Annotated in this window: 56 protein-coding genes and 1 pseudogene (2 of these 57 running past the window's edge); 26 read left to right on the top strand and 31 right to left on the bottom strand. The window is 67.8% G+C overall.

Annotated elements, in window-relative coordinates; all coding sequences use genetic code 11:
- A protein-coding gene (locus tag ABIE41_RS09735; protein ID WP_192643837.1) for an acyltransferase family protein crosses the window boundary here: on the top strand, positions 1-137 show its 3' portion. It extends 979 nt beyond the left edge of the window; 137 of the gene's 1116 nt are visible here — the last part of the coding sequence; the start codon falls outside the window, past its left edge; it ends in the stop codon at positions 135-137.
- A gap of 22 nt (positions 138-159) precedes the next feature.
- Here the strand turns inward: ABIE41_RS09735 and ABIE41_RS09730 are convergent, their stop codons facing one another.
- From ABIE41_RS09730 to ABIE41_RS09710, 5 genes and pseudogenes are all read right to left on the bottom strand, one after another.
- Positions 160-1482 (bottom strand): O-antigen ligase family protein, encoded by a 1323-nt coding sequence (locus tag ABIE41_RS09730; protein WP_192643838.1) that lies wholly within the window; start codon positions 1480-1482, stop codon positions 160-162.
- A 96-nt stretch (positions 1483-1578) separates the two neighbouring features.
- Positions 1579-2395: pseudogene (locus tag ABIE41_RS09725) on the bottom strand (ABC transporter permease).
- Positions 2392-3219: an ABC transporter permease gene (locus ABIE41_RS09720; RefSeq protein WP_465247116.1), complete on the bottom strand. Its 828-nt coding sequence runs from the start codon at positions 3217-3219 to the stop codon at positions 2392-2394. The pseudogene ABIE41_RS09725 and the gene ABIE41_RS09720 overlap by 4 nt, the downstream one beginning before the upstream one ends.
- A 171-nt stretch (positions 3220-3390) precedes the next feature.
- Positions 3391-4521, bottom strand: coding sequence for an ABC transporter substrate-binding protein (locus ABIE41_RS09715; protein WP_192643841.1), 1131 nt, complete (start codon positions 4519-4521; stop codon positions 3391-3393).
- A 22-nt stretch (positions 4522-4543) separates the two neighbouring features.
- Entirely contained in the window at positions 4544-5656 is a 1113-nt protein-coding gene (locus tag ABIE41_RS09710) for an ABC transporter ATP-binding protein (protein WP_354191861.1), read from the bottom strand.
- Positions 5657-5780: 124 nt separating this feature from the next.
- Here ABIE41_RS09710 and ABIE41_RS09705 point away from each other — a divergent pair, with 124 nt between their 5' ends.
- Positions 5781-6287: a hypothetical protein gene (locus tag ABIE41_RS09705; protein ID WP_192643842.1), complete on the top strand. Its 507-nt coding sequence runs from the start codon at positions 5781-5783 to the stop codon at positions 6285-6287.
- Between the two features lie 263 nt (positions 6288-6550).
- Here the strand turns inward: ABIE41_RS09705 and ABIE41_RS09700 are convergent, their stop codons facing one another.
- Entirely contained in the window at positions 6551-7888 is a 1338-nt protein-coding gene (locus ABIE41_RS09700; RefSeq protein ID WP_192643843.1) for a dihydroorotase, read from the bottom strand.
- Positions 7889-8091: 203 nt separating this feature from the next.
- Between ABIE41_RS09700 and ygfZ the strand changes: the two genes are divergently transcribed.
- From ygfZ to ABIE41_RS09685, 3 genes are read left to right on the top strand one after another with little or no spacing between them, the layout of a single operon-like run.
- Complete coding sequence (ygfZ, locus tag ABIE41_RS09695; protein ID WP_192643844.1) at positions 8092-8976, top strand: CAF17-like 4Fe-4S cluster assembly/insertion protein YgfZ; 885 nt, start codon at positions 8092-8094, stop codon at positions 8974-8976.
- Complete coding sequence (locus tag ABIE41_RS09690; RefSeq protein ID WP_192643845.1) at positions 8973-9617, top strand: DNA-3-methyladenine glycosylase I; 645 nt, start codon at positions 8973-8975, stop codon at positions 9615-9617. The genes ygfZ and ABIE41_RS09690 overlap by 4 nt, the downstream gene beginning before the upstream one ends.
- A 2-nt stretch (positions 9618-9619) precedes the next feature.
- Positions 9620-10234, top strand: a complete 615-nt coding sequence (locus tag ABIE41_RS09685; protein ID WP_192643846.1) for a YfbR-like 5'-deoxynucleotidase — start codon at positions 9620-9622, stop codon at positions 10232-10234.
- Here ABIE41_RS09685 and ABIE41_RS09680 read toward each other — a convergent pair.
- Positions 10209-11480, bottom strand: a complete 1272-nt coding sequence (locus ABIE41_RS09680; protein WP_192643847.1) for a vWA domain-containing protein — start codon at positions 11478-11480, stop codon at positions 10209-10211. The two genes, ABIE41_RS09685 and ABIE41_RS09680, sit on opposite strands and share 26 nt — an antisense overlap.
- A gap of 245 nt (positions 11481-11725) precedes the next feature.
- Here ABIE41_RS09680 and aceB point away from each other — a divergent pair, with 245 nt between their 5' ends.
- The 3 genes from aceB to ABIE41_RS09665 all read left to right on the top strand — a co-directional run bounded on the left by aceB (position 11726) and on the right by ABIE41_RS09665 (position 14808).
- Positions 11726-13327, top strand: coding sequence for a malate synthase A (gene aceB / locus ABIE41_RS09675; RefSeq protein ID WP_192643848.1), 1602 nt, complete (start codon positions 11726-11728; stop codon positions 13325-13327).
- 190 nt (positions 13328-13517) lie between these two features.
- A complete protein-coding gene (locus tag ABIE41_RS09670; protein ID WP_354191860.1) occupies positions 13518-13955 on the top strand; it encodes a hypothetical protein in 438 nt (145 codons plus the stop codon).
- Positions 13933-14808, top strand: coding sequence for a hypothetical protein (locus ABIE41_RS09665; RefSeq protein ID WP_354191859.1), 876 nt, complete (start codon positions 13933-13935; stop codon positions 14806-14808). Before ABIE41_RS09670 ends, ABIE41_RS09665 begins: the two co-directional genes overlap by 23 nt.
- Positions 14809-15974: 1166 nt before the next feature.
- Here ABIE41_RS09665 and ABIE41_RS09660 read toward each other — a convergent pair.
- Positions 15975-16472 (bottom strand): hypothetical protein, encoded by a 498-nt coding sequence (locus tag ABIE41_RS09660; protein ID WP_192643850.1) that lies wholly within the window; start codon positions 16470-16472, stop codon positions 15975-15977.
- Between the two features lie 5 nt (positions 16473-16477).
- Positions 16478-17317, bottom strand: a complete 840-nt coding sequence (locus ABIE41_RS09655) for a hypothetical protein (RefSeq protein WP_192643851.1) — start codon at positions 17315-17317, stop codon at positions 16478-16480.
- A gap of 113 nt (positions 17318-17430) precedes the next feature.
- On the opposite strand from ABIE41_RS09655, the gene ABIE41_RS09650 reads away from it, so the two are divergent.
- From ABIE41_RS09650 to ABIE41_RS09615, 8 genes are all read left to right on the top strand, one after another.
- A complete protein-coding gene (locus ABIE41_RS09650) occupies positions 17431-18003 on the top strand; it encodes an NUDIX hydrolase (protein ID WP_192643852.1) in 573 nt (190 codons plus the stop codon).
- Between the two features lie 168 nt (positions 18004-18171).
- On the top strand, positions 18172-19086 hold the full coding sequence (locus ABIE41_RS09645; protein WP_192643853.1) for a hypothetical protein: 915 nt from the start codon (positions 18172-18174) through the stop codon (positions 19084-19086).
- A gap of 167 nt (positions 19087-19253) precedes the next feature.
- Entirely contained in the window at positions 19254-19553 is a 300-nt protein-coding gene (locus ABIE41_RS09640; protein WP_192643854.1) for a metal-sensing transcriptional repressor, read from the top strand.
- A 28-nt stretch (positions 19554-19581) separates the two neighbouring features.
- A complete protein-coding gene (locus tag ABIE41_RS09635) occupies positions 19582-20694 on the top strand; it encodes an S-(hydroxymethyl)glutathione dehydrogenase/class III alcohol dehydrogenase (protein ID WP_192643855.1) in 1113 nt (370 codons plus the stop codon).
- Positions 20695-20861: 167 nt separating this feature from the next.
- Positions 20862-21701 (top strand): S-formylglutathione hydrolase, encoded by an 840-nt coding sequence (gene fghA / locus ABIE41_RS09630; RefSeq protein WP_192643856.1) that lies wholly within the window; start codon positions 20862-20864, stop codon positions 21699-21701.
- A gap of 114 nt (positions 21702-21815) precedes the next feature.
- The gene (locus tag ABIE41_RS09625) at positions 21816-22184 is read left to right on the top strand and encodes a YciI family protein (RefSeq protein WP_192643857.1); all 369 of its coding nucleotides are present in this window, start codon (positions 21816-21818) and stop codon (positions 22182-22184) included.
- Positions 22184-23431: an RNA polymerase sigma factor gene (locus ABIE41_RS09620; protein WP_192643858.1), complete on the top strand. Its 1248-nt coding sequence runs from the start codon at positions 22184-22186 to the stop codon at positions 23429-23431. Before ABIE41_RS09625 ends, ABIE41_RS09620 begins: the two co-directional genes overlap by 1 nt.
- 77 nt (positions 23432-23508) lie before the next feature.
- Positions 23509-23925 carry a low affinity iron permease family protein gene (locus tag ABIE41_RS09615; RefSeq protein ID WP_192643859.1) on the top strand — a complete coding sequence of 139 codons (417 nt, stop codon included), beginning with the start codon at positions 23509-23511 and terminating at the stop codon, positions 23923-23925.
- Between the two features lie 125 nt (positions 23926-24050).
- Here ABIE41_RS09615 and ABIE41_RS09610 read toward each other — a convergent pair whose 3' ends face one another.
- On the bottom strand, positions 24051-24818 hold the full coding sequence (locus ABIE41_RS09610; protein WP_192643860.1) for an SDR family NAD(P)-dependent oxidoreductase: 768 nt from the start codon (positions 24816-24818) through the stop codon (positions 24051-24053).
- 147 nt (positions 24819-24965) lie between these two features.
- On the opposite strand from ABIE41_RS09610, the gene ABIE41_RS09605 reads away from it, so the two are divergent.
- From ABIE41_RS09605 to ABIE41_RS09595, 3 genes are all read left to right on the top strand, one after another.
- Positions 24966-26003 carry an L-idonate 5-dehydrogenase gene (locus tag ABIE41_RS09605; RefSeq protein WP_192643861.1) on the top strand — a complete coding sequence of 346 codons (1038 nt, stop codon included), beginning with the start codon at positions 24966-24968 and terminating at the stop codon, positions 26001-26003.
- A 248-nt stretch (positions 26004-26251) separates the two neighbouring features.
- The gene (gene glmM / locus ABIE41_RS09600; protein WP_192643862.1) at positions 26252-27595 is read left to right on the top strand and encodes a phosphoglucosamine mutase; all 1344 of its coding nucleotides are present in this window, start codon (positions 26252-26254) and stop codon (positions 27593-27595) included.
- Between the two features lie 319 nt (positions 27596-27914).
- Complete coding sequence (locus ABIE41_RS09595) at positions 27915-28814, top strand: outer membrane protein (protein WP_192643863.1); 900 nt, start codon at positions 27915-27917, stop codon at positions 28812-28814.
- Between the two features lie 78 nt (positions 28815-28892).
- Here the strand turns inward: ABIE41_RS09595 and gpmI are convergent, their stop codons facing one another.
- On the bottom strand, positions 28893-30419 hold the full coding sequence (gpmI, locus tag ABIE41_RS09590; protein WP_192643864.1) for a 2,3-bisphosphoglycerate-independent phosphoglycerate mutase: 1527 nt from the start codon (positions 30417-30419) through the stop codon (positions 28893-28895).
- A 103-nt stretch (positions 30420-30522) separates the two neighbouring features.
- On the opposite strand from gpmI, the gene ABIE41_RS09585 reads away from it, so the two are divergent.
- The 3 genes from ABIE41_RS09585 to ABIE41_RS09575 all read left to right on the top strand — a co-directional run bounded on the left by ABIE41_RS09585 (position 30523) and on the right by ABIE41_RS09575 (position 33028).
- On the top strand, positions 30523-31260 hold the full coding sequence (locus ABIE41_RS09585; RefSeq protein WP_192643865.1) for a haloacid dehalogenase type II: 738 nt from the start codon (positions 30523-30525) through the stop codon (positions 31258-31260).
- 35 nt (positions 31261-31295) lie between these two features.
- Positions 31296-31985 (top strand): glutathione S-transferase family protein, encoded by a 690-nt coding sequence (locus tag ABIE41_RS09580; protein ID WP_192643866.1) that lies wholly within the window; start codon positions 31296-31298, stop codon positions 31983-31985.
- Positions 31986-32248: 263 nt separating this feature from the next.
- A complete protein-coding gene (locus ABIE41_RS09575) occupies positions 32249-33028 on the top strand; it encodes an outer membrane protein (RefSeq protein ID WP_192643867.1) in 780 nt (259 codons plus the stop codon).
- A gap of 99 nt (positions 33029-33127) precedes the next feature.
- Here ABIE41_RS09575 and ABIE41_RS09570 read toward each other — a convergent pair whose 3' ends face one another.
- The gene (locus ABIE41_RS09570) at positions 33128-34639 is read right to left on the bottom strand and encodes a sensor histidine kinase (protein WP_192643868.1); all 1512 of its coding nucleotides are present in this window, start codon (positions 34637-34639) and stop codon (positions 33128-33130) included.
- Positions 34640-34902: 263 nt separating this feature from the next.
- Between ABIE41_RS09570 and ABIE41_RS09565 the strand changes: the two genes are divergently transcribed.
- The gene (locus ABIE41_RS09565; protein ID WP_192643869.1) at positions 34903-36576 is read left to right on the top strand and encodes a formate--tetrahydrofolate ligase; all 1674 of its coding nucleotides are present in this window, start codon (positions 34903-34905) and stop codon (positions 36574-36576) included.
- An 89-nt stretch (positions 36577-36665) separates the two neighbouring features.
- Here the strand turns inward: ABIE41_RS09565 and ftsH are convergent, their stop codons facing one another.
- The 5 genes from ftsH to ftrA form a co-directional block, all read right to left on the bottom strand.
- Positions 36666-38591, bottom strand: coding sequence for an ATP-dependent zinc metalloprotease FtsH (ftsH, locus tag ABIE41_RS09560; protein WP_192644308.1), 1926 nt, complete (start codon positions 38589-38591; stop codon positions 36666-36668).
- Between the two features lie 110 nt (positions 38592-38701).
- Positions 38702-39757: a tRNA lysidine(34) synthetase TilS gene (gene tilS, locus ABIE41_RS09555; protein ID WP_192643870.1), complete on the bottom strand. Its 1056-nt coding sequence runs from the start codon at positions 39755-39757 to the stop codon at positions 38702-38704.
- Positions 39754-40683 (bottom strand): tol-pal system protein YbgF, encoded by a 930-nt coding sequence (ybgF, locus tag ABIE41_RS09550; RefSeq protein ID WP_192643871.1) that lies wholly within the window; start codon positions 40681-40683, stop codon positions 39754-39756. The genes tilS and ybgF overlap by 4 nt, the downstream gene beginning before the upstream one ends.
- A gap of 132 nt (positions 40684-40815) precedes the next feature.
- Positions 40816-41325 (bottom strand): peptidoglycan-associated lipoprotein Pal, encoded by a 510-nt coding sequence (gene pal / locus ABIE41_RS09545; protein WP_192643872.1) that lies wholly within the window; start codon positions 41323-41325, stop codon positions 40816-40818.
- A gap of 151 nt (positions 41326-41476) precedes the next feature.
- Positions 41477-42532, bottom strand: a complete 1056-nt coding sequence (gene ftrA, locus ABIE41_RS09540) for a transcriptional regulator FtrA (RefSeq protein ID WP_192643873.1) — start codon at positions 42530-42532, stop codon at positions 41477-41479.
- Between the two features lie 84 nt (positions 42533-42616).
- Between ftrA and ABIE41_RS09535 the strand changes: the two genes are divergently transcribed.
- Entirely contained in the window at positions 42617-43036 is a 420-nt protein-coding gene (locus ABIE41_RS09535) for a rhodanese-like domain-containing protein (RefSeq protein WP_192643874.1), read from the top strand.
- A 57-nt stretch (positions 43037-43093) separates the two neighbouring features.
- Here ABIE41_RS09535 and tolB read toward each other — a convergent pair whose 3' ends face one another.
- The 13 genes from tolB to ruvC all read right to left on the bottom strand — a co-directional run bounded on the left by tolB (position 43094) and on the right by ruvC (position 52395).
- A complete protein-coding gene (gene tolB, locus ABIE41_RS09530; RefSeq protein WP_192644309.1) occupies positions 43094-44350 on the bottom strand; it encodes a Tol-Pal system beta propeller repeat protein TolB in 1257 nt (418 codons plus the stop codon).
- 86 nt (positions 44351-44436) lie between these two features.
- Positions 44437-45633, bottom strand: coding sequence for a cell envelope integrity protein TolA (gene tolA / locus ABIE41_RS09525; RefSeq protein WP_354191858.1), 1197 nt, complete (start codon positions 45631-45633; stop codon positions 44437-44439).
- A 28-nt stretch (positions 45634-45661) separates the two neighbouring features.
- Positions 45662-46111 (bottom strand): ExbD/TolR family protein, encoded by a 450-nt coding sequence (locus ABIE41_RS09520; RefSeq protein WP_192643875.1) that lies wholly within the window; start codon positions 46109-46111, stop codon positions 45662-45664.
- Positions 46112-46123: 12 nt separating this feature from the next.
- Positions 46124-46834: a protein TolQ gene (gene tolQ, locus ABIE41_RS09515; RefSeq protein ID WP_192643876.1), complete on the bottom strand. Its 711-nt coding sequence runs from the start codon at positions 46832-46834 to the stop codon at positions 46124-46126.
- A 324-nt stretch (positions 46835-47158) separates the two neighbouring features.
- Entirely contained in the window at positions 47159-47596 is a 438-nt protein-coding gene (locus ABIE41_RS09510) for a DUF2852 domain-containing protein (protein ID WP_192643877.1), read from the bottom strand.
- A 338-nt stretch (positions 47597-47934) separates the two neighbouring features.
- On the bottom strand, positions 47935-48582 hold the full coding sequence (locus ABIE41_RS09505; RefSeq protein WP_192643878.1) for a TetR/AcrR family transcriptional regulator: 648 nt from the start codon (positions 48580-48582) through the stop codon (positions 47935-47937).
- Positions 48583-48625: 43 nt separating this feature from the next.
- Positions 48626-49030: a tol-pal system-associated acyl-CoA thioesterase gene (ybgC, locus tag ABIE41_RS09500; RefSeq protein ID WP_192643879.1), complete on the bottom strand. Its 405-nt coding sequence runs from the start codon at positions 49028-49030 to the stop codon at positions 48626-48628.
- Between the two features lie 10 nt (positions 49031-49040).
- Positions 49041-49607, bottom strand: coding sequence for a DUF3828 domain-containing protein (locus tag ABIE41_RS09495; RefSeq protein ID WP_354191857.1), 567 nt, complete (start codon positions 49605-49607; stop codon positions 49041-49043).
- A 5-nt stretch (positions 49608-49612) separates the two neighbouring features.
- The gene (locus tag ABIE41_RS09490) at positions 49613-49909 is read right to left on the bottom strand and encodes a type II toxin-antitoxin system RelE/ParE family toxin (RefSeq protein WP_192643881.1); all 297 of its coding nucleotides are present in this window, start codon (positions 49907-49909) and stop codon (positions 49613-49615) included.
- Positions 49899-50165: a ribbon-helix-helix domain-containing protein gene (locus ABIE41_RS09485; protein ID WP_192643882.1), complete on the bottom strand. Its 267-nt coding sequence runs from the start codon at positions 50163-50165 to the stop codon at positions 49899-49901. The genes ABIE41_RS09490 and ABIE41_RS09485 overlap by 11 nt, the downstream gene beginning before the upstream one ends.
- 51 nt (positions 50166-50216) lie before the next feature.
- Positions 50217-51263 carry a Holliday junction branch migration DNA helicase RuvB gene (ruvB, locus tag ABIE41_RS09480; protein ID WP_192643883.1) on the bottom strand — a complete coding sequence of 349 codons (1047 nt, stop codon included), beginning with the start codon at positions 51261-51263 and terminating at the stop codon, positions 50217-50219.
- Positions 51260-51877, bottom strand: a complete 618-nt coding sequence (ruvA, locus tag ABIE41_RS09475; RefSeq protein ID WP_192643884.1) for a Holliday junction branch migration protein RuvA — start codon at positions 51875-51877, stop codon at positions 51260-51262. The genes ruvB and ruvA overlap by 4 nt, the downstream gene beginning before the upstream one ends.
- A gap of 5 nt (positions 51878-51882) precedes the next feature.
- Positions 51883-52395, bottom strand: a complete 513-nt coding sequence (ruvC, locus tag ABIE41_RS09470; RefSeq protein WP_192643885.1) for a crossover junction endodeoxyribonuclease RuvC — start codon at positions 52393-52395, stop codon at positions 51883-51885.
- A 172-nt stretch (positions 52396-52567) separates the two neighbouring features.
- On the opposite strand from ruvC, the gene ABIE41_RS09465 reads away from it, so the two are divergent.
- The gene (locus ABIE41_RS09465; RefSeq protein ID WP_192643886.1) at positions 52568-53350 is read left to right on the top strand and encodes a sulfite exporter TauE/SafE family protein; all 783 of its coding nucleotides are present in this window, start codon (positions 52568-52570) and stop codon (positions 53348-53350) included.
- Between the two features lie 108 nt (positions 53351-53458).
- Here ABIE41_RS09465 and ABIE41_RS09460 read toward each other — a convergent pair whose 3' ends face one another.
- Complete coding sequence (locus ABIE41_RS09460; protein WP_192643887.1) at positions 53459-54202, bottom strand: YebC/PmpR family DNA-binding transcriptional regulator; 744 nt, start codon at positions 54200-54202, stop codon at positions 53459-53461.
- 250 nt (positions 54203-54452) lie between these two features.
- On the opposite strand from ABIE41_RS09460, the gene ABIE41_RS09455 reads away from it, so the two are divergent.
- On the top strand, positions 54453-55365 hold the 5' portion of the coding sequence (locus ABIE41_RS09455) for a methyl-accepting chemotaxis protein (RefSeq protein ID WP_192643888.1). The gene runs 449 nt beyond the window's last position; the window shows 913 of its 1362 coding nt (coding positions 1-913); the start codon lies at positions 54453-54455; its stop codon lies off the right edge, out of view.

Raw genomic sequence — 55365 nt, 5'->3', positions numbered from 1 at the left:
CGCTGCCTCTGGCGATCGTCTTCGCGCTGCTGTCCTGGCTCTATATCGAGAAGCCGTTCCTGCGGCTCAAGCGCCATGTCGCCGTGCCGGCGGCTGGCCCGGCCGCCGAGACCATCGCCCCCGCGGCCGCCCGCTGAGGCCGGCGCCGCGGTACGGGGCTCAAGCCCGCCGCATGCCCATCCGGCTCGCCAGTTCCAGCGCCAGGACGGAAAAGGCCAGCAGCAGCCAGATCGGCTCCGCCCGGTTGAGGAAGAAGGATTCGAGCATCCCGACATAGGTCAGGAACATCACCATCATCGCCCCGAGATCGGCGAGGCGGCGCCGCTGCGGATCGGCCTGCGCGGCGAGATAATTCCCCAGCGGCTTGATCATCAGCACATAGATCATCACCAGCCCGCCGGGAACGCCGAACATCAGCAGCGCGTCCAGATAGCTGTTGTGGCCGGAGCCGATGCCGCGGATGTCCCAGCTCGCCTCGAAATTCTCTTCAAGCCGCGTGACGACAGGCGTCTGCCAGAAGCTGACATAGCCGTAGCCGAGCCAGGGTTTCTCCGCGATCTTGGCGGCGGCGAACTTCCAGATCTCGTCGCGGCCGGTGAAGGTCGGGTCGGCGTTGATGGCGGCGGAGAGCTGCAGCAGTGCTGGCGAGAACACGGTACCCACCGTCAGCGCGCCGACCAGCAGCACCATGCCGGCATGCATCGCCAGCATCAGGCGTGGCCGCCCCGTCAGACGCGCCAGCAGCACGAGGCCGATCGCGATCGGCAGGAAGCCCATTGTCGTCTTGGAACCGCTGTTGAGGACAAAGACGACGCTGAGCAGAACGACCGCCGCGCCGCGCCAGCGCAGCCCCATCCGCCACACATAGATGCCGATCATCGCCACCATGGAGAAGACCGGGGCGGCGTAGTTCTTGTGCGTGAGATGCCCGCGCCAATGGCCGGCATGAACGCCCTCGACACCATCCGAACCATGGATGGCCAGGGAGGGCGCCAGCAGCAGCGCGGCATAGACCAGCGCCAGCAGCGCCAGCGTCGCATTCGCCGCCGCCGTGGCGAAGCTCTGCTCGCTCCAGGGCAGCAGCAGCACGCCGGCCACGAGCACCAGGGCGAAGCTCGCCAGCAGCAGCGCCCGGAACGAGGCTTCGGAATCGACCGCCTGGGGCAGCGAGATCGCTGCCACCACGAAGACGACGATCAGGCTGCTGGTCCGCAGCCGCGCCAGCGCCGCCCGCTCGCAGAAGGCCGCCATCGCCGTGCCGTAGATCAGCGCGAGCGTGACATAGCCGATCTGGTTGACGATGTTGCCGCTCGACTCGCCCTCGAGCGTCTGCGGCGGCCCGGCGAAGGGCTGCAGCGTCAGCAGCAGCAGGAACAGCCCAAGCCCAGAGAGGAACGCCGCGATCGCGTGGGCGCGGGCCTGCGCCGCGCGACTGTCGATCGCGCCGTCGCCGCCCCTCGCCTCGCCCGCCGTGATCGACATGCCGCTCCGCTGGCCCTTCCGGCCGCAGGGGCCAAGGCCGACGATAGGGCGCGAAGCTTAAGACCCTGTAGCCGCGATCCCCGAAAGCCGGCCCGGTTACGTGCCGACCTTGGCGAGCACGTCGGCCCGCAGGAAGCGCTCGATGAACAGCATGAACAGCACCGAGGGCACGAGCAGGATCAGCGCCGTGATCGAGGCGACCTGGTAGTTGCCGCCCATCGCGGCGTTGTAGAGCAGGAGCGGCAGCGTCGTGACCTGGGGCACGCCGACGAAGAAGGTTCCGGTAAACTCGTCGAGCGATTCCAAGAACACGAAGATGCCTGATGCGATGATGCCGGGCGCCGCGAGCGGCAGCGTCACGGTGAAGAAGGCCCGCAGCGGCGAGGCCCCCATATTGCGCGCCGCCAGTTCGAGATCCTTGTCGACCGCGGCAAAGGCCGCCCGCCGCGATCCAGACCGAGAAGACCAGCCCATGCGCGGCATGGACGAGAACGACCGCAAAGACCGTGCCGTTGATGCCGAGCTGGTAGAAGATCCGGGCGACGTTGATGTAGATCGCGACCGAGGGAAACGCCTGCGGCAGCAGGAACATCAGCATGAACAGCGCCCGCATCGGCAGCTTCAGCCGCGCCAGCGCGTAGCCGGCCGGGATCGACAGCGCGAGTGCGAAGACCACCGTCAGCACCGCGATCCAGACGCTGGTGCCGAGCGATGCCATGGCATCGCCGGTCGGCCGGAAGACCTGCTCCCAGTAGCGCGTGCCATAGGTCACGGGCAGCTTGTAAGGCGTGTACCAGCGCTCGGCCACGGACCAGAGCGCGAGGTTCAGGATCGGCCCGATCAGGACGAAGGCGAAGGCGACGAGCAGGCTCGCGGCCAGGATCGTGCGGGCGGAGGATGCCAGCCTCGTCATCGCGGCGCCTCCTGCGACAGGCCGCGCCGCAGATACAGGATCGCGGCGCCCGCGCTGATCAGATAGGTGATGACGCCCAGCGCATTGGCCGTGGCGTAGTCGCCATAGGCGTTGATGCGGAAGGCCATGTCGACGGTCAGCATGGTCGGCTGCGAGCCCGAGACCATCAGCGGCACCGAGAGCACCGAGAGCATCGTCACGAAGGAGAGCACGAGCGCGACCAGCAGCGTCTGCATGACCTGCGGCAGCGCCAGTTCGATCAGCACCCGCAGCCGCGAGGCACCGAGATTGCGGCCGGCCTCCAGCGTCGCCCGGTCGATCGAGGCGAGCGCGCCCGCCAGCAGCAGCGCCACGAAGGGCGTCTGCTTCCAGACGAAGGTGGCGATGATGCCGCGCCAGTCGAGATAGCTCACCGCCTGCAGCGGCTCCATCAGCCCCAGCGAGACGAAGCTGTTGTTCATCAGCCCGTTCTTGGCGAGGAAGGTGCGCATGCACTGCGCCGCGACGATGAAGGGGATGAAGAGCGGCCAGCGATAGAGCGCCTTCAGCGTGCCGACGATCCAGCGGTTCTCGCCGAGCGTCAGCGTGCCGGCGATGACGATGGCGGCGAGTGCCGTTAGCGCGCAGGAGGTCAGCACGATCACCACCGTGAAGACCATGTCGGTCGAGTAGAGCTCGAACGCCTTGGCGAACCACTCCAGCGTGAACGCCCCGTCCTTGCTGAAGGCGGAGATCAGCGAGAAGCCGAGCGGATACAGAAACAGCGCCGCGACCAGCACGAGGCCGGGAGCGATCAGGATCAGCGCCAGATGGCGTTGGGACAGGCTCATTCGAACGCGCTTTTTTGAGGAAGAGCGGCCCGGCATCGTGCCGGGCCGGAGGCTTGCGTCATGGTCGGGCTTGACCCGCCCATCTCTCGAACCAGCGAGCTGCAGGCGGAGCTTCTTGGGTCCGCGCTGCGCTCGCCCGAGAATGACGTGGCGTGGGATGCCGTCTCAGTTCGAGACCTTCTTCTCGTAGCCCTCGAGGATGTCGTTGAAGTAGGGCGCGATCGGGAAGGCCTTGCCGTTCTTGGCGAGGTCGGCCGGGGTGACGTCGACGAAGAGCTTGTCCCAGGCGGCCTTGTCGAGCTTGCCCTCGAGGTTGGCGGCGTCGATGCCCGGATACCAGTTGAACTTCTTGACGATGCCGTCGGCCTGCACCTGCGGCGAGGTGGCGAGCGCGATGAAGGCCTCGGCGAGCTTCTTCTGCCCGGCCTTGGCGGGCACGGCATAGTACATCGGCTGGCCGGGCATGCCGGGCGAGACGAGCTTGAGCTTCATGTTCGGCGGCAGCTTGCCGTCGGCCTGCCAGGAATAGAACATGTCGACCCAGACCGGGCCGATCGCGATCTCGCCGCGGTTCAGCATGTCGAGCGTGCCGGCATTGCCGGGGGTGATGACGGCGTTCTTGTTGAACTCCTTGAGGTCGGCGAAGGCCTTGTCCCAAGTCGTCTTGGTGGCCGCGTCATAGGGGCCCTTCATCAGCTTCTCGGCGTCGCCGCCGAAGGCATAGACCCAGCCCGCCACGAAGGAGACGCCGGACATACCGCCCTTGATGCCGTTATAGCCGAACTGCTTGGGGTTTTTCTTCGCCCACTCAGCCAGCTCGGCGAAGGTCGAGGGCGGCGTCTTGACCATGTCGGCATTGTAGGCGAGCGCCGTCTGCGACTGGAACATCGGGATGACATAGCCCGAGACGTCGGTGCCGAGCGCGTTCTTGGCGGCGTCGCCGGTGGCGAGCTTCGCGGTCGCGACATTGGCCGTGTATCTGTCGAGCAGCCCGTCCTTGACCATCTGGCCGGCGGCCTTCTGGTGGATCACGACGACGTCGAAATCGGTCGTCGCCGCGCCCTTCTGCGCGTCCAGCTTCTCGAGAATCTTCTGCGAGCCGGAATCGCCCGCGCCCGTCCCGACCGAGACGACCTTCACGCCGGGATTGGCCTTCTCGAACATCGGGCCGAGGAAGTCCTTGACGTAATCGACCATGTTCTGGTCGCCGGCGGAGGCGACGTTGAGGGTCTGGGCCGAAAGCGGGGATGCCGCCATCAGCGCCGCGAGCGAGCAGGCAATCGTGAGGATGCGCATGGGAGACTCCTGTGGTGGGACGTCAGGCGGCGATCCCGGCCTCGGATGCCGGGAAGATGTGCAGGCGCTGCAGCGGGATGCGCAGGCCGATCGTGGTTCCGAGTTCGTGGCGGTCGGCGTCGTCGACCGTGATCTGGCGACCGGCGGCCTCGACCCGGTAGCGGTAGACCCCGCCCGGATAGGCGCGCGCGGCAATCTTGGCCGGGACCAGAAGATCCCCGCCCGCCGCCGCATCGCTGGCATCGAGCCTTGCGACGTCGTCGCGGAAATAGGCGACCGCCTCGCCGGCCGGCAGCGCCTGGGCCGCCTCCGGCGCGAGCCGCGCCATCGCCGTGCCGGCCGTCACCGAGGCACCGCTCTCGGCGCGCGCGACATGCAGCGGCAGCACATTCTCGGCGCCCATGAAATTCGCGACGAAGGCACTCGCCGGGCGGTCATAGACCTCCTCGGGCGTGCCGACCTGCGCGACGCGCCCCGCCTGCATGATCACCAGCCGGTCGGCCATGGTCATGGCCTCCTCGCGGTCATGCGTGACATGGACAGCGGTGAGCCCGAGCCGCTGCTGGATGGCGCGGATCTCGTGGCGCATCACCATGCGGATCTTGGCGTCGAGATTGGAGAGCGGCTCGTCGAGCAGAAGGATGCCGGGATCGATGGCGAGCGCCCGGCCGAGCGCGACGCGCTGGCGCTGCCCGCCCGACAGGGCCGTAACCTTGCGGTCCTCATAGCCGGAGAGGCCGAGCATGGAGAGCAGCGCGCCGACCTTGGCCGCGATCTGCGCCTTGGGCACGCCGCGCAGCTTCAGCCCGTAGCCCATGTTCTGCAGCACGCTCATATGCGGCCACAGCGCATAGGACTGGAACACCATCGCCATGCCGCGCTTCTCCGGCGGCAGCGGCGCGACGTCGCGCCCACCGACCAGGATCGCCCCGGACTCGACCGGCACGAAGCCCGACAGCGCGCGCAAAAGCGTGGTCTTGCCGCAGCCCGAGGAGCCCAGCAGCGCGGTGAAGCTGCCCGGCTCGAAATCGAGGCTGACGCCATGCAGCACCCGCGTGCCGCCATAGGCGACCTTCAGGTCGCGCACGGCGATCGACGCGCCGCTGCGCGGCCCGTTGGGCATATCGGTTGGCACGGTGCCATCTCCCTAGAACGCGCATTTTGCTCAACTGGAATGGAATGGATCTTCCATTTCCGATACGCTTGGAGCAAACATAACGTCTGTGTTGGACCGTGTGCAATAGGTTTATGAAGCTCTGATGACGGCTGCGATCCACTCCCTCTGGCTGATGCCCTCGGCCGAAGACGGCGCCCTGCTCGCAGGTGTCCTCGCCGATCTCTCCGCCCGCTTCGGCGCGCCGCTCTTCACGCCGCATCTGACGATCGCTGGCGATACCGACAGGCCGGTGACGCAGCTCTCAGCCGAGATATCAGCCGCCGCCGAGATCGCGGCTTTCTCGGAGGCTGTGCTGGGGATCGAGACGAGCGAGACGTTCTTCCGCTCCTTCTATGCGCGCTTCGCCGTGTCGGACCCGCTGGCGGCGCTCAAGCGCCGGCTCGACCCGCAGACGCGCGAGCCCTTCCTGCCACATGTCTCGCTGCTCTACGGCCCGGTCGCCGCCGGGCCGAAGGCGGAGGCCGCGGCGCAGGTCGCGACTGCCCTGACCGGCCGCCCGATCCGCTTCGACCGCCTCTGCGTGGTGACCTCCGGCCAGGACGTCCCGATCGCCGACTGGCGCATCGTCGAGACGGCGGCGTTGGGCTGACGCCCCTTAACCGTCATTGCGAGCGCAGCGAAGCAATCCAGCAGGCATAGAGCTCTACGAGACTGGGTTGCTTCGCTGCGCTCGCAATGACGGATGTTGCACCGCCCGTCCTATCCTGCCCCGGAAACACCGCGTCATCCCGGACAAGCCGCGCAGCGGCGCAGTTCCGGGATCCATCATAGGACGCGGCGATGCCCTAGGATGGATCCCGGAGCTCCGCTTCGCTACGTCCGGGATGACGGCGGTGGTTCAACCGCGAACCCTCACCCCCTTGGCAGCGCCTCCAGGAACCGCGCCGGCTCGCCCTGCGACGGCGTCACGATCTCGGCCTCCCACATCACCTTCCGGCCGCGCACATAGGTGCCGACCGGCCAGCCGGTGACGGTGACGCCGTCATAGGGCGTCCAGCCGCATTTCGAGGCGCCCCAGGCGTTGGTGATGGTCTCGCGGCGCTTCAGATCGACGATGGTCAGGTCAGCGTCGTAGCCCGCCGCAATGCGCCCCTTGCCCTCCATCCCGAAGATACGCTGCGGCCCGTGGCTGGAGAGATCGACGAAGCGCTCGAGCGAAAGTCTGCCGGCATTCACATGGTCGAGCATGATCGGCACCAGCGTCTGCACGCCCGGCATGCCGGAATGGCTGGCGGGATAGGCGTGGTGCTTCTCCTCATGGGTATGGGGCGCATGGTCGGAGCCGAGCACGTCGACGATGCCCTGCTCGACGCCCCACCAGATGCGCTGGCGGTGGCTGTCGTCGCGGATCGGCGGGTTCATCTGGGCATAGGTGCCCAGCCGCTCGTAGCAATCGGGCGCAACCAGCGTCAGGTGGTTGGGCAGCACCTCCACCGTCGCGACATCCTTGTGGTCCTTCAGGAACAGCATCTCGTCGCCGGTCGAGATGTGCAGGACATGCACGCGCGCGCCCGTTTCATGCGCGATCCGCACCAGCCGCTGCGTGCAGGTCAGCGCGACTTCCGGCGAGCGCCAGACCGGGTGGCTCGCCGGGTCGCCGGTGACGCGCAGGCCCATCCGCTCGCGCAGCATGCCCTCGTCCTCGGAATGGAAGGCGGCCCGCCGGCGCGTCTGGCGCAGGATGGCGGCGACGCCCGCATCGTCCTCGACCAGCAGGTTACCGGTGGACGAACCCATGAAGACCTTGATGCCGGCCGCGCCCGGCAGGCGCTCCAGCTCGGGGATGTCCTTCACGTTCTCATGCGTGCCGCCGACCCAGAAGGCGAAGTCGCAATGCATGCGGTGCCGCCCGCGCGCGATCTTGTCGGCCAGCGCCGCTTCGCTCGTCGTCAGCGGGTTGGTGTTGGGCATCTCGAAGACGCAGGTGACGCCGCCCAGCACCGCCGCGCGCGAGCCGGTCTCCAGATCCTCCTTGTGGTCGAGCCCCGGCTCGCGGAAATGCACCTGGGAATCGATCACACCGGGCAGGATGTGCAGCCCCGTGCAATCCACCACCTCGCCGGCCGAGGCGCGCGAGAGATCGCCGAGCGCCATGATCTTGCCGCCGGTGATGCCGAGATCGCGCTGCACGCGCCCGTCATGGTTCACCACCGTGCCGCCCTTGAGGATCACGTCGAACATCTGCGGCATGGCGGGGCTCCCGGTCGGTCTGCGATGAACCGCGATTAGCCGAAACGGCGTGCGCTGGCGAGTTGAGAACGCGCGCGAAGCCGCCTACCTATCGGGTCAATCGTCATTGCGAGCGCAGCGAAGCAATCCAGGGGCCGCGCGCTCTACGTCCTTCTGGATTGCTTCGCTTCGCTCGCAATGACGGACACGCCGGAGACACCCCTATGCCCGCCACCCATCTGATCGACCGCGGCGTCATCCGCGTCGCCGGCGAGGACGCCCGCCCCTTCCTGCAGAACCTCGTCACAAACGACCTCGACGCGGTGACGCCAGAAAAGGCCGGCTACGGCGCGCTGCTGACACCGCAGGGCAAGATCATCTGCGATTTTCTGGTCGTCGCAGTCCCCGATGCGGAGGGCGGCGGCTTCCTGCTCGACACGCCCCTGCTCCACACCGCCGACCTGATGAAACGCCTCAAGCTCTACAAGCTGCGCGCCAAGGTGACGCTCGACGACCTCACGGAGGCGACGGCCGTGATCGCCACGACGGATGGTGGTGCGCTGCCGGCCGATGCGGGCCTCGTCTATGCCGATCCGCGCCTGCTAGGACTGGGCCAGCGCGCCCTGATCGACCGCAGCAGTGCCGCCGAGATCGCGACCGCCCCTGCGGAAGACTGGCATGCCCGCCGCGTCGCGCTCGGCATCCCCGAGGGCGGCCGCGACTTCGCCTATGGCGACGCCTTCCCGCATGAGGCGCTGCTCGACCAGACCGGCGGCGTCTCCTTCAAGAAGGGCTGCTATATCGGCCAGGAGGTCGTTTCCCGCATGCAGCATCGCGGCACCGCCCGCACCCGCGTCGTACCCGTCGTGTTCGACGGCGGCATCGCCGCCGAGACCGGCGCGGAAGCCGTGGCCGGCGGCAAGCCGCTGGGCAAGATCGGCTCCGGCGCGAACGGCCGCGCGCTCGCTCTGCTGCGACTCGACCGTGTCGCCGATGCGCAGGCTGCGGGCGAACCCCTGCTCGGCGGCGGCATGGCCTTTACGCTGGCGAAGCCGGATTTCATCCGCTTCCCCTTCCCCGGAGAGGCGGGCTTCGGAGCCGCGGCATGAGCGACACGACCACCGCGGGCGAGGAGCGCACCGCCATCGCCGGGCCGGACGGCAAATTTCGCTGCCGCTGGCCGGGAACCGACCCGCTCTATCTCGCCTATCACGACACCGAATGGGGCGTGCCGGAGTACGATTCCCGCGCGCTCTGGGAGAAGCTGATCCTCGACGGCTTCCAAGCCGGACTGTCCTGGATCACGATCCTCCGGAAGCGCGACGCCTTCCGCGCCGGCTTTGCCGGTTTCGAGCCCGAGGCCGTCGCGCGCTTTGGCGAAACGGACGTCCAGCGCCTGCTCGCCGACCCCGGCATCATCCGCCATCGCGGCAAGATCGAGGGCACGATCAAGAGCGCGCGGGCTTATCTCGCCATCAACGAGCGCGAGCCCTTTGCCGATTTCCTCTGGAAACATCTCGACGGCCGCGTCCTGCAGAACAGCTTCCGCACCCAGGGCGAGGTGCCCACACAGACGAAGCTCTCCGAAGCGATCGCGAAGGATCTGAAGAAGGCCGGCTTCACCTTCTGCGGCCCGACGATCGTCTACGCCTTCATGGAAGCCTGCGGGCTGGTCAACGACCACCTCACCGGCTGCTTCCGCTGGCAAGAATGCGCCGCGCTGGCACGCGACATCAGGCCGGCCGCCTGACCATGGCCCGCGCCCCCGCCCCGCCGCGCGCCTGGCAGCGCATGCTGTCCGGACGCCGGCTCGACCTGCTCGACCCCTCGCCGCTCGATGTCGAGATCGAGGACATCGCCCATGGGCTCGCCCGCGTCGCGCGCTGGAACGGCCAGACGCAAGGACCCCATTCCTTCTCGGTCGCGCAGCACAGCCTGCTGGTCGAGGCCATTGCCGATCATCTCAACCCCGACTGGTCGGAGAGTTGGCGGCTTATGGCGCTGCTGCACGATGCGCCGGAATACGTCATCGGCGACATGATCTCGCCGTTCAAGGTCGTGATGGGCGACGCCTACAAGGCGGTGGAGACGCGGCTGCTCGGCGCCATCCATCTGCGCTTCGGCCTGCCGGCGGCCCCGCCCGCTGTACTCAAGCGCAAGACCAAGGAGGCCGACACCATCGCCGCCTTCCTGGAGGCCACCGAGCTCGCCGGCTTCTCCCGCGAGGAGGCGCTGCGCTATTTCGGCCGGCCGCAGGCACTGCCGCGGGCGGTGACGGCGCTGCTGCAGCCGCTCGACACGCAAGGCGCGCAGGAACTGTTCCTGGCGCGCTTTACCGCGCTCACTGCGTCAGGCGGATCTGGCTGATCTCGCGGGCGATCTGCTGGAACACCGGCGTCAGCTGCGAAGCACTGCTGACCTCGTAGTACATGCCGGGCGAGCTGGCGCAGTTCTGCAGCAGCGTCCTGTTCCCGTCGATGACGCGCACCGTATAGACCCTGATTCCGGCGTCCTTGGCGCTCTGGCAGGCCAGCTTGGTGCGGTCGTCGATGGCGCTTGCGCTCGAGGTGAAGCGGTTCTGCGTGTTCTCGCCGTCGGTCAGCAGGATCATGTATTTCGACAGCCGCGGCGTCGAGAACGGCTTGGCCTCGCCGAAGGGGACGCCCGGCGTCAGCGTCGCCATGCCCCAATTGGCACCGATGGTGACGTTGGTGTTGCCCACCGGGGTCATGCCGTTGATGGCGTTGGCCAGCGCCGTCCAGTCCGAGGTCAGCGGCAGGATCGGCGCCAGCGTCGACTGCGCGCAGAAATCCGCCGGATAGAGCGTGCCATAGGCGGAGACGCTCTCATTGTCCTTGACGTCGTTGGGCTGGTCGCGGTCGCTGATGCAGCCGGTCCAGCTCGACTTGTTGATCGTGACGGTGTTGGCGATCCAGTTGCCCCGGCGATCCTGCGACCAGGTCGTCTTGCTCTGGTCGTAGCGCAGCCAGGACTCGTCCTTCAGCGTTGTCGAAACCTTGACCTGCGTGGCGAAGGGCACGACCGAGATGCGGATCTGGTCCGTGGTCAGCGTCGCGTCCTTCATGATCTTGATGAGGTCGAGCGAGGCGGCCTTCAGCGCGTCCATCTTGCCGGACGAGCCCATCGAGCCCGTATTGTCCAGCGCCAGCGCCAGCTCGATCGTGTTCGTGCCCCAGGTCGACTGGGCCGAACTCGCCACCGTCACGCTGTCCTTGCCGATCAGCCGCGTCAGGCTGGTGTCGATCGACAGATTGGCCGCCACGGTGATCGTGCGGGCCGTCCGGTCAATGGTGATGTTGGCGCTGGTGAAGCTCTTGGCGGCCTCGCCGCTGAGATTGGCGGCGACCCATTTGTTGATCCGGTCGCGCAGCTCGCTGTCGCTCAGCTTGGTCGCGTCGCGCGCTGCCATCAGCGCCGCCGAGTCGACCGCCGAGTTCAGCTTCATGCGTGCTTCGGTGGCGCGGGAATAGTCGATGGTCGCGCCCGTCAGCCCGATGATCGGCACCAGCGCGAAGCCGAAGATCGTGATCACATTGCCGCGCTCGTCCGAGCACAACCGCTTCAGCCGCTTCAACATGACAGGCACCTTCATGGCTATCCCCCGATATCCGGGCTCAGGAGAGCAATGGCGCCTTGCCGCGGGCTGAATTCGATCGTTCGAATTGTCGGTATCGCCGCCATTTGACGGCTTTTGACGAAATCGCTGTTGACGCCCACAAACGTGACGCAACGTCATATTTTCCGTTTTGGAAAAGGTCTTCCCCTTTTGCACCCGTTTCGTGAAGGATGCTCCTGAGCGATAACCCGCGGCACAAACCGCCAGCCGGAGTGCATGCGATGACCGAAGCTTCCCTCACCCTTCCCAAGGGCGTCGTCGTCAAGGGTGCGCTCGCCGCGCGCTATGACGAAGTGCTGAGCCACGACGCGCTCGCCTTCGTCGCCGACCTGCACCGCCGCTTCAACGAAACGCGCAAGCGCCTGCTCGCCCTGCGCGCCGAGCGCCAGAAGCGTTTCGACGCCGGCGAGACGCCGGACTTCCTGGCCGAGACCCGCCATATCCGCGAGGGCGACTGGACGGTCGCGCCGATCCCCGCCGACCTGCTCGACCGCCGCGTCGAGATCACCGGCCCGGTCGATCGCAAGATGATCATCAACGCCCTGAACTGCGGCGCAAAAGTCTTCATGGCCGATTTCGAGGACGCCTCCTCGCCGGTCTGGGCCAACATGGTCGAGGGCCAGATCAATCTGAAGGACCGCTGGGCCAACGCGATCGACTTCACCGATCCGACCACCGGCAAGGCCTACAAGCTTGGCCCCAAGCCAGCCGTGCTGATCATCCGGCCGCGCGGCTGGCATCTGCCGGAGGCCCATATCGAGATCGACGGCGAGATCGCGTCGGGCTCGCTGGTCGATTTCGGGCTCTATCTCTTCCACAACGCCAAGGCCGCGCTCGCCGCGGGCTCGGGCCCCTATTTCTACCTGCCCAAGCTCGAGAGCCATCTCGAGGCACGCCTCTGGAACGACGTCTTCGTCGCCGCGCAAGGAGCGCTCGGCCTCAAGACCGGCACGATCAAGGCCACCGTCCTGATCGAGACGCTGCCGGCCGCCTTCGAGATGGACGAGATCCTCTACGAACTGCGCGACCACATGGCCGGCCTGAACTGCGGCCGCTGGGACTACATCTTCTCCTTCATCAAGAAGCTCGCCCGCAACCCGGCCTTCGTCCTGCCCGACCGCTCGCAGGTCGTGATGACCAAGGCCTTCCTGAACGCCTATTCGCTGCTGCTGATCAAGACCTGCCACCGCCGCGGCGCCTTCGCCATGGGCGGCATGGCCGCGCAGATCCCGGTGAAGAACAACCCCGAGGCCAACGCCGCCGCCTTCGCCAAGGTCAAGGCCGACAAGGAGCGCGAGGCCAGCAATGGGCATGACGGCACCTGGGTCGCCCATCCCGACCTCGTCCCCGTCGCCATGGAGGTCTTCAACCGGCTGATGCCGCAGGCCAACCAGCTCGACAAGAAGCGCGAGGACGTCAACGTCACCGCCAAGGACCTGCTGGAAGTCCATCAGGGCACGCGCACGGAAGAGGGCTTCCGCGAGAACATCCGCGTCGGCGTGCAGTATCTCGAAGCCTGGCTGCGCGGCCGCGGCGCGGTGCCGATCTACAACATGATGGAGGACGCCGCGACGGCCGAGATCAGCCGCGCCCAGATCTGGCAGTTCGTCAGCTATGGCGTCGAGGTCGACGGCACCACCAAGGTCACCCCCGACCTGTTCAGGCGCTGCCTCACCGAAGAAATGGCCCGCGTGAAGACCGAACTCGGCGCGGAGACCTACGACAAGGGCCGCTTCCCCGAGGCGATCGCGCTGTTCTCGGAGCTCTCGCTGGCGCCGCAGTTCGAGGATTTCCTGACCCTGCCGGCTTATGGAAAGCTGTGAGGGGCTGAGGCTCTGCTAATGCAAGGGCGCCGCCGCGAGGCGCCGCCTTTTTCGTCTGCAATGGGTCGGAAGCGGACGTTCACCCGCTAGTTGGCCCCTGCCGGTCCGGCATCTGCCAGAGCGAGATTCAAGCATTTCGCTCCCGTATGCAGAGGTGCATAGTCGCCTGCTGTCTGAAGAGGGGGCGAAGTTGGCGTACGAAGACCTAGCTGTTGTCGATCTCCGCGTTAATCAGGCGAATGACCGCCACGGCGAAGTCGGCAGTGAAGATCTCGCTGTTGCAGAGCTTTTTCGCCTGCACGATGTTCAGATGCGAAATCTCGCAGCAGACATTGCTGAGGTCGGCGCAGTATACGACCCACCGCTTGTCATGCCTGCCGATGATAGCTTCATAGTATTCGACGGGAATCGGAGGATTACCTGTCTCAAGCTACTGCTCGATCCGGCGCGCACCCCTACTGCGGATCTGCGTGTCCACTTCACTAGGCTTCGCGATGAAGCGCGCGAAGTCGTCCCTGACCGCTTGACTTGCCAAGTCGAGAGGGACCGCAACCTTATCGACAGTATCCTCTTCCGCAGGCACACCGGCTCTCAGCGAGCGCGGCGTGGGGCAGCTCGGCTGGAATGATCGTGCCAAGCTCAATTTCGTGGAGCGCACCGGCCAAGGCGGGGGCATCAACGTCGCGGCCGAAGTCGAGCGATTATTGGCCGATGCTGACCGACTTCCTCAAGGAAACATTCCATGGTCGACTTTGACTAGACTTCTCTCGTCGGAGGAGTTTCGCAACCGCGCCGGTATTAGCACGGGCGGCCGCCGTTTCCGCCTTACCCATGAGCACGGTGCCGTGACCGATGCGCTGCACCGCATCACCAGCGACCTCGCCAATCAGGTGGTTACCCTCGGCGGCTTATGGAACAACGAGGGGAAGCGGTCCTATCTGAATCGCCTGCAGGACCAAGGCGTCCTTCCTGCCGAGAACGAGCGCCTAGCCGAGCCCGTCGATGCGCTTGGCGCCGTCCGCAATCCAAGACGTAATCAAGCGCCGCCTCGCCCGCCCCAGACGACATTCATTCCTTCCGACGCGCCCCACATTCAATGGACTGCGGCTCAGCAGCGTGCCCGGGCGATATGGGAGGAGCTGCAGTTGCTCACACTGCGGGAACATCCGAATGCTGTATCGGCGCTTATGCGCATCCTCCTCGAGCTCACGGTGGAGAGCTACATTGCCGAGCACGCGCTGAACGTTCCCGATAACCTTTCACGTAAAGTGGGTGCGGTCGCCACCAGCCTACTCCAGCGGCAGATCATCAACCGGGACTACTTCGACGAGTTGGAACGCATAAGGCTCAATGACCAGCTCATTTCGGTTGCGAGTATGCAGCGCTATATCCACTCGCCAGATTTCGCGCCGATGGAAAACGAGCTCCGAGTCTACTGGGCAAGGCTGGGACGCTTCCTTGTCGCGACGCTCAACCGGTGACGACCGAGACTGGCTCATCGGAACTGTCGTAACGGCATTCTGCAGACCGCTGCGCCCGACCATCCCCGCCCCCCCCGCATTGCAGGTCTAGCGGCTTGGCGGGCCAAGCCCTCTGACGACGCCACCAGTGACGGTCGGTTTTATCGAGAGAGGTAATTCCTGTTAAAAATCAGGATTGGCGCTAAGCGGATGTTTGTTCGAACGACTCGCTATGTCTGCAGGGGGGCCGAAGCAGACCTAGGCGATCAGCGAAAGGCGCGGGGAACCCCTCTCCTGTAAGGAGAGGGGCTGGGGAGAGGTGTCGGCCCCTGGACCAGCGGGGCGCAGACCTCACCGCTGCCGAGGCATAAGGCGCCGGCTCCTTCCCCGTCATGGTCGCCCTTGTGGCGACCATCCACGTCTTGCGACGCCGATGCCGGGCGAGCCGCTCTGTGGAAGGGCATCGCCGATCGTTCCTGCGTGAAGACGTGGATGGTCGGGACAAGCCCGACCATGACGGGGAGGATCGGAAAATTAATCCCCGCTGCTTCTTTCTCACCCTAGGATGCCACCACCTCATCCCCGAGGGGCAGCCATCCAGAAGGCAAGCCGTTGGCGGGGATGGGCGCGGCGCCTGCGGGCTGGTTTGCACCCCGCACTCGGGAGGCTTCGGGGCACCGCCGAAAGCCGCCGCCTGCGGTGGCGTTTTCCACTCAAAGTGATGCAGACTGCGCAAGCTTGTCTGCATGGGGTACTACGGCCCCTGTGCGAGGAGCTCGCTGGACAGGTCGTTCGCATCACGCCTTCGTCCCATGCCTGACGGCGCGACAACCCGATGAGGGGAACTGGCGTCCAGGGCTCGCGGCGGAGGCTGGCTTTCGACCCGATAAGCGCGGCCCGAGGTCAAAAATCGCCGACAAGCGGAGCGCCACGGGGCGTGCGGATGGTGGCTCAATCCATCCGCGCCGCATCCTGGCTCAACGGATGCGGATATCGAGACCCGCGCCTCGCGGCGCTCCGCTGCCCCTCATTTGTGACGCCGGCGTGGAAGCGCAGGCGGGGATTTCGGCTGGCCGTCATTCTCGGGCGAAGCGAAGCGCAGACCCGAGAATCTCAGGCCGATAAGGGCGAGGAGCCTCTCTCGTCCCGAGATGCTCGGGGCGAGCCCGAGCATGACGCCCGCTGCCCTACGGCGCCGGCGCCACCGTCAACGTCATCTGGGCGCGGCCGATGCGGCCTTCCTTGTCGACGGCCAGGATCTCGATGATGTGCTTGCCCGGCGGCACCAGCACGGCGGGCGCCTCGATGCCCTGGGGCGTGATGAAGGCCTTGACGCGGGCGGTGACGTCGAGCGCCGGCTGGCGCCGGTAGATCACCTGCACCTTCTCGGGATCGACCGGCACGCCGTTGCTCGGCAGGAACTTCACCGCCAGCCGCAGCGGCTTGCCGGCGACGCCGCTGTCGAGCGTCCCTTGCGTGTCGATGCCGGGTCCGCGCGTGAGATTGCGCGTCGGAACGCCGGTCGCGTCTGGAGCGGGCAGCCCCGCCTCCTCGCGGGTGATGAGCTGGACGGGCTCGGCCGCACGCAGGGGCGCAGCCGCCAGCAGGACCGCGCAGGCGACGATGGCGGGCAGGAAAGCGGGCAAGAGAGCGGGCAACAGGCGGCAGGCGGTCGGCTGGATCATCGCGGTCACTTCAATCCCAGGAGGCCGGCGATCAGGCCGGCGGCGACGGACAGGACAGTGCTGGCCATGAGAATCGCGGTTTCGATCGTCTTCAGCGTTTCGAGCGGCAGTTTTCCGTGAACGGACGACAGGCCCTGGCGCAGCCCCGGCAGCGAGGCGAGGCCCTTGGCGCTGAGAGCGGCCTGGGACACGCGCAGCAGCATGCCGGCGAAGAGCGAGGCGCCGATGCTCAGCGCATAGAACATCGTTTCGCGCCAGGCGGCGACTCCTTGTGGCAGCACGGGGATGTTGTCGCTCCAGCCGAGCCATGCGTTCATTGTCGCGACGGAAAAAATCGCGAAGGCCACCGTAACCGCGATGTCGATCTTCGCCAGCCGGGGCCGCACGCCGAGATAGACGGCGCCCGTGACGAAGGGCACGACGATCGAGGCAGTGCGCAGCACCCAGAGTGGCAGGTCGAGCCAGAACACCACACTGGCATAGGCCCCGAGCAGGACGAGGAAGCCCAACAGCAGCGCCCAGAGCCGGCGACGCGGCGGCGGCACCAGCGCGGCGGCGGCCGCATCGGCCGCATCCGCCAGCGCGACATCGTCCGAGCCCGGCGCGGTCGCCGCCGCCCCCGCAGCGGGCGCAGGCACGGCCTCGGCCTTGAAGCGGCGGACCTCGTCGAGTGCCTGTTCGAGGGAGGCGCGCGCCTCCTCCAGCCCCGTGATCCGTCGCTCGGCGGCATCGAGCCGGCGCAGCAGCGGCAGCACCGGCGTCAGGTCGCGCCCGCAGCATCGGCAGGAGATCGCGCCGGGATTGAGTTCGGCGTCGCAATAGGGGCAGACGAGCTGGTCCGTCACGGCATTCTCGCAGGGCCCATGCAGGGCGCTGGCTCAAAGCCACAACTTCCGGTCGCGTGCAAGTCCGCTGCGGAGCGCTACAAGGGTGACGTCACGAACAGGGTGCCCCGGATATGAGCCAGCCCGCCTTCCCCACCCGCCTCGCGGCCGCCGTCGAGCGCTATCGCGCCGAGGTCGCCGGCCCCCGCGAGCATCTCTCGCTGCTGCGCTGGCAGATGGCGGAGCGCCATGCGCTGGACTCGCGCGACTGCTTCCCCGGCCATGTCACCACCAGCGCCTATGTGCTCTCGCCCGATCATGCCCGCATCCTGCTGATCGACCATGTCGTGATCGGCCGCTGGCTCCAGCCCGGCGGACATTGGGAGGAGGCCGAGAGCTTCCATGCCTCCGCCGCGCGCGAGGCGCTCGAGGAAACCGGCGTGCAGGGGTTGCGGCTGCATCCCTGGCACGAGGGCACCGACCTGCCCTTCGTCATCGACAGCCATGACGTCCCCGGCAAGCCCGCGCGCGGCGAGCCGGCCCATGTCCATCACGACCTGCAATACCTCTTCCTGGCCGATCCTGCGGCGCCGCTCGTCGCCCAGATTGAGGAGGTCCATGCCGCCGCCTGGAAGCCGCTCGCCGAACTCGCCGAGATCGCGCCGCTCGGCCTCGCGCGGATCAAGAGTTTGACGCCGCAAGGGTGAAGCCCCGGCCTCCTGTTGCACGGGCACCATACTGTAACAATGTTTCATCTGGAGGCCATGCCGCCTCTGGCCGGAAACGCTTCATTAAGCATAACTGACGCAAGGTCGGGTACCGCGCGGCGGCCTTCTCGCTCGCGCTAACCAGCGCCCGCCGGTCCGGAGCCCGCCATGTCCCGCCACACCCTCATCTCGTCCTCCTGCGCCCTCGCGGCCCTGCTGCTCGCGACCGCCGGCAGCACCCATGCCGCCGACCTGCCCTCGCGCAAGGGCGCACCGGTCGCGCCGCCGGTGGCGCTGGCCTGCAGCGAGAACGAAGGCATCCCGACCGACGCCTTCGGCTTCACCACCGGCTCCGACGTCGCCGACAAGGGCTCCTTCGGCCCGAGCCTGACCTATGGCGGCGCCTATGGCACCCGCACGGGATCGTCCAACAGCCACGGGCTGATGCTGCAGGGCTCCTATGGCCTGCTGCCCTGCCTCGAGGTCGGCCCCTATCTGCTCGGCGGCTATTCCCGCTCCTCCCTGGCCGGGATCAGCACCGACGAGCGCAGCTTCGGCGCCGGCATCGAGACCAAATACAAGATCCTCGGCCGCGACATGCACGGCATCGGCCTGACCGCCGTGATCGACCCCAGCTTCAACCGCATCGACCCCGACGGCGCCGGCCGCTTCACCGCCTACAACACTGGCCTGCGCCTCTTCGCCGACAAGACCCTGATGCCGGGCAAGCTCTACGCGGCACTCAACCTGTCGCACGACATGACCTGGACGGGTCCCGATCCCTATGCCCGCTCCTCGACCTTCACCGTCGGCGGCTCGCTCGCCTGGCAGGTGCTGGACGGCGTCTATCTGAGCGGCGAGGTCCGCCACCAGCGCGCCTACAACACGCTCGGCTTCGCCAAGGAAGCCGGCTACGCCACCTTTGCCGGCCCCGGCGTGTTCTGGCAGGCGACCAAGCAGTTCGCGATCTCGGCCGCTTACAATGTGCAGGTGGCGGGCAAGGCCAAGGGCCAGCCCGGCGATCTCGACCTGACCAATTTCAGCCAGCACCTCGTCAAGGTGAAGGCCGCCTACAGCTTCTGATCACGAGCCTTCGGCGCGCGCGCCACGCTCGCGTCACGAAAACGCTTCACGAAGGCGGGTGCAGCGATGCGTCCGCCTTTTCGTTGGCGCAGGCGCTCGCGTTGACGACCGCCGGCAACGCCTCTAGAAAAAGCTCGTCGATACTCCACCCCAGTATCAAGGCGCCGATGCCGCATAGCCCCGAGGAAAAGAAGCGCGCGGTGACGCGGCTCAAGCGCATCCGCGGCCAGGCCGATGCGCTGATCGCCGCCGTCGAGCGCGGCGAGCCCTGCGGCGCTCTGCTGCAGCAGCTCTCGGCCCTGCGCGGCGCCGCGACCGGGCTGATGGCGGAGGTGCTGGAAAGCCATCTGCGCGAGACGCTGATGGGCCAGGCCTGTGGAGATCACAACGCCCACGACCCTGTCCCGGCTGGCGAGCCGGCCGAGATCGGCGAGATCATGCGTGTGATCCGCCCCTATCTGAAATGACCCGAGAAACCGAGGAAGGAACCGCCCGATGAAGACCCGCGCCGCCGTCGCCTGGGAAGCCGGCAAGCCGCTCACCATCGAGACCATCGAGATCGGCGGCCCGAGGGCCGGCGAGGTCCTGGTCGAGGTCATGGCGACCGGCATCTGCCACACCGACGCCTACACGCTGTCGGGAATGGATTCGGAAGGGAAGTTTCCCGCGATCCTCGGCCATGAGGGCGCGGGCATCGTCCGCGAGGTCGGCGCCGGCGTAACCTCGCTGAAGCCCGGCGACCACGTCATCCCGCTCTACACGCCCGAATGCCGCAGCTGTAAGTCCTGCCTCTCGCGGCGGACCAATCTCTGCACCTCGATCCGCTCGACGCAGGGCCAGGGCGTGATGCCCGACGGCACGAGCCGCTTCTCCTGCGATGGCGGCGAGGTCTTCCACTACATGGGCTGCTCGACCTTCGCCAACTTTACCGTCCTGCCCGAGATCGCGCTCGCCAAGGTCCGTGAAGACGCGCCCTTCGACAAGATCTGCTACATCGGCTGCGGCGTCACCACCGGCATCGGCGCTGTGATCTACACCGCCAAGGTCTGGCCGGGCGCCAATGTCGTGGTCTTCGGGCTGGGCGGCATCGGCCTCAACGTGATCCAGGGCGCCCGCATGGTCGGCGCCGACAAGATCATCGGCGTCGACATCAACCCGGCCAAGCAGGAGATGGCGCGCAAGTTCGGCATGACCGATTTCGTCAATCCCAAGGAGGTCGGCAACGACAAGGTCGTCCAGGCCATCGTCGATCTCACCGGCGGCGGCGCCGACTTCTCCTTCGACGCCACCGGCAACGTCAACGTCATGCGCCAGGCGCTCGAGTGCTGCCACCGCGGCTGGGGCGAGTCGATCGTCATCGGCGTCGCCGAGGCCGGCAAGGAAATCGCGACGCGTCCGTTCCAGCTCGTCACCGGCCGCGTCTGGAAGGGCACGGCCTTCGGCGGCGCGCGCGGCCGCACCGACGTGCCCAAGATCGTCGACTGGTACATGGAGGGGAAGATCAACATCGACGACCTGATCACCCACAAGCTCTCGCTCGACGAGATCAACCACGGCTTCGATCTGATGCATGAGGGCAAGTCGATCCGCAGCGTGGTCGTGTACTGAGGCCATCCGTCATTCTCGGGCGAAGCGCAGCGCAGACCCGAGAATCGCGTGCCGGGAGAGGAGCCCCTCCCGGCAGAGCGCGACTGCCCCATAAAAGGCACTGGTTTCCGAGATGGTCGGGTCAAGCCCGACCATGACGGGCACGACCAGAGCATAAGGAACACCCCATGGAACTCGTCTCGTCCTCGAAGGCCTTCGGCGGCTCGCAGCGTGTCTATCGCCATGACAGCACGGCCTGCGCCTGCCCGATGACCTTCGCGATCTTCCTGCCGCCGCAGATCGAGGACGGGCCGGTTCCCCTGCTCTGGTATCTCTCGGGCCTGACCTGCACGCATCAAAACGTCATGGACAAGGGCGAGTACCGCGCCGCCGCGGCCGCCAATGGCGTCGCGATCATTTGCCCCGACACCAGCCCGCGCGGCGAGAGCGTGCCCGACGAGCCGGGCAACTGGCAGTTCGGCTCCGGCGCCGGCTTCTACCTCGATGCGACGCAGGCGCCCTACGACACCAACTACCGGATGGAGAGCTACATCCGCGACGAGCTGCCGGAGCTGGTCGCGCGGCATTTCCCGGTCGACATGACCCGCCAGGGCATCTTTGGCCACTCCATGGGCGGCCATGGCGCAATCACGCTCGCGCTGAAGAATCCCGAGCGCTATGCCTCCGTCTCCGCCTTCGCGCCGATCGCCCAGCCCTCGACCGCCGGCTGGTCGCGCCCCGCCCTCGAGAAATATCTCGGCACCGACGAGCGCGCCTGGCGTCCTTACGATGCGACGCTGCTGATCGCCGACGGGCACCGGGTGAAGGACCTGCTGGTCGACCAGGGCACCGCCGACGGCTTCCTCGACGAGGGCCTGCGGCCGCAGCTGCTCGAGGTTGCCTGCGCGGCGGCCGGCATCCCGCTCGAGCTGCAGATGCGGGAGGGCTACGACCACTCCTACAACTTCATCTCGACCTTCATGGCCCAGCACATCGCCTGGCACGCGCAGAGGCTGGCAAAGGCCTGAGAGCGAACGGCCGGCGGATTTTTTTCGACCGCCTGTCGAAACCGGCCGGGGCTGGACGTCATCATGCCAGCCGGGGGATGGTTCTCCGGCGTCAGGTGACGAGGAGTTCGCCCCATGCAGTACATGTTGATCTTCCGCGAGACGGACACCGAATTCGGCCTGCGCGACGACCCCGCCAAGGGGCCGGCCTACTGGGCCTCATGGATGGCCTATGTCGGCGCGCTGAACCAGGCCGGGATCGTGGTCAGCGGCGCAGGCCTGCAGCCGCCCCACAGCGCCACGATGGTGCGGGTGCGCAACGGCCAGCGCCAGGTACAGGACGGACCGCATCCCGACACCAAGGAGCAGCTCGGCGGCTATTTCGTCATCGACGTGCCCGACCTCGACGCCGCGCTCGACTGGGCGGCGCGCAGCCCGGCCTCGTCCTATGGCTCGACCGAGGTGCGCCCGGTGCTGCCGCCCCCGCCTCAGCCCTCCGCCTGATGACAGCGGAGGCCGGCGCCGCCGACGAGGCGCGGATGGCGGCCGATTTCGCCGCCCGCGCCTCCTATGGCCGCCTGCTCTCTCTGCTGGCCCGCGACTGGCGCGATCTGGCGGCAGCCGAGGATGCGCTTGCGGAAGCTTTCCGGCTGGCGCTCGACCGCTGGCCTTCGGACGGCGTCCCGGCCCGTCCGGAGGCCTGGCTGCTGACGACCGCGCGTCGCCAGCTGATCGACGGGCGGCGCCGCCAAACCATCCGCGCCGCGGCGGAGCCGACCCTGACCCTGTTGGCGGAGCAGGATGCGAGCGCCGACGGCGCAGCCTTTCCCGATGAGCGGCTCAAGCTGCTCTTCGTCTGTGCCCATCCGGCGATCGACGCCGCCGCCCGCGCACCGCTGATGCTGCAGACTGTGCTGGGCCTCGATGCTGCCCGCATCGCCCAGGCCTTCCTGACCTCGCCCGCGGCGCTCGGGCAGCGCCTGGTGCGTGCCAAGGCCAAGATCCGCGATGCCCGCATCGCCTTCGCCATTCCCGAACAGGCCGAGCTGCCCGGCCGGCTCGATGCCGTGCTGCAGGCGATCTACGCTGCCTATGGCAGCGGCTGGGAGGATATTGCAGGCGCCGATCCCCGGCGCCGCGGCCTCGCGGAGGAGGCGATCTGGCTGGCGCGGCTCGTCATCCAGCTCCTGCCTGGCGAGCCCGAGGCGCGGGGCCTGCTCGCGCTGATGCTGCATGGCGAGGCGAGGCGCGAGGCCCGCAGGGCGGCCGACGGCGCCTTCGTGCCCCTCGCCGAGCAGGACACCGCGCGCTGGTCTGCCGCGCTGATCAAGGAGGCGGAAGCCGAGCTGGCGCGAGCCGCCCGCCACGCGACATTGGGGCCGTTCCAGCTCGAGGCGGCAATCCAGTCCGTCCATGCCGCAAGAGCGGTGACGGGACACACCGACGCCGCAGCCCTGGCCCGGCTCTATGAGGGGCTCGCCCGGCTCGCACCGACGACCGGCGTGCTGGTCAGCCGGGCAGCGGCTTTGGCGGAGGCATCCGGCGCAGAGACCGGGCTCGCGGCCCTGGCCGAGCTGCCACCCGGCGACGTCCTGTCCTACCAGCCCTTCTGGGCCCTCAAGGCCCATCTGCTGCGCCGGTCCGGACAGGGTGAGGCCGCCCGCGAAGCCTATAAGCGCGCCATCGGCCTGAGCAGCGATCCGGCCGTACGGGACTTCCTGATGCAGGCGTCGCAGCGCCGGGCGGATTGAGCCTCGCCGAGCGGGGAACGCGCACGATCCGCCGGACGTTGAACCCTGCGATCCACAGGGGTCAGGGGGACTTCGTCATGGCATCGCGTTCCGATCCGCTCACCAACCGCACGCTCTTCACCCGCCTCTCGCAGGCGACCGCACGCTGGGCCGGCAAGCCGCAAACCTTCGCCGTCGCGGTCTCGGCCATCGTGATCTGGGGCCTGTCGGGGCCCTTCTTCGGCTTCAACGACACCTGGCAGCTGGTGATCAACACCTCCACCACCATCATCACCTTCCTGATGGTGTTCATCATCCAGAACAGCCAGAACCGCGACACGGCCGCGATGCAGATCAAGCTCGACGAGCTGCTCGCAAAGGTCGAGGGCGCCCGTCAGGAGCTGATGGATCTAGAGGAGCTCGACGAGGAGAAGATCGAGGGCATCCGCAAGGAGTTCGAGAAACGGGCGCGTGCAGCCCGCGAAGGCCGCCCGCTCGCCGAAGAAAAGGCCTGAAGCCCGCAAATTTCGCCTTGCCGTCATTGCGAGCGCAGCGAACCAATCCAGAAGGCATAGAACGCAGCGCTGGATTGCTTCGCTGCGCTCGCAATGACGGGATGTCTAACGCGCTAAGGCCGCCCTCACACCACCGCGGTCAATCCACCATCGACCATCAGCAGATGGCCGTTGACGTAGTCGGAGGCCGCCGACGACAGGAAGATCGCCGCGCCGACCAGCTCCTTCGTCTCGCCCCAGCGCCCGGCCGGCGTCCGGTTGCAGACCCAGGCGGTGAAGGCCTCGTCGGCGATCAGCGCCTTGTTGATCTCTGTGGTGAAATAGCCCGGGCCGATCGCATTGGCCTGGATGTTGTGCTTGCCGAGTTCGGCGGCGAGCCCGCGCGTCATCATCTTCACCGCGCCCTTCGAGGCCGTGTAGGGGATGATCGTCGCCCGACCGAGCTCGCTCATCACCGAGCCGATGCTGATGATCTTGCCGCGCTTGCGCGGAAGCATCCGCTTGGTCACGGCCTGGGTGACGTAGAACACCGAGTGCAGGTTCGTCGCCATCACCTCGTGCCAGCCATCGACCGGGAACTCGTGGATCGGCGCGCGCTTCTGCATGCCGGCATTGTTGATGAGGATGTCGATCGGCCCGATCTCGGCCTCGATCATGGCGACGCCCGCCTCGACGGCCGCCTGGTCGGTGACGTCGAAGGGCGCCACCGAGACCTTGCGGCCCGCCGCCGAAATCGCCTGCGCGGCGCGTTTCAGCTTGGCTCGGTCGCGTCCGTTCAGCACGACATGCGCGCCGGCTTCCGACAGCCCTTCCGCCAGCGCCAGCCCGATGCCCTGACCGGAGCCGGTGACGAGGGCGATCTTGCCCTCCAGACTGAACAGCGACAGAGACATGGCCGATCCTCGCGAGGGTGAAGCATCTGCGGCAGTTTGCGTTTGCGCCGGTGCCGCCGCTTTCGGTAAGCATCTTTCAATCGATTAGACAATCGAGCCGACACAGAATGAGGGCGGGCGTCGTCGCCCTCGCAGGGAGAAGCCGCCATGCGCGCCGTCGTCATCCATGCCGAAAAGGACCTCCGCATCGACGAGGTCGCCGTCGGCGAACCCGGTCCGCGGCAGGTCCGCGTCAAGATCGAGGCCGGCGGCATCTGCGGCTCGGACCTGCATTACTACCTGCATGGCGGCTTCGGCACGATCCGCGTGCGCGAGCCGCTGATCCTCGGCCATGAGATCGCCGGCCGGATCGAATGCGTCGGCGCCGAGGTCACCCGCGTCAAGGTGGGCGATCGCGTTGCCGTCAATCCCAGCCGCGCCTGCGGCCATTGCCGCTACTGCCAGATGGGCCAGCAGCAGCACTGCACGGACATGCTGTTCTATGGCAGCGCCATGCGCTTCCCCCATGTCCAGGGCGGCTTCCGCGAGATGCTCGTCATCGAGGAACGCCAGGCGGTGAAGGTCGCCGACCATGTCAGCGCGGCCGAGGCCGCCTTCGCCGAGCCGCTCGCGGTCTGCCTCCACGCCGTCAAGCGGGCCGGCCCGCTGCTCGGCAAGCGCGTCCTCGTCACCGGCTCGGGGCCGATCGGGATCCTCACCATCATCGCCGCCAAGGCCGCCGGCGCGGCCGAGATCGTCGCCACCGACGTGGTCGACGGGCCCCTGCCGACAGCACTGAAGATGGGCGCCAGCCGCGCCATCAACGTCATGGCCGAGCCGGAGCGGCTCAAGGCCGAATACGGCGCCGAGAAGGGCGCCTTCGACGTCATGTTCGAGGCCTCGGGCAACCAGCATGCGCTGACCGGCGCCTTCGACGTGGTGCGCTCCGGCGGTGTGATCGTGCAGATCGGCGTCGGCGGCAATTTCACTCTGCCGATGAACGTCGTCGTCGCCAAGGAATTCGACCTGCGCGGCTCCTTCCGCTTCCATGAGGAGTTCGACTGGGCGGTGGCGATGATCGGCTCGAAGACGATCGACCTCTCGCCGCTCCTGACCGCGACGATCCCGGTCGAGCGCGCGATCGAGGCCTTCGACCTCGCCGCCGACAAGTCGAAGGCGATGAAGGTCCAGCTCGCCTTCGGGTGAGGTGAGGGATTTCATTCGCGCGGTCATCCCGGGCGACCGTAGGTAGACCCGGGATCCATGCCTGAGCCGTTCCGGAATGGGTCCCGGGTCTGCGCTCCGCTCCGCCCGGGAGGACGGCGCGTTTGGGGTAAGGCACTCAAGTCGGTGCCGCCCATCTACGATCCGTCACAAAACGTGAGAAGGCGGAAACCAATTCCCGCTATAGAACGCAGCCGAGCGGGCTCCTCGCCCGGTTGGACGGACACGACATGACACGCAAATACTTCGGGACCGACGGCATTCGCGGGCGCGCCAATGGCGTGATCACGCCGGACCTCGCTCTCAAGGTCGGCCAGGCGACGGGTCTCGCCTTCCAGCGCGGCTCCCATCGCCACCGCGTCGTGATCGGCAAGGACACGCGCCTCTCCGGCTACATGATCGAATACGCCATGGTCGCCGGCTTCACCTCGGTCGGCATGGACGTGATGCTGCTCGGCCCGATGCCGACGCCGGCGGTCGCGATGCTGACGCGCTCGATGCGCGCCGATCTCGGCGTGATGATCTCCGCCTCGCACAACCCCTATGAGGACAACGGCATCAAGCTGTTCGGCCCCGACGGCTACAAGCTCAGCGACGAGGTCGAGGCCGAGATCTCCAAGCTGATCGATTCCGATCTCGCCCCGCGCCTGTCGAACGCGCCGGCGCTGGGCCGCGCCAAGCGCATCGAGAGCGCCCATGCCCGCTATATCGAGTTCGCCAAGCGCACCCTGCCGCGCAATATGAGCCTCGAGGGGATGCGCATCGTCATCGATTGCGCCAATGGGGCCGGCTACAAGGTCGCGCCCGAGGCTCTGTGGGAACTCGGTGCCGAGGTCATCGCCATCGGCATCGAACCCGATGGCTTCAACATCAACAAGGATGTCGGCTCGACGGCGCCTGACGCGCTGATCGCCAAGGTGCGCGAATTGCGCGCCGATATCGGCATCGCGCTCGACGGTGACGCCGACCGTGTGCTGATCGTCGACGAACTCGGGCAGGTCGTCGATGGCGACCAGCTCATGGCCGTCATTGCCCGCACCTGGCAGGAGGATGGCCGCCTGACGCAGCCTGGCGTGGTCGCCACCGTCATGTCCAATCTCGGCCTGGAGCGCTATCTGGCGGGACTGGGCCTCAGCCTCGCCCGCACCGCGGTGGGCGACCGCTATGTGCTCGAGCACATGCGCAGCCAGGGCTTCAATCTCGGCGGCGAACAGTCCGGCCACATCATCCTCTCGGATTTCGGAACGACAGGCGACGGTCTGGTCGCGGCGCTGCAACTGCTGGCCGCCGTCAAGCGGCAGGACAAGCCGGTCTCAGAGGTCTGCCACGCTTTCGAGCCGCTGCCGCAGATCCTCAAGAATGTCCGCTACAAGCAGGGCCAGCCTCTCAAGGAGAAGCCCGTCGTCAGCGCCATCGAGGCCGCCCGCCAGATGCTTGGCGAAAGCGGACGCCTGGTCATCCGCCCCTCGGGCACCGAGCCGGTGATCCGCGTGATGGCGGAAGGTGACGACCGCGACCTCGTGATGCGCGCCGTCGACGACATCGTCGAGGCCGTGACCAAGGCGGCGGCGTAGCTAGCGTCAGCCCGCCGGGCTCTGCCCTCCCCGTCATCCCGGCCGAGCGGCACAGCCGCGCCGCCGGGATCATCCAGCGGCTAACCGCTGCCTGCTCGGTCGCTGGACGAAGCGTCGCTTCGAGCCGGCATGGCGGCGCTCGGACCGACAGCCCCTCTGCGCCAATTAACCTCCCGGCAAGTATTCGGGCCGGCTTCAGACTTTTTTCAGGTTAATTCCTAAGGTTAAGTCTCATTTAAGGAATTGCCGGCATCGTTCCCTCGTCGGTAACACGCGCGGCCTGCGTAACGGGTGCCGCGCAAACGCGAGGGACACTGCCATGGGCAGCCTGAAAACTATTGCGCTGACAAGCGCCTTGGCGCTCGGGGCGTCCGCCGCCGCCGCCGCCGATCTCGCCTATCCCGCTCCGCCGCCTCCCGAGCCGCTCGGCCTCAAGGGCACGATCAGCAGCGGCTTCTACCTGCGCGGCGACATCGGTGTCGGCTCGCAGTCCTTCGACGAGCTCGATGTGAAGCTGAACAACGGCCCCGTGCTCGCCACGGCCGGCGTGACCTCCTTCTCGACCGTCAAGCAGGATCGCGGGTTCGCCGCCTTCGCCGGCGTCGGCATCGGCTATCAGTTCAACAGCTATCTGCGGTTCGACCTGACCGGCGAATACCGCGGCGGCTCGTTCAACGGCCGCGACCAGCTCTCGTACAATTTCGGCATCCCGACCAACCAGACCAATGTCTACCGGGCCGATGTCGCGACCTTCGTGGCGCTCGCCAACGCCTATATCGATCTCGGCACCTGGAACTGCCTGACGCCTTATCTCGGCGTCGGCATTGGTATGGCCAACCACACCGTCAGCGGCCTGACCGACAACGGCGTCAACCAGGCCGTGGGCGCTGCCTTCGCCAACGCCTCCTATGCCTATGGCGACTCGGCCAGCAAGACCAACCTCGCCTGGGCGCTGATGGCCGGCGTCTCCTACGACGTCACCTCGAACCTGAAGCTCGACATCGGCTATCGCTACCTGAACATGGGTGACGGCCCGACGGTCGGCCTGCGCGGCGCCAACGGCCTGCTCGCCAATCCGAGCTCCTCGGTGCGCTTCAAGGGCATCGACAGCCACGACGTCCGCATCGGCATGCGCTGGAACTTCAGCGACCCGAGCTGCTGCGGCCCGGTCGAGAAGCCGATCGCCTACGCGCCGGCGCCGACCGTCCGCAAATACTGAGGGCAGCCCCCTTCCCGATCGCAACGGCGCGGACCCTGGTCCGCGCCGTTCGCGTTTCAGGAGCGTCGCGCGCGGTGTTCAGCGCAGCAGCGAGCCGCCGGTCATCTCGGCCGGCTGCGGCACGCCGAGCAGCGCCAGCAGCGTCGGCGCGATATCGGCAAGGCGGCCATCCGCGAGCGCCGCGGCGCCGCTGCCAATCACCATCACCGGGACGGGGAAGGTCGTATGCGCCGTATGCGGCGCGCCCGTCACGGGATCGACCATCAGCTCGCAATTGCCGTGGTCGGCGGTGACCAGAAGTGCCCCTCCCGCCTTGGCGACAGCCTCGGCGATGCGGCCCAGCCCGGTATCCACGGTCTCGACCGCCTTGATCGCGGCGCTGAGCACGCCGGTATGGCCGACCATGTCGGGATTGGCGAAGTTGAGCACGACGAGGTCGTAACGGCCGGACGCGATCGCCTCGACCGCGCGCTCCGTCAGCTCCGGCGCCGACATCTCCGGCTGCAGGTCATAGGTCGCGACCTTGGGCGAGGGCACCATGACGCGGTCCTCGCGCGGATAGGGCGTCTCCTCGCCGCCGTTGAAGAAATAGGTGACGTGCGGGTACTTCTCCGTCTCCGCCATGTGGAGCTGTGCGAGCCCCGCCTTCGCCACCGTCTCGCCGAGGCCATTGGCCAGCGTCTGCGGCGCGAATAGCGCCGGCATGACCCCATCGAGCTCGGCGCTGTAGGAGGTCATGCTGACGGCCTTCGCCAGCACCGGCCGCCGCGGCCGGGCAAAGCCCGCAAACTGCGGGAACAGCACGGCGTCGAGGATTTCGCGGATCCGGTCCGAGCGGAAGTTGAAGCTCAGCAACCCGTCGCCGTCCTCCATGCCGGCATAGCTGCCGATCACGCAGGCCGGGAGGAACTCGTCGTTGACGCCCCGCGCATAGGCGGCCTCGATCGCGGCGGCGGTGTCGGCGAACTCCGGGCCCTCGCCGAGCACCATCGCCCGCCATGCGGTCTCGACGCGCTCCCAGCGGTTGTCGCGATCCATGGCGTAGTAGCGCCCTGTCAGGCTCGCGATCACCGCCTGCGGCGGCAGCGCGGCCACGAAGTCGCGGACATAACCGGCGGCCGAACGCGGCGGCGTATCGCGCCCATCGGTGAAGATGTGAACCCGCACCGGGATGCCCTGCTCGACGAGCAGATGCGCCAGCGCCACCGCATGGTCCTGATGGGCATGGACGCCGCCGGGCGAGACGAGCCCGAGGAGATGGCAGGCGCCGCCGCTGGACTTCAGCGCGTCGACCAGCCCGCTGGCCGCCAGGGCCTGCCCGAGCGAGCCATCCTCGATCGCCTGATTGATCCGCGGCAGATCCTGCATCACGACGCGGCCGGCCCCGAGATTGAGGTGGCCGACCTCGGAATTGCCCATCTGCCCGGGCGGCAGGCCGACATCGAGCCCCGAGGTCTTCAGGAAGGCATGGGGCGAGGCTGCCCAGAGCCGGTCGAAATGCGGCGTATGCGCCAGGCGCACCGCGTTGTTCTCGGCCTCCTCGCGCCAGCCCCAGCCATCGAGGATCATCAGCATGACGGGGCGCTTGGCAGAGGCGGCAGACATGACGACCTGTGAGAAACTGTGAAGACCGCTGTGCGGATACCATGCGCCGCAGCGCCATTGCGAGTGCTAAGAAGATGCGGGGATGTGAGCGGGAGGAACGGGCATGATGATCGAGGCTGTCGTCTTCGACGCCTATGGCACGCTCTTCGACGTCCAGTCGGTCGCGGCTGCGACCGAGGCCGCCTTCCCTGGCCATGGCACGGTCATCACCCAGCTCTGGCGGCTGAAGCAGCTCGAATACACCTGGCTGCGCAGCCTGATGGGTCAGTACGCCGATTTCTGGACGGTGACACAGGATTCGCTGGCTTACACCGTCGAGACGCTCGGCCTCTCCGCGACGCCCGAACGCCTCGCCGAGCTATCCGCGGCCTATGATGCGCTGGCGCTCTATCCGGAGGCGCGCGAGGCGCTTGAGGCGCTGTCTCCGCTGCGGCTGGCGATCTTCTCGAACGGCAGCCCCGCCATGCTGGCCCGTCTCGTGGCGCAGTCAGGGATCGGCGCGCTGCTGGAGACCGTGATCAGCGTCGACGAGATCGGCGCCTACAAGCCCGATCCCCGCGGCTACGCTCATGTCGAGGCCAGGCTTGGCCTGTCGCGCGAGCAGATCCTGTTCGTCTCCTCCAACGGCTTCGACATCGCCGGCGCGAAGGCGCATGGCTTTCGCGTCGCGCGGATCGCCCGCCTGCCCGATGAGGCGCTGCGCGGCGATCTCGCGGCCGCCACAACGATCGACCCGACGCTGATGTTCAAGGCGTTGCGAATGCGCCCCGAACGGCTTGGCTTCGAGGCCGACGTCACCATCGCGCGCCTGACCGACCTGCCGGCGCATCTGGGCGTCTGACAGCTCTTGACCACCACCCGAAGCCGGAGACCCCGATGATCAAGCTCTACTACCACCCCTCGCCCAACCCGGCGAAGATCGCGCTCTTCCTCGAGGAGGCCGGGCTTCCCTACGAGATGGTGCCGGTCGACACCCGCAAGGGCGACCAGTTCAAGCCGGACTTCCTCGCCATCAACCCCAACGCCAAGACGCCAGCGCTGACCGACGGCGACGTCACCGTCTTCGACAGCAACGCGATCCTGCTCTATCTCGCCGAGAAGACCGGGCAGTTCCTGCCCGAGGACACGCCGAAGGCCCGCGGCGAGATGCTGTCCTGGCTGATGTTCGTCGCCACCGGCATCGGCCCCTATTGCGGCCAGGCCGTTCATTTCAGCCGCTTCGCACCCGAGAAGATCCCCTATGCGATCAACCGCTACGCCCGCGAGGCCGAGCGGCACTGGGGCATCATCGACGCGCAGCTCGGCAAAGGCCGCTACATGCTGGGCGAGCGCTATACCCTGATCGACATGTCGGTCTGGGGCTGGGCAACGCGGCTCGGCTTCGCTGTCGGCGATCACTGGGCTGACCTGTTCCCACATGTGAAGCGCCATCTCGACGAAATCTCGGCGCGGCCCGCCGCCCAGCGCGCCATCGCGCTGAAGGACGCCTTCGCCTTCAAGACGGACTTCGACGACGAGGCTCGCAAGATTTTGTTCCCGCAGAACGCGTTTCTCGGGCGCGCGTGACCCGTCGGCCACAATGCTGCGGAAGCTGAAACGATGAATAAAGGGCGTCAGGCCGCAACATATATTGCACCAGCCTGATCATTGCAGCAGCCTCAACAAAAATGCCGCGGTCACAGCGATGTGATCGCGGTTTTTATCCTGTTCGGACGATTGGTCGATTGTGTGTCTTTGCTGGCATAGCCCCCGTTGGATCCGGCAGGCACGGTCTGCTCCTTGACGATCCTTCGCCTGAAAGGCGACCGACTGACCGGGAGTGCTGCACCATGACCAAGACCATCCTGTCCGCATTGGCACTGGTTGCCCTGAGCGGCACGGCCTTCGCGGCCGACCTGCCGTCGCGCAAGGGCGCCGTCTACGCACCTGTGGCGCCGGTCTTCACCTGGACCGGCTTCTATGCCGGTGTGAACGCGGGCGCCGTCTTCACGGACAACAAGATCAGCACGTCGGGCACCGCCCCGTTCACGATCGGCAACGTGCTCGCCGAGCGCCGGCCGTCCTCGCTCTCCAATGACGAGACCGGCTTCATCGGCGGTGCGCAGATCGGCTACAACTACCAGATCGGCAGCTTCGTGATCGGCGCCGAGACGGACATCCAGTACACCGACATCTCCTCGCGCACCTCGCGGGTCGGCACCAGCAACGCCAACTCGACCTTCACGCAGGAACTCGACAATCTCGGGACGGTGCGCCTGCGCGCCGGCTATGCCTTCGACCGCGTCCTGGTCTACGCCACCGGCGGTCTGGCTTATGGCGACGTGTCGAACCGCGCGACGTTCTTCAACGCCGCGATCCCCGGCCAGGTCGACTATGTCGGCAGCAAGAGCGACATCAAGGTCGGCTACACCGTCGGTGGCGGCGTCGAATACGCCTTCACCAACAATCTCTCGCTGAAGGCCGAGTATCTCTACTACGACCTCGGCAAGCAGAATGTCGCGGTCAACCAGGTCAACTTCGCCCTGGCACCCGGATCCTACGTCTCCCGCATGGAGAATACCGGCCACATCGTCCGCGCCGGCCTGAACTATCGCTTCAGCACCTTCTGAGCGGACGCAAGCCGACACTGTCGAAGCCTCGGGCCTCCGCGCAAGCGGGGGCCTTTTTCGTCGGGGGCCGGTCCGAAGGAGCGGCGCGGCGGAACAGTCTCAGCCGCGCCCGGCCTCCTCGCCATCGCCGTCCTTCAGCGCGTCGAGCGGCGCGTCCAGCGTGAAGACGAGGCCGCCCGGCAGATAGGCGCTCTCCGCGCGCCCGCGCGGTGACGGAAAGGTCCGCTCGATCAGGCGCGAGCCGAAGCCCCGCCGCGATGGCGGCTTCACCGGCGGGCCCCCGCTCTCCTGCCAGCGCAGCCGGAACTGCGGCGCACCATCGATCTCATCGACCCGCCAGGACAGCGAGACGATGCCGGCCGGGCTGGATAGCGAGCCGTATTTCACCGCATTGGTCGCGAGTTCGTGCAGCACGAGCGTCAGCGCCAGCGCCGCGCGCGGACCCAGGACGACCTCAGGCCCGCCGATCCTGAACCGTGCCGGATCGCCCTGGATACCCATGATGCTGGCCGCGATGTCGGCCATGGCGGCATGGGCCCGGACACCGCCCACCAGCAGGTCATGCGCCCGGGCCAGTGCGCCCAGCCGCGCGGTGAAGGTCTCGTTGGCCGCCTCCAGCGAGGTCGCGCCGCGCAGCGTCTGCGAGGCGATGGCCTGGATCATGGCGAGCGTGTTCTTCACGCGATGCGCCAGCTCCTGCATCAGCAGGCGCAGCTGCGCCTCCGCCTCCTTGCGCTCGGTGATGTCGATATGCGCACCGATCAGCCTCTGCGGCCGCCCCTCGCCGTCGCGCTCGATCTGCGCCACCGCCGAAATCCAGCGCACCGCCCCGTCGGAGGGCCGGATGATGCGGTACTCCATCTGGTAGTCGAGCGCCTTGCCCGCCACGGTCTCGCGGAAATGGCTTTCCACCATCGCTCGTTCCTGCGGATGGATGCGGCGCACCCAATCCTCATGGCTTTCATTGACTGCCTCGGGCGGCAGCCCGTGAACCAGGAGATATTCAGGCGAGCGCGTGTTGCGGAATCCCTCGCGGAGATCGACCTCGAGCCCGCCGACCTTGCCGATCTTCTGGACCTGGGCGAGTTCCTGCTCACGCCGGCGCAGCGCCTGCTCGGCGGCGTCGCGCTCGCGCTGCGCATGGATGAGCTCGGTGGTCTCGATGACGACGGCCAGCACGCCGAGCCCGCTGCCCTCATCGTCGAGGATCGGGCTGTAGTCGACATTCAGCCAGACATCCTCGGCCACCCCGTTGCGGTGGAGCACCAGCGGCAGATCCCGGAAGGACAGGGGCCGCCCGCTCGCGAAGACGGTCTCCATCACCTCGTCATGCAAGGCCCTGACCTCGGGCCAGGCCTCGTGCAGCTCTTGCCCGAGGATGCCGGGATGCTTGGCGCCGGCGATGACGGCATAGGCGTCGTTGTAGAACAGGAGCCCCTTGGGCCCCCAGAACATCACCATCGGTGTCGGGGTCGCCAGGACCAGCTGCAGGGACGAGCGCAGCCGTTCCGGCCAGGTCGCGAGCGGCCCGAGCGCAGTCTCGCGCCCATCCCAGCCCCGCAGCATCGCGCCAACCTCGCCGCCGCCGACAGGCCAGGATCGCTCCGTCATCCATCCACCCCCAGCCGAGCAACGCACCCGCAACCCTGGCGCCCCCCTGGCTTTGATGCCAGCCCCGCGAGGTTGCCGCAACTGCGCCGGTCCGCCGGCAGCACTATCAGGACAGACTGCGTCCCCCTACGTCAAATGACATGGGCCGGGGGCAGGTCCGGCATCCCTGAAAGCAGTGGCAGAGCACGAGGTTTCGCGGCAGTGTCGCCCGCAACGATTCCGGCCGGACGCACCGGCCCTGCAAAGCCTGAAGAGGGGCGGGAATGCCGACTGACATCGAGATCGCCCGCGCGGCGAAGCTTCGTCCGATCGCCGACATCGCCGGGCGTGCCGGCATTCCCGTCGATGCTCTCGACCCCCATGGCAAGTTCATCGCGAAGGTCGACACCGGCGCGATCCCCGATTTCGCGACGCGGCCGGACGGCAAGCTGATCCTCGTCACCGCCATCAACCCGACCCCCGCCGGCGAGGGCAAGACGACGACGACGGTGGGCCTCGGCGACGGCCTGAGCCGCATCGGCAAGAGCTGCATGATCGCGCTGCGCGAGCCCTCGCTAGGGCCCTGCTTCGGCGTCAAGGGCGGCGCGGCCGGCGGCGGCCATGCCCAGATCGTGCCGATGGAGCAGATCAACCTGCACTTCACCGGCGATTTCCACGCCATCACCAGCGCGCACAACCTGCTCGCCGCTTTGATCGACAACCATGTCTACTGGGGCAACGCGCTCGGCCTCGACACCCGCCACATCGCCTGGCGCCGCGTCATGGACATGAACGACCGGGCCCTGCGCCAGACCGTCTCCTCGCTCGGCGGCGCCAGCAACGGCTTCCCCCGCGAGGATGGCTTCGACATCACCGTCGCCTCCGAGATCATGGCGATCTTCTGCCTCGCCACCGATCTCGACGATCTCGAAGCCAGGCTCGGCCGCATCGTCGTCGGCCGCACTCGCGACAAGCGACCCGTCACCGCCGCCGACCTCAAGGCGACCGGCGCCATGAGCGTTCTTCTCAAGGACGCGCTGATGCCGAACCTGGTGCAGACGCTGGAGGGCACGCCTGCCTTCGTCCATGGCGGCCCCTTCGCCAACATTGCCCATGGCTGCAACTCGGCCATCGCCACGCGCGCCGCGCTGAAGCTCGCCGATTACACGGTCACCGAGGCCGGCTTTGGCGCCGATCTCGGCGCCGAGAAGTTCTTCGACATCAAATGCCGCAAGACCGGGCTGAAGCCCGCCGCAGCCGTGATCGTCGCGACCGTCCGCGCGCTGAAGATGCATGGTGGCGCGTCGAAGGAGGTGCTCGGCAGCGAGGATCTCGGCGCGCTCCAGGCCGGGCTCGCCAATCTCGCCCGCCATGTCGGCAACATCCGGAAGTTCGGCGTGCCGCCGATCGTCGCGATCAACCATTTCGTCAGCGACACGGAGGCCGAGCACGCGCTGATCGCGAACTACTGCCGCAACCATCTCGGTGTCGAGGCGGTGATCTGCCGGCACTGGGCGCAGGGCGGCGCCGGTACCGAGGAGCTGGCGCACAAGGTCGTCGCGCTGGCCGAGAGCGGCGAGGCCGATTTCGCCCCGCTCTACCCCGACGAGATGCCGCTTTGGGAGAAGCTCGAGACCGTGGCGCGGGAGATCTATGGCGCGCAGGGCATCTCGGGCGATGCGAAGGTGCGCGCCCGTTTCGCCGAGCTGGAGGCGGATGGCCACGGCCACCTGCCCGTCTGCGTCGCCAAGACCCAATACTCCTTCTCCGCCGACCCGACGCTGCGCGGCGCGCCCTCAGGGCATGTCGTCCCGGTCCGCGAGGTCAGGCTCTCGGCCGGCGCCGGCTTCGTCGTGGCGATCTGCGGGGACATTATGACCATGCCCGGCCTGCCGCGCGTGCCGGCAGCAGAGCGCATCCATATCGATGCACAGGGCCGCATCGAGGGGCTGTTCTGAGGCCAAGGCCGGCCGCGCCGGCCAGCACATCCCCGCAACGAAAAAGGGCGCCGCGAGGCGCCCTTTCTGTTGGTGACTGCAGAAGCCGGTCAGACCTGCGGCTGCGGCTCCAGCCCGGCATCGGGCTCGCCGCGCTTGCGGCCCTTGCCCGCGCTCGGCACGGCCGAGCCGCGCGGCGTCGAGGGCGTGTCGTCGATGTCGCGCGTGGGGCGCTTGCCGGCGATCAGGTCGCGGATCTCCTCGCCGGTCAGCGTCTCGAACTCCAGCAGCGCCTCGGCCACCGCCACGAACTGCTCGTGATGGTCGGTGAGGATCTTCTTGGCGTCCTGATAGCCGGTGTCGACCAGCTTCTTCACCTCGGCGTCGATCTTCTGGGCGGTCGATTCCGAGATGTTCTGGCTGCGGCCCATCGACATGCCCAGGAAGACCTCTTCCTGGTTGTCGCCATAGGCGACCATTCCGAGCTCGTCCGAATAGCCCATCTGGGTGACCATGGCCTTGGCCATCTTGGTCGCCTGCTGGATGTCGCCCGTGGCGCCCGAGGTCACGTTCTCGCGGCCGAAGGTCATCTCTTCCGCCACGCGCCCGCCCATGGCGACCGCGAGCTGGGAGGTGAACTCCTTGAACTTCATCGAGTAGCGGTCGCCTTCCGGAAGGAACTTCACCATGCCCAGAGCGCGGCCGCGCGGGATGATCGTGGCCTTGTGGACCGGGATGCCGGCCGGGACATAGAGCCCGACGATGGCGTGGCCGGCCTCGTGATAGGCGGTGAGCTTCTTTTCCTCCTCGGACATGGCCATGGACTTGCGCTCGGCGCCCATCATGACCTTGTCCTTGGCGTCCTCGAACTCGGCATGGGTGACCATGCGCTTGCCGCGACGGGCCGCCAGCAGCGCCGCCTCGTTGACGAGGTTCATCAGGTCGGCGCCCGAGAAACCGGGGGTGCCACGGGCCAGGATGCGCAGATCGACATCCGGAGCCATCGGCACCTTGCGGACATGGACGCGCAGGATCTTCTCGCGGCCGGCGACATCGGGGTTCGGCACGACGATCTGGCGGTCGAAGCGGCCTGGGCGCAGCAGCGCGGGGTCGAGCACGTCGGGCCGGTTGGTGGCCGCGATGATGATGACGCCCTCGTTCGGCTCGAAGCCGTCCATCTCGACCAGCAGCTGGTTCAGCGTCTGCTCGCGCTCGTCGTTGCCGCCACCGAGGCCGGCACCGCGATGGCGGCCGACTGCGTCGATTTCGTCGATGAAGATGATGCAGGGCGAGTTCTTCTTGGCCTGCTCGAACATGTCGCGGACGCGGCTGGCGCCGACGCCGACGAACATCTCGACGAAGTCCGAACCCGAGATCGTGAAGAACGGCACATTGGCTTCACCCGCGACGGCACGCGCCGTCAGCGTCTTGCCGGTACCGGGAGGGCCGACCAGCAGCACGCCGCGCGGGATGCGCCCGCCCAGCCGCTGGAACTTCTGCGGATCGCGCAGGAACTCGACGATCTCGGTCAGGTCTTCCTTGGCCTCGTCGATGCCGGCGACGTCCTCGAAGGTGACGCGGCCATGGGCTTCGGTCAGGAGCTTGGCCTTCGACTTGCCGAAGCCCATCGCCCTACCGGCGCCGTTCTGCATCTGGCGGGACATGAAGATCCACAGGCCGATGAAGATGACGAAGGGCAGCGAGTTGACCAGCAGCGCCATGAACCAGGGCGTACCCTCGGACGGCGCGCGGGCCGAGACCTGCACGCCCTTCTGGGCCAGCGTCTTGAGCAGCGCCGGGTCGCCATAAGGCGCGTAGGTCACGAAGCTGCGCCCGTCGGAGAAGGTGCCGGAAATCTCCTGCCCGGCCACGACGACGTTGCTGATGCGCCCGGCCTCCGACTCGTTGATGAGCTGGCTGTAGGGGATCTCGTTGACGTTGGCGCGCTGGCTCGGGCTCTGGAACAGCGTCACGAGCGCCAGAACCAGCAGGAAGATCACCACCCAAAGGGCGAAATTTCGGAAGTTCGGATTCATCATCTGTCCGATCAGGCCTGCCGGACCAACCGGAAGAGGCCGAGAGTTTGCCAGTCTAATCTAGGTGCGACCACGCCCCTTGCCAAGGGAAACGCAAAAGCACCTTTCGCCTATGATGACGCAGGGTGAATACCGCGCCTGCGTGGCCCCTCTGGCCGCAGCGAGAGCGCGCCGTCGCGGCGCAGCGTCAGCACCGTCCCCGCCAGCGTGCGCGTCAGCGGCAGGCCCGCCTGCGCTGCCTCCAGCAAGGCCGACACGAAGGCCTCCAGCCGCTCAAGCCGGACCGCGCCCTCCGCTTCGACATCCAGCCGCGCGATCGCCAGCGCGACGACGCGCAGCACAATCTCCTCGGGCTCCTGCCGCAGCGCCTCGAAATTGAGCCGCAGCAGCGGCGCTCCCGGCTCCGCCGACAGCTGCGCGTCCGCGATGGCTTGCGCGCGCGCAGACACGGCCTCGTCCAGACGCGCCAGCCGCCCCGCCAGCAGCGACAGGCGCTCGGCATCCAGCCCCTCCGCCGCGAGCTGAGGCATCAGGGCGCGCCAGCGGGCCCGGGCGAATTTCGGATCGCCATTGCTCGGATCGGTGACGAAGGGCAGCCCGCGCGCCTGCGCGGTTGCGATCAGCCGGGCCTTGGGCAGCCCGAGCAGCGGGCGGGCCAGAGCCATCCCGTGCCGCATCACGCGGGTCCGCATCCCGGCGAGGCCGGACGGCCCCGAGCCGCGCGCCATCCGCATCAGCAGCGTCTCGGCCTGGTCGTCGCGCGTATGGGCGGTCACGAGCACCGCGCCGCCGATCCGCTCCGCCTCCTGCGCGAGCAGAGCGTAGCGGGCCGCCCGCGCCCGCTCCTGCAGCCGGCTGGAGGGCTTGTTTCCCTCCCAGTGCAGGATGCGATGAGGGATTGCGAGGCGGGCGCAGAGCGCGGCGACCGCGACGGCTTCATCGGCCGAGGCGGCGCGCAGCCCGTGATCGACGGTCGCCGCCGCAAGAAGCGGCCGCCCCGGTTCGCGCGCCCAGTCGGCCAGCAGCGCCAGCAAGGCGACGGAGTCAGGTCCGCCCGAGACGGCGACGAGCAGGCGGGGCTCACCCGCGAGGTCCGCAAACAGCGGCGTCGCCTCGCACGCCCCGATAGGCGGATAGTCGTTGGAAAGCGGCTCGACCGCGCTCAAGCGCAGCCCGAGCGGCGCCGCTCGCGCTCGATGCCCTGACGGACGGAGTTGGACGCGGCGGGATAGTCGATGCCGACCTTGGCATAGGTGGCGCAGGCCTGGTCGCGGGCGCCGAGCCCATTCAGCGCAATGCCCAGCCGCAGCAGGCTCTCGGGCGCCTTGGCCGACTTCGGCGCATCGCTGCTGACCTTCAGGAACTGCTCGGCCGCCTCGCGATAGCGCTTGCGCTGGAGATAGCTCTCGCCGAGCCAGTAGGTCGCGTCAATGGCGAGCCGGTCGCGCGGAAAGCTCTGCAGAAACTGCCGGAAGCCCATCTCGGCCTGCTCGTATTCCTTCCGCAGGATCGCGGCATAGGCGAGGTCGTAGGCCTCCTTGGCGGTGGCGGGGCCGCTGGCCGCCGCGACGCTGGCGCCGCGCGGGGCCGGCTGCGGGAGCGGGCCCCCGGGAGCGCCCCGGCCGACGCCCTGCAGGTCGAGCGGGCCCTGCCCGGCTCCGCCTTCCGCGAATTCTTCCTCAATGATGCCGCCGATACCGCCATTAAGCGGGCGCGGCGCCCCGGCGGCGCCGACCTGCGTGCCCGGATCGAAGGCGTCGCTGCGGCGCTGCGGACGCGGCGCACCGCCCGCGGGCGGCGCTCCGCCCGGCGCGGCTGCGGCAGGCGCACGGCCGCCTCGCTCGTTCAGGCGGAACTCGACATCCTCCTGGAACTTGCGCAGCTGCTCGCTGAGCCGCCGGTTCTCGAACTGCAGCTGCTCGATCTGGCCCGAGAGCTGGCGGATCTGGTTCTCCATCCGCGAGGTCCGCACGACGAGATCGGCGGCGTCCTGCGCCGAAGCGGGCAGGCTCAGGCAGGAGACCGCCGCGCCCAGCGCCAGGGCGGCGAGGCCGGAGCGGAGCTTCCAGGCGGGAGCATGGATTCGCAGCATGCGTCAGGAACCGGGTTGGAGTGGGGATGGCCCGCTATAACACGCTGCGACCACGGCCAAAATATGAAAAGGCCGGCGCCGTTCCCGAAAGGGAAGGCGCCGGCCCGAACGTCGCGAGGTGCGGATGCGGCGTCAGACGCCGCCGCCGGCCCCGTCCAGAACCGTGACGGAGCGGCGGTTCTGCGACCAGCAGGAAATGTCGTTGCAGACCGCGACCGGGCGCTCCTTGCCGTAGGAGACGATGCGCATGCGGTTGCCCTGGATGCCGCGCGAGGCGAGATAGTCGCGCACGGTCTGGGCGCGGCGGGCCGACAGCGAGAAGTTGTATTCGCGCGTGCCGCGCTCGTCGGCATGGCCCTCGACCACGAAGGTGTAGCGCGGATAGCGCTGCAGCCAGGTGGACTGCTTGTCGAGCGTTGCCACCGCAGTGGGGGTCAGGTCGGTGGAGTCGGTCTCGAAGAAGACGCGGTCGCCGACATTGACGACGAAGTCCTGCGCGCTGCCGGGCGTGGCTGCGCCGCCGGCGCCGAAGCCGTTGGCGTCGGCATTCTGGTCCTTGGCGCAGGCGCCGAGCGCGAGCGTGGCGGCGATGGCGACCGCGAAGCGAACGGCGCGGCCGGTGGAGAAGAAGGTGGCGAGCATGATGAACTCCGGGCGTTCGAACTTGGCGAGGCGCGTGTCTCGGACGACGATGACGGACAGAGGCTGCGATGCACTTGCAGGCATCAATGAAGCGTCAACCTAAACGAGACCTTGCCAGATCAAGGCGAAGTGGCGGCATTGCGGCATATGGTTAATCAAATCCTTCAATCCGGGATTCGCGGCCCGGTTGTGGCATGGGGGGCACAGCCTGCCGGGCTTCGGGCGCCACCGCCACGCTCTCCGGCGCCCCCGCAGCGAACCGCGCCTGGTATTCGCGCGGGCTGATGCCGACGCGCCTGCGGAAATGGTGACGCAGCGTATCCGGCGTCCCGAGCCCGACGGCCAGCGCGATCTCCTGCGTCCCGAGCTTGCCGGCCACCAGGAGGCGCTTCGCCTCTTCCACGCGCTCGCCGATCAGCCAGTCGCCCGGCGACGAGCCGGTGGCGTCCAGGAACCGCCGCAGGAAGGTCCGCAGGCTCATCCGGCACTGCGACGCCATCTCCGCCGTGGTCCAGGGCGCGTGCAGCTTCGCGCGCATCGCGTCGAGCAGCGGCGCCACTTCGGAATGGCGACGGCGGGCCACGGGCCGCTCGAGGAACTGCGCCTGCCCACCCGTGCGATGGGCCGGCATCACGAGGCGGCGCGCGACGGAGTTGGCCGCGTCGGCTCCGAAATCGCGCCTGACGATCTCGATCAGCAGATCGATGCCGGCAGCGCTTCCCGCCGAGGTGAAGATACGCCCATGCGCCCGGTACAGCGAGGCGTCGTCCACCTCGACGGCCGGATGCCGGGCACGCAGCGCCGCGGCGTAGCGCCAATGCGTCGTCGCCACCCCGCCGTCCAGCAGGCCCGTCGCCGTCAGCACGAAGGCACCCGAGCAGATCGAGGCGAGCCGCGCACCGCGCTCATGAGCCCGCCGCAGCCGCTGGCACAGCGCCTCGGGAACGGGATGATCGGCCCCTTTCCAGCCGGGCACGACGATCAGATCGGCCGCGTCGATCAAGTCGGGGCCGTGCTGGGGTGTCAGCAGGAAGCCGCCATGGGCCTGCAATGGCCCGTCCTCGACCGCGCAACTGGCGAACCGGTACCAGCCCTCGCCCATTTCCGGGCGCGGGAGTCCGAAGATCTCCGCGACGATGCCGAACTCGAAGGTGCAGAGTCCGTCATAGAGCAGCGCGACGACGAGGGGGCCGGTCGTGTTTGGCATGATCTGCCCGTACTCTGTCATTCACGCCAATTGCAAGAAGACGGGGTCCTCCGCGAAATGAGCGGGCCAACAGGAGCCCGCCATATGACCACCGCCACGCCCCCCACGGCCGTGACCGCCGTCCCCGCCGCGCCCAGCGATCTCGCCCGCGCGCACTTCGCAGCCGAGTTCACCTTCGAGACCGATTGCTGGGATGTTCACGACGCGCTGTCGAAGCAGCCCGACTTCGTGCTGCTGGACGTCCGCAGCCCGGCGCTCTTCGCCCGTGGCCATGTCGCGGGTGCGATCAACCTGCCCGTCGGCAAGATCATCAGATCGAAGCTCGAGGACTGGCCGCAGGACACGCTCTTCGTGACCTATTGCGCCGGGCCGCACTGCAACGGCGCCGCCAAAGCTGCACTGCGGCTGGCGGAGCTGGGCCGGCCGGTCAAGATCATGGCCGGCGGCGTCACCGGCTGGATCGACGAGGGGTTCACCCTCGCATCCGCGAAAGCGACGGGCTGAGCCTTGCCGCGTCACCGCGCCCGCTCGCGCGGACGGTGACGAACCGGCTGCGCGCCCTCAGCGCGCCGCCGTCAGCAGTGGCGACCAGGTCGGGTCGGAGGCGAAGGCAGGAGTCGCCACCGGCACTTCGACGCGACCGGTGATGTCCACCATGTAGAGCTTCCCGCCGGACTGGCCGCCGGGGTCGCGGAAGAACATGATGTACTGGCCGTTGGGCGCCCAGTTCGGCGCCTCGTTGTGGAAGCCCTCGGTCAGCAGCCGCTCGCCCGAGCCGTCGGGGCGCATCACGCCGATGGCGAAGCCGCCGCCGCCACGCTTGGTGAAGGCGATCAGGTCGCCCCGCGGCGACCAGGTCGGCTGCGAATAGGAGCCCTGGCCGAAGGAGAGGCGCTTGCCCTCCCCGCCTCCGGCGCCCATCACATAGAGCTGCTGCGAGCCGCCGCGGTCGCTCTCGAAGACGATCTGCGTGCCATCGGGCGAATAGGAGGGCGAGGTGTCGATCGCCCCCGTCGAGGTCAGCCGCATCGTGGTACGCGAGCCGATGTCGATGGCGTAGAGATTGGCGTTGCCGCCCTGCTGCAGGCTGAGCGCGATGCGCCCGCCATTGGGCGCGAAGCGCGGGCTCGAGGTCATGTCCGGGAAATTGCCGACGATCTGGCGCTGGCCGGTCTCGATGTTCAGCACATGCACGCGCGGCTGCTCGCCGAGCCGCTGCGACATGTAGGTCACTTCCTGCGACACCGGCGAATAGCGCGGCGTCACCACCGAGACGGAGCCGTCGGTGAGGTAGCGCACATTCGCCCCGTCCTGGTCCATGATCGCCAGTCGCTTGCGGCGGTTCTCCTTCGGGCCGGACTCGTCGACGAAGACGACGCGGGTGTCGAAGAAGCCGCCGACGCCGGTGATCTTGGTGTAGATCGCGTCGGAGATGATGTGGCCGACACGCCGGGCGTTGTTCGGGTCGGTGAAATACTGCTGGCCGTCGGTCTGCGTGCCGGTCGTCACGTCCCAGAGCCTGAACTCGGCCTTGATCCGCCCCGAGCCGTCGCGCGAGACGCGGCCCGTCACGAGGGCCTGCACACCCGCCGCCTTCCACGAATTGAATTCCGGCACGGCGTCGAAGGGTGGGTTCTTGTCGGGATGCCGCGCCTTGTCGATCGGCGCGAAATAGCCGCAGCGCTTGAGGTTGTTGCTGATGACGCCGGAGACCAGAACCCCGCCCTCGCCGCCGAAATCGGCGATGGCGATCGGCAGCGGCTGGAAGCTGCCGCCTTTCAGGTCGATGACGAGTTCGGCACGCGCGGCTGCAGGCATCAGCAGCGAGGCGCCGGCGAGCGCGAGCAACCGGCGGCGCGAGGGCGCGGCCGGCAGGAGCGGGAGAGGATTGCGGTCGATCAGGGTCACAGTACGTCCCTTGCGTCGAAATTGACGACGACATCGCGCCAGTCGTCATAATAGGCGGCGAATTGAGCCGGGATGCGCAAAGGCGCGCAGCGGCGGGTGGCGGTCAGGGCGGAGCTGGCCGCGACCGCAAAAAGCGGATCTGAGGACGAGTTCACCACACCCGGCGGCGACAGCAGCGAGCCGTCGGCGGCAAGCTTCATGCGCACCTGCGGCACCACCGCACCGCGCGCATTGGCGAGCGCGATCGGCACGTTCCAGCACTTCATCAGCTGGTCCTGGATAATGCCGATCAGCTGGCCGCGCAGCGACGGGCTGAGCTTCTGCGAGGAGCCGCGCTCGGTGCCCAGCGAAGCCGTGCGGTTGACCTGGGGCGCGGCCGAGCCGGTCGACTGAGCCTGCTCCTTCGACTGCAGCAGCTTGGAGATGTCGCTCGGATTGAAGTTCTTGGCGATCTCCATCTCGCGCCTGGCCTTCGCCTCGGCCTCCTGCTTGGCCTTCGCGGCGGCGGCGATCTTGGCCTTGGCCTCGGCTTCGGCCTTCGCCTTCGCGGCAACCTCGGCCTTTTCCTTCGCGGCCTGCTCGGCCTCGGCCTTGGCCAGCGCCTCGGCCTTCGCCTTTGCGGCCGCTTCGGCACGGGCATTCGCCTCGGCTTCCGCCTTAGCCTTCGCGGTGGCCCGGGCGGCCTCCTCGGCCTGCTTCGCCTTGCTCGCGAGCTCGGCCTCGGCGGCGAGCTTGGCCAGCTCCTCGCGCTTCTGCTCGGCGATCTCGGCGGCGCTCGGCCCGCTCTTCTGCGGCGGCTGCTTAACCGGCTCCGGCGGCTTCACCTCGGGCTTGGGCAGATTGGCTGACCGCGAGGGCGGCAGCGGCGCGGCGGCGTTGTCGTCTGCGGTCTTGAGTTCGGCAGGGCGGGTCGGCGGCGCCGGCGTGTCCTGCTTGGCCTCGCCCTCTTCCTTGCGCTCGACGATCTCCGCCTTGCGCTCGGCCCGCTGGAGCGGCTGCTCCTGAACCTTCTCGGCCTTGCGCTCGCCGCGCGTGACCTGATTCAGGGCGCTGGCATCGACCATCTCGACCGCGATCGCTTCCTCATTGTCCGGCAGCGGCGCAGGCGAAGAAAACGCCAGCAGCCCCGCGACGAGAAACGTCGCGTGGCCGAGCGCCGACATCACCATGCCCGGTTCGGAGGAGAGCTTCACCGCCTGCGTATCCCCGATTCCATCCTGCTCAGCGCGACGCCGGCTCGGTGACGAGCGCGACCCGCTTGAAACCCGCCGAGGTGATGGTCGACATCACCGAGGCCACGCGCCCGTAATCGACCATGCGGTCGCCACGGACATAGATGCGCTCGTCGAAGCCCTGCTTCGCCAGGCCCTGCAATTTGGTCACCAGATCGGGCTCCAGCGTCGGCTGGTCCTGAAGGAAGATCTGGCCCTTGCCGTCGATGGCAATGGTGATCGGCTTCTGGTCGACATTGATCGGCTTGGCGCCGGTCTGCGGCAGGTCGAGCGGAACGCCCGTCGCGATCAGAGGCGCCGCGACCATGAAGATGATCAGCAGCACGAGCATGACGTCGATGAACGGCGTCATGTTGATCTCGGCGATGGCGCCGTGCCTGCGGGCGCGGCGGCCGCGCCGGCCGCCGGACTTCCCACCGGATGCTGCTGACATGCCCATGGTCTCAGCCCCTCACGCCGCCAGCCGCTCGTCGATCTGCCGCGACAGGATCGCGGAGAACTCGTCGGCGAAGGCTTCCAGCCGGCTCGAGGCTTTGGCGACCTCGGCCTGCAGCTTGTTGTAGGCCATCAGCGCGGGAATCGCGGCGAACAGGCCGATGGCGGTGGCAAACAGCGCCTCCGCGATGCCCGGCGCCACGACGGCGAGCGAGGAATTCTTGGACACCGCGATGGCAGTGAAGGAGTGCATGATGCCCCAGACCGTGCCGAACAGGCCGATGAAGGGCGCAGCCGAGGCGATGGTCGACAGCACGAGCAGCTTCGATTCCAGCCGTTCGGTCTCACGCTGGATGGTCACGTCGAGCACCTTGTCGATGCGCTGCGACAGGCTGGCGACGGAGCGCCCGCCATTCTCGAAGGAGCGCTTCCACTCGCGCATCGCCGCCACGAAAACGGCGGACATGTCGGCGGCCGGCTTGGCCGCCAGCTCGCGATAAAGCTCCTCCAGCGAACGACCCGACCAGAACACCTCCTCGAAGGCATCCATGTCGCGCCGGGTCCGGCGGTAGAGCAGCGTCTTGTCGATGATGATCGCCCAGCACCAGATCGACGCGCCGATCAGGCCGAGCATCACGAGCTTGACGACGATGTGGGCGTGCCAGAACAGCGTCCAGAACGACATGTCGATCTGCGGCGCGGCCTGCGCGACGTCGGCGGGGTTCATCCTGTCATCCTTTTGCCAGGCGGCTCGGACCGGTCTCCCAGCCAACGCCCCGCCACACGCGCCACGGGTGACCCCGCGACGCCGCCCGATCCGCGATCCGGGGAAATGCCGTGGCCCCTCAATCGCCTTTGAATCCGGCGAAAGATGGGCGCAAACGGGGTTTCCTGCGAAACGCATGCTCGCGATCGAGTTAAGCCTCCGGCAAGGTTAATGCCGGGTATACGCGCGACCCCGCAGGCGCCGGCGAAGAGCCTCCGGACATGAAAAGGCCCGCCCCGGTTTCCCGGGACGGGCGCATTGATGGCAGGCAATGCAGGGCTGCGGTCAGCCGGCGCTGGCCTGCGGCTCCGGGTTCTCGCCGCGACGGGCGGCCATGAACTGGTCGAACTCGGCCTTGTCGCGGGCCATGCGCAGCCGGCCCAGGAAATCCTGGAATTCCTTCTGCTCCTCCTCGAGGCGCCGCAGCGTCTCGGCCCTATACTCGTCGAAGGCGCTGTTGCCGCTGGAGGGCCCGCCGCCCCAGCCGCCGCCGAAGCCGTGACGGCCGCCCATGCGTTCCTTCAGGCGCTCCATCTTGCTCTGCAGACGGTTCATCCTGTGCTCGTAGCGCTCGGCACCGCTCATTCCGCAACCCATGCGTCCACTCCAGAACAGAAAGGCCAGGGTCGCCAGACCCAGGGGCCAGAACACGATGAAGCCGAGAACCGCGAAGGCGATCCAGGCTCCCTTCCCATAGTCATCGAGCTTCTCGACGATCGGCATTGGTTCCTCACCATGACAGAGCGTGAATGTAAATCACATTTACATAAATGGGGGACGGCCCTCGGCTTGTCAAGATCGGCGTCCGGCTGACCTTCGTGCTCGCCGTGAGGCGGATCCTCGCCCCGCCATGGCGGGACGGTGGCGGCGATGTATGGTGAGCCATGGCGCCCATACTCACCGTCCTCCTTGCGCTATTGATCCTGCCCGGCTGCCTGGCCCACCCGTCAAAGCCCGCCGATCAAGGGCTCTGCGAGAGCGAGCGGACCCGACACGGCAAACTCCGGATCATCTGCCACTGAGACGGCAGCGCCGCTGCCGCCGCGACGGCGTCTCCCGCACTAGGTCTTGGTGGGGTTGATCCCCAACCCCTGCAGATAGATCAGCATGCCGGCTTCCAGCAGCTCGGCCGCCGACATCGGCAGCGGCCGCCGCCCGCCATCGGCCCGGCCGAACAACGCGGCGACGCCATGCGACATCGACCAGACATGCAGCGCCATCATCAGCGCCGGCGGGCGCTGGCCTGCGGGAAGCAGCGCGATCAGCGCCTCGGACGCCGCGCGCAGGTTCTGGAAGGCGCGGTCGGCCGCCATGCGCAGTTCGGGGCTGGCGTCGAGCGAGACGCCCGCCTCGAACATCGCCGAGTAATAGGCCGGCTCGTCATGGGCGAAGGTGAGATAGGCCAGTCCCAGCCGGTGAAAGGCGGCCTGCGGATCGGGCCGGCCCTGATCCCAGGCCCGCGCGAGCGCCGCCTCGAAGGCGACGAATCCGCGCGTCGCGACATCGGCCAGAAGCTCGTCGCGGTCGCGGAAATGCCGGTAGGGCGCGGCCGGGCTCACGCCAGCGAGGCGGGCGGCTTCCGCGAAGGTGAAGCCGTTGGGCCCCTTCTCGCGGATCAGACCCAGAGCGGCCCGCACCAGCTCTTCCTTGAGATTGCCGTGGTGGTAGCCGCGCGGCGGGGCCTCGGGCTTGTCGCGTTTCCAGCTCATGTGACGAGCGCTAACATGGTGAGGCGGGCGCGTCGATCAGCCCTTAATCCGCGATCCCCAGGCGCCGTCGCAGGCCATCGGGAATGCGGCGCGCCCGGCCGCCGCCGACGCAAGCGACCTTGACCTGCGCTGTCACCAGAACCTCCTCGCCGCGCAAGATGCGCTGCTCGACATCCATCGTCGCGCCCCGCGCCGCGACAGAGCGCGTCTCGACCGTCAGAAGATCGTCCATCACGGCCGGCCGCAGGAAGTCGATGGTCATGCGACGCACCGCGAAGCCCAGCGCCGTCTCGCCGTCGAACAATTCCCGCTGCTCGACCCCGAGGGACCGGATCAGCTCGGTGCGGCCGCGCTCCATGAAGCGCAGATAGGAGGCGTGGTAGACGACGCCGGAAAAATCCGTGTCCTCGTAATAGACCCGGACGGAGAGGCTGTGGGAGGCGGTCATGGCGTCTTGATCATGGCTTCTTGCAGGGCTTCTTCATGAAGGAGCCGCACTCATAGGGCTGCGACAGCAGTTCACGCACGGCGTAATCCTGGCCTTCGACGCGGTTGACGATGTCGTCGATCTTCCAGGCCCCGCCCTCCTCCACCATGCTGAAGCGCACGCTGACCGGCTGCTTGAAGCTGCGGAAGCTCGCCGTCACCAGCGCCTTTCCCGCAGCGGGAGGCGCTGTAACGCTGACCTTCAGGTTCTTCACCTCGCCGTCCTGGCCACCAAGAAACGGGTCGGCCCCGAGATTGCCCATCTCGCCCGCCTCGTCCTGGTAGAGCTCGTCGCGCGCGAACAGGAAGGCCAGCTCGCGGCTCATCAGTCGGTCGCGATGCGGTTTCTGCCAGGGCGCCGTGACGGGCTTGCCGGCGGCTCCGGCGAGATGGCGGGCGGTGATGGCATAAGCTTCGCGCACCGGAGTCTCTGGACCGGCAGGAGCGGCAAGGGCTGCACCGGCTGAGAGCGTCGCCGCAATGATCAGTCCGGCCGTCGCGGCCCAGAACGGCGGCACCGACCGTCGTGAGGGGTCCATGTTGTTCAGCTCTCCATCAGCGCGGCATAGTCCTGCCCGCCATACAGCACCCGCACGATCCTGACGCGGCTCCCGAGGATGCGATACGCAATCACCGCCCGGCGGTAGGGCAGAATGCGCAGGCCGGGCGAAAGGTCGGCCCGCTCGACACCCAGTTCGGGAAAGGCGCGCAACTGCAGGCATTGCCGCTCGATCGCGGCGACCCATCGGCGCGCGGCCGACAGATTGTCCCGGGCGATATAGCGAAGAATGGCCTCGAGGTCGGACCGCGCCCGTCCCGAATAGACCAGATCAAGCGGCATTCGGGCCTTGTCTCTGCAGCGACGCGGCGACGCGGTCGAGATGGTCCCGGATCTCGTCCGGCGTCACATCCGTCGGGTCCGCATCCCCTTCGGCGATCTTGGTGCGCAATTCGTCGAGCGTGGCCGAACGCGCCTGCTCGCGGGCAATCCAGGGCGCCATGGCGGCCCGCAGCACCTCCTCAGGGCTGGCGAAGTCGCCACTCTCAACCCGGGCCGTTACCAACTCTGCAATATCGGGGGGAAGCTTCACTGCCATCGCCCGACCCTCCTCAATGCCAAGATAAGGCCGTGGCGGCGATCCGCCAACTCACGCCTCCCCGTCCCCGAACAGCCCGAATTGCGCGGCCTCGCGGCTGGGCTCGGGCAGGCCGAGATGCCGGAAGGCGTGCGGCGTCAGGATGCGGCCACGCGGCGTGCGCTGGATGAAGCCCTGCTGGAGCAGGAAGGGCTCGATGATCTCCTCGATCGCGTCGCGCGGTTCCGAGAGCGAGGCGGCGATCGTCTCGATCCCGACCGGCCCGCCGCTGAAATTGATCGCAACCGTCGTGAGATAGCGCCGGTCCATCTGGTCGAGGCCGATCGCGTCGACATCGAGCAGCTTCAGCGCCTTGTCGGCCACCTTGCGCGTCACGATGGCATCGCCGTCGACGATGGCGAAGTCGCGCACCCGCCGCAGCAGGCGCCCGGCGATGCGCGGCGTCCCGCGCGAGCGTTTGGCGATCTCGTTGGCGCCGTCATCCGACATCGGCACGCCGAGCACGCGAGCGCCACGCGCCACAATGCCCTGCAACTCCTCGACGGTGTAGAACTGCAGCCGGATCGGGATGCCGAAACGGTCGCGCAGCGGCGTCGTCAGCAGCCCGGCGCGTGTCGTCGCCCCCACGAGAGTGAATTTCGGCAGGTCGATCTTGACCGAGCGGGCGGCGGGCCCCTCGCCGATGATCAGATCGAGCTGGTAGTCCTCCATCGCCGGATAGAGGATTTCCTCGACCGCCGGATTGAGCCGGTGGATCTCGTCGATGAAGAGCACGTCGCGCTCTTCGAGATTGGTCAGTTGCGCCGCGAGGTCGCCGGCCTTGGCGATGACCGGCCCCGAGGTCGAGCGGAAATTGACGCCGAGCTCCCGCGCCACGATCTGCGCCAGCGTCGTCTTGCCGAGCCCCGGCGGGCCGACGAAGAGCACATGGTCGAGCGCGTCGCCGCGGCTCTTGGCCGCCTCGATGAAGACCTGGAGATTGGCCCGCGCCGCCGCCTGGCCGGTGAAATCCGACAGCGACAGCGGCCGCAACGAGGACTCGGCGTCGTCGTCGCGCTTCTCGGCGGAGAGCAGGCCGGGGCGTTTGGGATCGCTCACTTCGCCAGCTCCCGCAGGCCGAGCTTGATCAGTTGCGCCGTGCCAGCCCCCTCGCCGGCCTCACGCGCCGCCGCCGCCACAGCCGCCACGGCCTGCGCCTGCGGATAGCCGAGATTGCTGAGCGCCGAGACGGCGTCCGCCACCGGCTGCGGCAGCTTCTTGTCCTGGAGCGCGCCGGCGAGCTGTGCGACGCCGGGATCGCCATGGCCGAAGGCCGGCGCCTTGTCCTTCAGCTCGGCGCAGATGCGCTGCGCCAGCTTGGGGCCGACGCCGGGCGCACGTGCCACGGCCGCCTTGTCGCCGGTGGCGATGGCGGTCGCCAGAGCGCCGGGCTCGAAGGTCGAGAGGATGGCGAGCGCGACCTTGGCGCCGACGCCCTGCACCATCTGCATCAGCCGGAACCAGTCCCGCTCATTGTCGGAGAGGAAGCCGTAGAGGCGGATCGCATCCTCGCGCACATGCGTCTCGATCGACAGCACCGCCGCCTCGCCCGGCTTCGCCAGCCGCTGCAGCGTCCGCGACGAGCATTGCACGACATAGCCGACGCCCTGCACGTCGAGGATGACGTGATCCTCGCCATAGGAATCGACGATCCCCTTGAGCTTCCCGATCATGGCCCTCACCCCACCCGCATCTGCGCGACCAGCGCGCGCATGCCGCGATGCTGGGCATGGCAGATCGCCACCGCCAGCGCATCGGCCGCATCGGCCGAGCGCGTCTCCGCCTTGGGCAGCAGCACGCGGATCATCATCTGGACCTGCTTCTTGTCGGCATGGCCGACGCCCACCACCGTTTTCTTGACGAGGTTGGCGGCATACTCCGCCACATCGAGCCCCGCCAGCGCCGGCACCACCAGCGCCACCCCGCGCGCCTGGCCGAGCTTCAGCGCCGATTGCGGATCGCGGTTGACGAAGGTCTCCTCAACCGCGACCTCGTCGGGCGCATGGGCGTGCACCACGCGGCTGAGTCCGTCATGGAGCTGGCGCAGCCGCTCCGCCAGGGACAGCCCGGCCTCGCTCTCGACGCAGCCGCAGGCGACGAAGCCAATCTTGCTGCCCTCCGAGACGATGACGCCCCAGCCCGTCTTCCGGAGGCCGGGGTCGATGCCGAGAATGCGAATCGGTGGGTTCATGTCGGGCGCAGCCTAAACCTTGGACACGCTTTGTTCCATGCGGCGCCCTAACGATTCCTTCCCGTCCCCGCCGTCGATGAACGGCGTGCATCGGTCGCATCACGCCAACGGGGGTTGTCGCGGGCGCCGCTTGGCTGTTGGTGCAAGGCTGGCTCCCGCGCCCCGCCCGGACATGATGCAAGACATCCTCGCCTCCCTGTTCCCCGGGGTCTCAGCCTCCGGCCTCGCCGTCCTGCTGGGAGCGACGCTGCTCGGCGGGCTCGTGCGCGGCTTCACCGGCTTCGGCTTCGCCATGGTGTTCATGCCGCTGGCCTCGATGGTGCTGGGCCCGGTCGCGGCGCTGGGGCTGATCTGGTGCATCGACCTGCCCTTCGCCCTGCCCATCGCGGCGCGCAATGTCCGCCAAGCCGAGATGCGCGAGGTGCTGCCGCTGCTGCTGACCGCCACGCTCGCCCTGCCGGCCGGCATCTGGCTGCTGATCTGGCTCGACCGCGAGACGATGCGCTGGATCCTGGCCGGGCTCATCCTGGCGGCGGTCGCCGTGATGGCGTCGGGCTGGCGCTATCACGGGCGGCCGGGCATCCCGCTGTCGCTCGGCGTCGGCGTCCTCTCGGGGCTGTTCAATGGCATGGCCTCGATCGGCGGCATGCCGCTGGCGGTGTTTTGGCTCGGCGCCCAGCGCAACGACCGCCACAAAACCCGCGCCAATCTGCAGACCTTCTTCGGCTTCTCGACGCTGATCAGCGGTACCGTGCTGTGGTGGAAGGGAATCCTGACCTCGACCGCACTGCTCATGGCGCTGCCGCTGATGGCGGTCTACGGGCTGGGCATGTGGGCGGGTACCCACGGCTTCCGCCTCGCCGACGAGAGCGCCTTCCGGCGCATCGCCTATGTGGTGATCTTCCTGAGCGCGCTGATCAGCCTGCCGCTCTGGGACGGCTTCGTGGGGCGCTGAGGGCTGAAACCGTCATGCTCGGGCTCGACCCGAGCATCTCATGACCAGAAGGTTTGGAAGCCTCGTCCTGAGGGAGATTCGCGGGTCGAGCCCGAGAATGACGCCGCCTTACCCGAGCTTCGCCATCACCTCGTCGGAGATCTCGTAATTGGCGAAGACGTTCTGGACGTCGTCGTCATTGTCGAGCGCTTCCATCAGCCGCATCATCGAGGCCGCCTTTTCCTCGTCGAGCGGGGCCGAGGTCGTCGGCCGCCAGACCGGCTTGGCCGAGGCCGGCGCGCCGAGCGCCGCTTCCAGTGCCTTCGAGACCTCGTTCAGCGCGTCGAAAGCGCACAGGATGGTGTGGCCGTTTTCGTCGGAAATGACGTCGTCGGCCCCAGCCTCGATCGCCGCTTCCATCAGCTTGTCGGCGTCGCCGGCTTCCAGCGGATAGGCGATCTCGCCGACGCGGTTGAACATGAACGAGACCGAGTTGCTCTCGCCCATCGCCCCGCCGGACTTGGTGAAGTAGGAGCGCACGGCCGAAGCAGTGCGGTTGCGGTTGTCGGTCAGCGCCTCGACGATGACGGCCGCGCCACCCGGACCGTAGCCCTCGTAGCGGACCTCGTCATAGTTGTCGCCCTCGCCGCCGGCGGCCTTGTTGATGGCGCGCTGGATGTTGTCCTTGGGCATGTTCTCGGCCCGCGCGGCGAGCACGGCCATGCGCAGGCGCGGGTTCATCGCCGGGTCGGGCATGCCCATCTTGGCGGCGACGGTGATTTCGCGCCCGAGTTTCGAGAACAGCTTGGCCCGCACGGCATCCTGCTTGCCCTTGCGATGCATGATGTTCTTGAACTGGGAATGACCGGCCATGGAACCCGAACCTCTGCTGCCTTTTCGTATTTCCGGCGCCGCCGGAAGGGCATCGAGCGTCCCCGGCGGATAGAGCGGCCTTATAGGCGCCGCCCTCGCCGCCGCGCAAGCGAGAGCCGCCGTTCCGGCCCGGGCGGGATAGGGGCGGATTCATGCGACCACAGCAACCCGACGTTAAGTCAGCCCGGCCATACTGCAGGCACACAGATGATTGCGGCGCTCGAGTGCCGGCCGACCCCTGCGGACCCCGATGACCACCCAGCACAGCAAGCTCGTCGCCGAGCAGGAAATGCGCCGTCGCGCCTTCCAGATCGGCGAAGCCGACATGGCGGCACTGAGCCCCTATGCCCAGCAGGCCAGCCGGTGCCTTCCGGCCCTGCTTGATGCGATCCAGGGCGAACTGTCCCCCTGGCCGGAGACGGCGCGCGCCTTCGCCCTGCCGGAATTGCGGGAGCTGAGGCTTGCCCACTGGATCAGGCTGACCTCGGGCGATCTCGGCAGCGCCTTCCTCGAATCCGCCCATCGCCTCGCCTCGGCCCTGCAGCGCCATGGCGTGCCGGCCCATGGCATCGCCATCGGGCACGCGCTCGTCACCAACCAGATCGGCATCGAGCTGGGCCTGGACCGGACGGCGCTGCAGAGACTGCGCTGGTGGCAGGGCCGCGAGCGCAACCGCCGCATCGCCGCCCGCTCGGCGCTGAACAAGGCCGCGGCCCTCGATCTCGAGCTGCTGCTGGAGACCTATGGCCGCCTGCAGGAGGAAGCGCGCGAGCGCACCCGGTCCGAGATCGAGGGCTTCCAGGCCCGGATGCGCCAGGTCGTCGAGGCCGTGAGCTTAGGCGCCCGCCGCGTCGAGGGGCTCGCCGCCACCATGAACGCCGTGGTGCAGGACACCGGCGCCCAGGCGATCATCGCCGCCCGTGCCTCGGACGATGCATCCGACAACGTCCAGAGCGTCGCCAGCGCCACCGGCGAGCTGACCGTCTCGCTCGACCATGTCGCCCTGGAGGTGACACGGGCGGCCAGCATGGCTCACTCCGCCAACGCCGCGGCGGTGAAGACCGACGTCATCGTCAAGAGCCTGGCGACCTCGGCCCAGACCATCGGCTCGATCGTCGAGATGATCCGCACCATCGCAGCCCAGACCAATCTGCTGGCGCTGA

Source organism: Bosea sp. OAE506, from assembly GCF_040546595.1.
In the GTDB taxonomy this organism is placed as follows: Bacteria; Pseudomonadota; Alphaproteobacteria; order Rhizobiales; family Beijerinckiaceae; genus Allobosea.
Note: the sequence above shows the minus strand (reverse complement) of the source record. Positions and strands in the feature narration are given on the sequence as shown.

Bases quoted from the DNA above. Each gene is read 5' to 3' on its own strand.
- ABIE41_RS09730 (WP_192643838.1), bottom strand. From the start codon at position 1,482: ATGTCGATCACGGCGGGCGAGGCGAGGGGCGGCGACGGCGCGATCGAC.
- ABIE41_RS09715 (WP_192643841.1), bottom strand. From the start codon at position 4,521: ATGCGCATCCTCACGATTGCCTGCTCGCTCGCGGCGCTGATGGCGGCA.
- ABIE41_RS09705 (WP_192643842.1), top strand. From the start codon at position 5,781: ATGACGGCTGCGATCCACTCCCTCTGGCTGATGCCCTCGGCCGAAGAC.
- ABIE41_RS09700 (WP_192643843.1), bottom strand. From the start codon at position 7,888: ATGCCGCAGATGTTCGACGTGATCCTCAAGGGCGGCACGGTGGTGAAC.
- ygfZ (WP_192643844.1), top strand. From the start codon at position 8,092: ATGCCCGCCACCCATCTGATCGACCGCGGCGTCATCCGCGTCGCCGGC.
- ABIE41_RS09690 (WP_192643845.1), top strand. From the start codon at position 8,973: ATGAGCGACACGACCACCGCGGGCGAGGAGCGCACCGCCATCGCCGGG.
- ABIE41_RS09685 (WP_192643846.1), top strand. From the start codon at position 9,620: ATGGCCCGCGCCCCCGCCCCGCCGCGCGCCTGGCAGCGCATGCTGTCC.
- ABIE41_RS09680 (WP_192643847.1), bottom strand. From the start codon at position 11,480: ATGAAGGTGCCTGTCATGTTGAAGCGGCTGAAGCGGTTGTGCTCGGAC.
- aceB (WP_192643848.1), top strand. From the start codon at position 11,726: ATGACCGAAGCTTCCCTCACCCTTCCCAAGGGCGTCGTCGTCAAGGGT.
- ABIE41_RS09660 (WP_192643850.1), bottom strand. From the start codon at position 16,472: ATGATCCAGCCGACCGCCTGCCGCCTGTTGCCCGCTCTCTTGCCCGCT.
- ABIE41_RS09650 (WP_192643852.1), top strand. From the start codon at position 17,431: ATGAGCCAGCCCGCCTTCCCCACCCGCCTCGCGGCCGCCGTCGAGCGC.
- ABIE41_RS09645 (WP_192643853.1), top strand. From the start codon at position 18,172: ATGTCCCGCCACACCCTCATCTCGTCCTCCTGCGCCCTCGCGGCCCTG.
- ABIE41_RS09640 (WP_192643854.1), top strand. From the start codon at position 19,254: ATGCCGCATAGCCCCGAGGAAAAGAAGCGCGCGGTGACGCGGCTCAAG.
- ABIE41_RS09635 (WP_192643855.1), top strand. From the start codon at position 19,582: ATGAAGACCCGCGCCGCCGTCGCCTGGGAAGCCGGCAAGCCGCTCACC.
- fghA (WP_192643856.1), top strand. From the start codon at position 20,862: ATGGAACTCGTCTCGTCCTCGAAGGCCTTCGGCGGCTCGCAGCGTGTC.
- ABIE41_RS09625 (WP_192643857.1), top strand. From the start codon at position 21,816: ATGCAGTACATGTTGATCTTCCGCGAGACGGACACCGAATTCGGCCTG.
- ABIE41_RS09620 (WP_192643858.1), top strand. From the start codon at position 22,184: ATGACAGCGGAGGCCGGCGCCGCCGACGAGGCGCGGATGGCGGCCGAT.
- ABIE41_RS09615 (WP_192643859.1), top strand. From the start codon at position 23,509: ATGGCATCGCGTTCCGATCCGCTCACCAACCGCACGCTCTTCACCCGC.
- ABIE41_RS09610 (WP_192643860.1), bottom strand. From the start codon at position 24,818: ATGTCTCTGTCGCTGTTCAGTCTGGAGGGCAAGATCGCCCTCGTCACC.
- ABIE41_RS09605 (WP_192643861.1), top strand. From the start codon at position 24,966: ATGCGCGCCGTCGTCATCCATGCCGAAAAGGACCTCCGCATCGACGAG.
- glmM (WP_192643862.1), top strand. From the start codon at position 26,252: ATGACACGCAAATACTTCGGGACCGACGGCATTCGCGGGCGCGCCAAT.
- ABIE41_RS09595 (WP_192643863.1), top strand. From the start codon at position 27,915: ATGGGCAGCCTGAAAACTATTGCGCTGACAAGCGCCTTGGCGCTCGGG.
- gpmI (WP_192643864.1), bottom strand. From the start codon at position 30,419: ATGTCTGCCGCCTCTGCCAAGCGCCCCGTCATGCTGATGATCCTCGAT.
- ABIE41_RS09585 (WP_192643865.1), top strand. From the start codon at position 30,523: ATGATGATCGAGGCTGTCGTCTTCGACGCCTATGGCACGCTCTTCGAC.
- ABIE41_RS09580 (WP_192643866.1), top strand. From the start codon at position 31,296: ATGATCAAGCTCTACTACCACCCCTCGCCCAACCCGGCGAAGATCGCG.
- ABIE41_RS09575 (WP_192643867.1), top strand. From the start codon at position 32,249: ATGACCAAGACCATCCTGTCCGCATTGGCACTGGTTGCCCTGAGCGGC.
- ABIE41_RS09570 (WP_192643868.1), bottom strand. From the start codon at position 34,639: ATGACGGAGCGATCCTGGCCTGTCGGCGGCGGCGAGGTTGGCGCGATG.
- ABIE41_RS09565 (WP_192643869.1), top strand. From the start codon at position 34,903: ATGCCGACTGACATCGAGATCGCCCGCGCGGCGAAGCTTCGTCCGATC.
- ftsH (WP_192644308.1), bottom strand. From the start codon at position 38,591: ATGAATCCGAACTTCCGAAATTTCGCCCTTTGGGTGGTGATCTTCCTG.
- ybgF (WP_192643871.1), bottom strand. From the start codon at position 40,683: ATGCTGCGAATCCATGCTCCCGCCTGGAAGCTCCGCTCCGGCCTCGCC.
- pal (WP_192643872.1), bottom strand. From the start codon at position 41,325: ATGCTCGCCACCTTCTTCTCCACCGGCCGCGCCGTTCGCTTCGCGGTC.
- ftrA (WP_192643873.1), bottom strand. From the start codon at position 42,532: ATGCCAAACACGACCGGCCCCCTCGTCGTCGCGCTGCTCTATGACGGA.
- ABIE41_RS09535 (WP_192643874.1), top strand. From the start codon at position 42,617: ATGACCACCGCCACGCCCCCCACGGCCGTGACCGCCGTCCCCGCCGCG.
- tolB (WP_192644309.1), bottom strand. From the start codon at position 44,350: ATGCCTGCAGCCGCGCGTGCCGAACTCGTCATCGACCTGAAAGGCGGC.
- ABIE41_RS09520 (WP_192643875.1), bottom strand. From the start codon at position 46,111: ATGGGCATGTCAGCAGCATCCGGTGGGAAGTCCGGCGGCCGGCGCGGC.
- tolQ (WP_192643876.1), bottom strand. From the start codon at position 46,834: ATGAACCCCGCCGACGTCGCGCAGGCCGCGCCGCAGATCGACATGTCG.
- ABIE41_RS09510 (WP_192643877.1), bottom strand. From the start codon at position 47,596: ATGCCGATCGTCGAGAAGCTCGATGACTATGGGAAGGGAGCCTGGATC.
- ABIE41_RS09505 (WP_192643878.1), bottom strand. From the start codon at position 48,582: ATGAGCTGGAAACGCGACAAGCCCGAGGCCCCGCCGCGCGGCTACCAC.
- ybgC (WP_192643879.1), bottom strand. From the start codon at position 49,030: ATGACCGCCTCCCACAGCCTCTCCGTCCGGGTCTATTACGAGGACACG.
- ABIE41_RS09495 (WP_354191857.1), bottom strand. From the start codon at position 49,607: ATGGACCCCTCACGACGGTCGGTGCCGCCGTTCTGGGCCGCGACGGCC.
- ABIE41_RS09490 (WP_192643881.1), bottom strand. From the start codon at position 49,909: ATGCCGCTTGATCTGGTCTATTCGGGACGGGCGCGGTCCGACCTCGAG.
- ABIE41_RS09485 (WP_192643882.1), bottom strand. From the start codon at position 50,165: ATGGCAGTGAAGCTTCCCCCCGATATTGCAGAGTTGGTAACGGCCCGG.
- ruvA (WP_192643884.1), bottom strand. From the start codon at position 51,877: ATGATCGGGAAGCTCAAGGGGATCGTCGATTCCTATGGCGAGGATCAC.
- ruvC (WP_192643885.1), bottom strand. From the start codon at position 52,395: ATGAACCCACCGATTCGCATTCTCGGCATCGACCCCGGCCTCCGGAAG.
- ABIE41_RS09465 (WP_192643886.1), top strand. From the start codon at position 52,568: ATGATGCAAGACATCCTCGCCTCCCTGTTCCCCGGGGTCTCAGCCTCC.
- ABIE41_RS09460 (WP_192643887.1), bottom strand. From the start codon at position 54,202: ATGGCCGGTCATTCCCAGTTCAAGAACATCATGCATCGCAAGGGCAAG.